Raw genomic sequence first — 45,063 nt, forward strand, 5'->3', positions numbered from 1 at the left:
ATTGAAGGTGGGGACAACGATGGAGAGCAGCATCCTGCATATCGTCCCACGACTCGCCTGTGAGATTCATGCTCTTGTCACAAAACCATAGGCACTCCACAGGCGCTGTCCACATGCCGTTGCCCGTTCGCACTGGTCGAGCCGGTTTCGAGGGGCTATCCAGCGCCCATTCAGCGGGCTGCGCGTAGGCTCGATCCATGACTTCCGCCCCCACCCTCACCATGTTCGGCGCCGAATGGTGCAGCGACTGCCGGCGCACCAAGAAGCAGCTCGACGGGCTCGGTGTGGCGTACGAATACATCGACCTCGAGGCCGACCCCGCGGCAGCTGACGTCGCGCGCGAGATCTCGGGGCGAACGAACATCCCCGTCGTCGTATATCCGGACGCGACCCATCACGTCGAGCCGTCCAACGCCGATGTCGAGGAGAAGCTCCGCGAGCTCGCCCTGATCTGAGGGCAACCGCTCGGTAGGGTGATCCCGTGAGCGAGGGCGTCGAACGCAACACGCGAGCGATCGAAGATTCGGTCGTCACCGACTTCGAGGACCGCATGAGCTACGGCGGCTACCTCGACCTGTCGACGCTTCTGGCCGCGCAGCGGCCGCTGAGCACCCCCGAGCACCACGACGAGCTGCTGTTCATCATCCAGCACCAGACGACCGAGCTCTGGCTCAAGCTCGTGCTGCACGAACTGGGTGCCGCGTGCCGCCTGCTGCGCGAGGATCAGCTGGCGCCGGCATTGAAGTGCATCGCCCGCGTCAAGCACATCCAGAAGACCCTCACCGAGCAGTGGTCGGTGCTGGCGACCCTCACCCCCGCCGAATACGCCCAGTTCCGCGGCGTGCTGGGCAACGCGAGCGGCTTCCAGTCGGCGCAGTACCGCGCGGTGGAGTTCACCCTCGGAAACAAGAATGCGGGGATGCTGCGGGTCTTCGCCGCGGATCCTGAAGCGCTCGAGCTGGTCCGCGCGGCGCTCGAGGCACCGAGCCTCTACGACGAGTTCCTCCGGTCGCTCGCGCGTGCCGGCCACCCGATCCCCCGCGCGATCCTCGACCGCGACGTGACGACCGCCTGGACATTCAGTCCCGAACTGGTCCCGGTGTTCGCCGCGATCTACGCCGACCCGCAGAATCAGTGGGCCGCGTACGAGGCGTGCGAGGAGCTCGTCGATCTCGAGGACAACTTCCAGCTCTGGCGCTTCCGCCATTTGAAGACCGTCGAGCGCATCATCGGCTTCAAGACAGGCACCGGCGGATCCAGTGGCGTGCCGTTCCTCCAGCGCGCGCTCCAGCTCACCTTCTTCCCCGAGCTGTTCGCCGTGCGCACCGAGATCGGCGCCACACCCGAGGGGTGACGGATGCCGCATCCCGACCCTTCCGCGGTTCAGGCCCTGCTCGGCTCGCGAGCCTCGCCGTGCCGTCGCGGACTCACCGGGGCTCGCGGCATCGCTCTCCCGCCGTTCTTCGACCACCACGTCCACCTGCACCTCATCGACGAGACGCAGCTGGCCGCGCACGGCATCGCCGGTGTGGTCGACCTCGGCGGCGATCCGCTCGCGCTCGCGCGGCGCCCGCGACGCGGCATGCCGTACGTGGCATACGCCGGCGCCATCCTCACCGCGGCCGGCGGATATCCCTCCGGCCGTTCGTGGGCGCCACCGCAAGTCGTGCGCGAGGTGACCGATCCCTCGACGAGCGCAGGCGTCGCCGGAGGAGCCACGACGGCGGTCGACGAGCAGGTGGAATACGGAGCATCCGTCATCAAGGTGGCCCTCAACGCAGCGAGCGGGCCGGTCTTCGACGATGCGCTGCTCGCCGCGATCGTCGCCGCTGCGCACGCCCGCGGACTGCCGGTCGTCGCGCACGTCGAGGACGGCGACGGCATGACAGGCACTGCCGAGAGGGCGGTCAACGTCGGCGTGGACGTCCTCGCGCACACGCCGTTCACCTCGATCCTCGCGGCCGAGGTCATCGAGCGCGCCGCTGCACAGCAGGCGTGGATCTCGACGCTCGACATCCATCGCGACGAACCCGAGACGCGAGAGATCGCGATCGCCAACCTCCGCACGTTCACTGCGGCGGGCGGGCGAGTGCTCTACGGCACTGATCTCGGCAACGGCGACCTGCCCGTGGGGGTGAATCCGGGCGAACTCACGGCGCTCCGCGAAGCCGGTCTGGATGCCGCGGCGATCGTCGCGAGCCTCACCGACCCGTGGCCCGGCGTCGCGGCCACCGCTGGCGGTGACGCATCGGGTACCAAGGCGTCGGGCACCTCGACGTTCATCCCCGGCGACCCGCCGTCCATCGACGACGAACTGACCGCGTGGCTTGCCGGCGCGACGGTCGTACCGACCGAGGAGCTGATCCACGATGATCTCCGATGAACTCGACGCCGAGGCATCCGCCCTCGATTCCGGCGATGACCTGCGCGAATTCCGCGAGCGCTTCATCGGCACCGAGTCGGCGCTGGTCTACTTCGACGGCAATTCACTCGGGCGCCCTCCGAAGGCGACACTCGCGCGACTCGATGGCTTCGTGCGCGACCAGTGGGGCGGCCGCTTGATCCGCGGCTGGGATGAGTCGTGGATGGGCCTGCCGTTCGCGATCGGCGACGACATCGGGCGCGTCGCGATCGGCGCCGCCGCGGGGCAGACCACGATCGGCGACTCGACCACGGTGCTGTTGTACAAGCTTGTGCGGGCCGCATTCGACGCGCAGCTCGCCGCCGATCCGACGCGGGTCGAGATCGTCGTCGACCGCGACAACTTCCCGACCGACCGCTACATCGTCGACGGCATCGCCGCCGAGCGCGGCGGGCGGGTGCGGTGGATCGATGTCGATCGCACGGCCGGGGTCGACGCCGACACGCTCCGGGCGGCGGTCGGCGCCGAGACGTCGGTCGTGCTGCTCAGCCACGTGGCGTACCGGTCGGGACACCTCGCAGATGCCGAAGCGCTCACCGCGATCGCGCAGGATGCCGGTGCGCTGGTCGTGTGGGACCTCAGCCACTCCGCCGGCTCGGTGCCGGTGCGAGCCGATGCGTGGGGGTTCGACCTCGCGGTCGGGTGCACGTACAAGTACCTGAACGGCGGCCCTGGCTCCCCCGCTTTCGCATACGTGGCCGAGCGCCACCAGGAATCGCTCGCGCAGCCCATCCAGGGGTGGATGGGCACCGCCGACGTGTTCGCGATGGGTCCGGGCTACCACCCCGGCACCGGCATGCGCCGGTTCCTGTCCGGCACGCCGCCGATCCTCGGGATGCTGGCGATGCAGGACACCCTCGCGATGATCGGCGAGGCGGGCATCGACGCGGTCCGCCGCAAGTCGATCGCACTGACGGAATTCGCGGTGCGCGTGAGCGACAGCATCCTCACTCCCCTGGGGGTCACCCTCGCATCCCCGCGCGATCCTGCGCAGCGCGGCGGGCACATCACGCTCGCTCACCCTGCGATGCGCGAGGTCACGGCGCGGCTGTGGCGGCACGACGTGATTCCCGACTACCGCGACCCCGGCGGCCTGCGGATCGGCCTCGCGCCGCTGTCGACGAGCTTCGCCGAGACCCTCACCGGATTGGATGCCGTGGCCGCCGCCCTCCGGGCCATCGACGCCTGATCCCCACCCCCGCAATGCACCCTCGACCCCCGCAATGCACCCTCGGTGAGGGTGCATTGCGGAAAGTGAGGGTGCATTGCGAACCGTGAGGGTGCATTGCGGTGAGACGTAAACTGACCCCACACGTCGAAGGAGACCGCCTTGGCCGCTGAGAGCACCACGTTGAAGGGCACGGCCGTGAAGGCGCCGGCGAAAGGCGGCCGCGCACCCGTTCTGGATGATGCGCAGCGGGCGCAGATCGACCAGGCGATCGCCGACCTGCAGCGCGGAGCGCGCGCGTGGGGCCATCTCACGCTCGGCCAGCGGGTGAAGCTCCTCGGCCGCATCCGGGCGACCGTCGTGGCCTCCGCCGCGGAGTGGGCCGACGTCGCCTCGCTGTCGAAGGGCCTGGAGCCGGGGCATCCGCTCCGTGGCGAGGAATGGCTCTCGGGGCCCTATGCGACGCTCGTCGCCCTCGATGCCTACGCGGAATCGCTCGGCAAGCTCGAGACGGGCGGCTCGCCGCTGGATGGCGTGCGAGTGGATGCTGCTCCCGGCGACCGCGTGCGCGCCCACACCTTCCCCACGCACGCGATCGACGGGCTGCTGCTGTCGGGCTACACGACCGAGGTGTGGTTCGAGCCCGGCGTCACGGCCGCGGAGGCTCGCGCCCACGCGGGGCTCGGTCAGCTCCAGCCGTCCGGCACGGGCGACGTCGGCCTCGTGCTCGGCGCGGGGAACATCACCTCGATCCCCGTGCTGGACGTGCTGTACGAGCTGCTCGCCTTCAACCGCGTGGCGATCCTGAAAGTGAACCCCACGCAGGATCCGCTGGTGCCCGTCTACGAGCGGGCGCTCGCCCCCCTCATCGAGCCCGGGTTCCTGCGCATCGTGCGGGGCGCCGGTGACGTCGGCGGCTACCTCGTCAGCCACCCCGACATCGCCCACGTGCACATCACCGGTTCGGCCGCCACATTCGACGCGATCACGTGGGGCACCGGTGCGCAGGGCGCGCGGCGCCGTCGTGAGAATCGCCCGCAGCTGAAGAAGCCGATCACCGCCGAGCTCGGCGGCGTGTCGCCGATCATCGTCGTGCCCGGCGAATGGACCGCCGCCGACCTGCGCTTCCACGCCGAGCACGTCGCGACCATGCGCCTGCAGAACAGCGGTCACAACTGCATCGCCGGGCAGGTCGTCATCTTGAGCTCGGACTGGGCGCAGCGCGACGCGTTCCTCGCCGAGCTCCGCGCGGCGTACGACAGGGCGCCGGCCCGGCCGGTCTGGTACCCGAACAGCGCCGCGAAGATGGATGCCGCGGCCACCTCGTACCCCGATGCCCGATGGAGCGTCGACCACACGCGCGCGATCGTCGAGATCGGCGCCGGGGACGAAGCATCCGATCTGGAGACCACCGAGTACTTCTCGCCCGTGCTCGGGGTCGTCGCCCTGCCGGGCAACGGACAGGAGTTCCTCGACGCCGCCGTTGCGCACTCGAACGAGAAGCTCACCGGCACGCTCGGCGCGAACGTGCTGATCGACCCCGTCACCCAGGCGGCCCTGGGCGACGGGTTCGAGCGGGCGATCGCCGACCTGCGCTACGGAGACATCGCGATCAACACGTGGACGGCGTTCGCGTTCCTCACCCCGACCGCGACGTGGGGCGCATACCCCGGCGGCACGATCGACGACGTGCAGAGCGGCATCGGCATCGTGCACAACGCGATGCTGCTCGATCGGGTCGAGCGCTCGGTCGCGCGGGGACCGTTCCGCCCGTTCCCGCGGTCGGTGCCGGGGCTCGTGCGATCGCTCGCCACCAACCGGTCCCTGAGCCCGTCGAAGGGGAGCGTCCTGCCCAAGCCGCCGTGGTTCGTCACGTCGCGCACCGGAGCCGCGGTGAGCGAGGGCTTCACCCGGTTCCGCATGGGCGGCAACCTGGCGCGCCTGAGCGCAACCCTCGTCAAGGCCTACGGGGCGTGAGCGCCTCGGCATTCGGCCGCGACGGACTCACCGCCGACTACATCGTGGTCGGCGCGGGGTCGGCCGGCGCCGCCTTGGCAGCACGGCTCACCGAAGACCCGTCGGTCAGCGTGCTGCTGCTGGAGGCCGGAGGCCCCGACAAGGCGCTCGAGCTGCACGTCCCCGCCGCGTTCTCGAAGCTGTTCCGCGGCGAGTACGACTGGGGCTACGACACCGTCCCGCAGCCCGAGCTCGAAGGGCGGACGATCTACTGGCCGCGAGGCAAGACTCTCGGCGGCTCGTCGTCGCTGAACGCGATGATGTGGGTGCGCGGCTTCGCCGCCGACTACGACGAGTGGGCGGATGCCGCGGGTGAACGCTGGTCGTGGGAGTCGCTGGTTCCCTACTTCCGCCGGGTGGAGCGCACCGACCACCCCACGCACGAGACCCAGGGCACGGCCGGCGCACAATCCGTGGAGACCCAGCGCGATCCCCGCCCGCACACCGCGGCCTTCCTCGAGGCGGCGCGCGAAGCCGGATTCCCGGTTACCCCGGCCAATCTGCCGGAGGGGCAGGGCTTCAGCCAGACCATGGTCTCGCAGCACCGCGGTGGGCGGGCATCGACCGCCGACGGCTACCTGCGCCCCGCGAAGGGGCGGCCGAACCTCCGGGTCGTCACGCGCGCGCTGGTGCGGAAGGTGACGTTCGACGCCTCGCCGGGCTCAGCGCCCGCGCCGGTCGCCCAGGAGAGGGCAATCGGCCGAGCGGAGGAATCCGGCGCCGATAACCTCCTCGGCTCGGCCGACTCTCCTCGCGCGCGGGCGACCGGGGTCTACGTCGACATCGGCGGCGTCACCCGGCACGCGCTCGCGCGGCGCGAAGTCATCCTCGCGGGCGGTGCGATCAACACGCCTCAGCTGCTCATGCTGAGCGGCATCGGACCCTCCGCGCATCTGGCCGAGCACGGCATCCCGACCCTCATCGATGCACCCGGCGTCGGCGCGAACCTGCAGGACCACCTCGTAGCGGGGCTCGCTCCCGAGGCGCGCGGCGGCACTCTGTACGGTGCCGAGAAGGTCGCTCAGCTCGCGAGCTACCTGACCCGGCGACGCGGGATGCTCACCTCCAACGTCGGCGAAGGGTGCGGGTTCGTCCGCACCGAGGTGGCCGACCGGGCGGGCATGGCCGCGGGCCTTCCCGACATCGAGATCATCTTCGCGCCGGCCCCCTACGTCGGCGAGGGTTTGGTGCCCCCCCCGGCGAAGGGCTCACGGTGGGCGCGATTCTGCTCCGGCCGCGCAGTCGGGGCACCATCCGGCTCGCGTCGGCGGATCCGCACGACAAGGCCGACATCGATCCCGCCTATCTGTCCCACCCCGACGGGATCGACACTGCGACGATGCTCGCGGGCATCGCGGTGTGCGAGCGACTGATCGACACCGAGGCGCTGCGCGCGATCACCACTGGCGGGTGGATCCAGCCCGAAGGCGGAGCGGCCATGACGGCTGCCGAACGCGCCGAGGTGTCGCTGCGGCGCTATTCGCACACGCTGTACCACCCTGTCGGGACGGCGCGCATGGGGTCGGACGAGACATCGGTCGTCGATCCCGAGCTTCGCGTGCGCGGCGTCGAGGGGCTGCGGGTCGCGGATGCCTCGATCATGCCGACGGTGATCCGCGGGCACACGAACGCACCGGCGATCGTGATCGGCGAGGTGGCGGCGGATCTGATCCGTGGCGTGCGCGCCCGCCGCTGATCCCCGCCCCGCTCCTGCGGAGATCGAGTAGGCGCGCCAGCGCCGTATCGAGATCAAGACCCGCGTACTACGTCGGTTCGACGGATCTCGATACGCTCGCAAGCTCGCTACTCGATCACCGCAGGAGGGGCTCGCAAGCTCGCTACTCGATCACCGCAACAGGGGCCGCGGCGAGGCGGCGAACCGGTCGGTCGCCGCGCGGAGCGCCGCGGCGATACCCGGCTCCGACGCCGAATGCCCAGCATCCGGAATCACCACGAGCTCGGCCTCCGGCCACGCGCGATGCAGATCCCACGCTGTCATGATCGGCGTGCAGACGTCGTAGCGGCCCTGCACGATCACGGCCGGGATGTGGCGGATGGCGTCGACCCCGGCGATGAGCTGACCCTCGGTGAACCAGCCCTCGTGCAGGAAGTAGTGGTTCTCGATGCGCGCGAACGCGATCGCCCTCGACGCCTCCGTCATCGACTCCACGAGCTGGGTGTCGGGGAGCATGGTGATGGTCGCCGCCTCCCAGCGCGTCCACGCGACGGCCGCCGGCAGGTGCACCGCCGGGTCGGGATCACTCAGGCGCCGATGGTAGGCCTCGATCATGTGCGAGCGCTCGAGCACCGGGATGGGCGCGATGTAGTCCTCCCACAGATCGGGGAAGAGGGATGCTGCGCCACCCTCGTAGAACCACTCCAGCTCGTGGCGGCGCAGGGTGAAGATGCCGCGCAGCACGATCTCCGAGACCGCCGCGGGGTGTGACTGCGCGTAGGCGAGCGCAAGCGCGCTCCCCCACGAGCCGCCGAACACCTGCCATTTCTCGATGCCGAGGTTGCGTCGCAGCAGCTCGACATCGGCGACGAGGTGCCACGTCGTGTTGTAGCGGAGGTCAGCGGCCGGCTCGCTGACGTGCGGCGTGCTGCGTCCGCAGCCGCGCTGGTCGAGCAGGATGATGCGATAGTGCTCGGGGTCGAAGAATCGGCGGTGCCAGTCGGAGGTGCCGGAACCGGGGCCGCCGTGGAGGAAAACGACCGGCTTGCCGTCGGGGTTGCCGCTCTGCTCCCAGTACATCCGGTTGCCGTCGCCGACCAGCAGCATCCCCGTCTCGTACGGCTCGATCGGCGCGTACAGGGCGTCGAGCCCCGAGTCCGGTCCCGGATTCACAGTTGCCGCCCCGATACCGCGAACGTGTCGCACGCCTGGACGCCGCCCTGGTACCCGGCCGCGAACCAGCGCTGCCGCTGCTCGCTCGAGCCGTGCGTCCAGCTCTCGGGGTTGACCTGCCCGCCCGACTCCTGCTGGATGTGGTCGTCGCCGACGGCGGATGCCGCGTTCAGCGCGTCCGCGATCTGCTGCTGCGTCGGAGCCTGCATGAACGCGACGCCGTTCTCGTCGACCTGCTGGGCGGCCGCGGCCACCCACGCCCCCGCGAAGCAGTCGGCCTGGAGCTCGGTCCGCACGCCGTTACTGTCGGGCCCTGTGCCGTTATTCGGATGCTGGTCCATCACGCCGATGAGGTTCTGCACGTGGTGTCCGTACTCGTGGGCGAGCACGTACAGCTGGGCGAGCGGCCCGGCCGTGGCGTCGAACTGCTGGCGGAGCAGGGCGAAGAATGTGGGATCGACGTAGACCGTCTGCTCGGGCGGGCAGTAGAACGGGCCCGTGGCGTTGGACGCCGTGCCGCACTGCGTCGAGGTCGAGCCGTCGACGATGATCAGCTGGGGCTGGGTGTAGCCGGTCACGTTCTTGGCCCAGAACTGGTCGATGTTCAAGGATGCCGCGGCCAGCCGGCAGTCATCGCTGCGGTTCGCGTCGGCACCGGTCTGGCACTGCGCGATGCCGCTCTCGGCCGAGGTGCCGCCACCGGTCGCCTGACCCAGCAGCCCCGAGACATCGGTGCCGGTGAAGTAGCTCAGCAGCAGGATCGCGATCGCGCCGAGCCCCACGACACCGCCGCCGGCGGCCGCGACGCCACGACCGCGGCGCTTGGCGGTGTTACTCCCGACGCTGGCGTTGTCGTTGAACGTCATGGGGTCACCGTATCGTTTTGGGGAGGCCGCAGGCGCTACCGTTTTCGGGAGGCCGCAGGCGCTACCGTTCGCGGGAGGCCGCGGGCGCTAGCGGCGCTCGGGCCGCGGAGGCGGGCGCACCCCGACGATGCCGCTCTGGACGCGCGAACCGCGCGCAATAGGCTCGGTCCATGGCATACGCACCCACGACCGTGACCATCACCGGCGCCGGCGGTCAGATCGGCTACGCACTGCTGTTCCGGATCGCCGCAGGCGGGATGCTGGGGCAGGGCCGCCCCGTACGCCTGAAGCTGCTCGAGATCCCGCAGGGCATGCGCGCCGCCGAGGGCGCTGCGCTCGAGCTGCAGGACGGGGCGTTCCCGCTCCTGGCCGGCGTCGAGGTGAGCGACGATCCTCGCACGGCGTTCGACGGCTGCAACATCGCGCTGCTGGTGGGAGCACGGCCGCGCGGCCCGGGCATGGAGCGCGCCGACCTCCTGGCCGCCAACGCGGGGATCTTCGGGCCGCAGGGCGCCGCGATCAATGCCGTCGCCGCAGACGATGTGCGGGTCGTCGTGGTGGGCAACCCCGCGAACACGAACGCGCTGATCGCCGCGGCATCCGCTCCCGACGTCCCCGCCGACCGCTTCGAAGCCCTCACGCGGCTCGACCACAATCGCGCGCTCGGCCAGCTCGCCGCGGTGCTCGAGGTACCCGTCTCGGCGATCCGCGACGTGACGATCTGGGGCAATCACTCGGCGACGCAGTTCCCCGACGTGGCGCACGCGACGGTATCCGATCCTTCGACCGGCTCGAGAATCGGGGTCGTCGACGCCCTCGCCGAGCGCCTCGGCGGCAGGGAGGCGGCCGAGCGGTGGCTCGACGAGACATTCATCCCGCGCGTCGCGGGACGCGGAGCCGAGATCATCGAGGTGCGCGGATCGTCGTCCGTGGCATCCGCCGCCCATGCGGCCATCTCGCACGTGCGCGACTCGGTCCTCGGCACCACCGAGGGATGGACGTCGGCGGCGCTGGTCTCGCGCGGCGAGTACGGCGTGCCGGAAGGGCTCGTCTCGTCGTACCCGGTCACCTCCACCGGCGACGGCTACCGGATCGTCGAAGGACTCGAGCTCGATGCGCGATCCCGTGCGCGCGTCGACGCCTCGGTCGCTGAGCTCGTCGCCGAGCGCGACGCGGTGCGAGCCCTCGGCGTCGCCTGATGCTCGACCCCCTCATCGTCATCCTGGTCTGCGTCATCGTCATCGCGCTGACCACCGCGGTATCGCCGCGCCTGGGTGTCGCAGGCCCCCTTCTGCTCGTGGCGATCGGGGCGGTCGTGAGCATGATGCCCTTCGTCAGCATCCCGCTGATCAATCCGGAGTTCATCCTCGTCGGAGTGCTTCCCCCACTGCTCTACTCGTCGGCGGTCTCGCTTCCCGCGATCGAGTTCCGCCGCGACTTCCGGCCCATTGCCGGCCTCTCGGTCCTCCTCGTCTTGCTGAGCTCGATCGCGCTCGGCGCGTTCTTCTACTTCCTCATCCCCGGCTTGGGTCTTGCGCTCTCTCTCGGACTCGGCGCGATCCTGAGTCCGACGGATGCTGTGGCCACCACGATCGCCAAACGCCTGGGCATCTCACCCCGCGTGATCACGATGGTCGAGGGCGAGAGCCTCCTCAACGACGCCACCGCCCTGGTGCTGCTGCGGACGGCTGTCGCCGCGTTCGTGGTGGGGACGCTGTCGTGGGGAGATGCGATCGGGGCCTTCGTGTGGGGGGTGCTGATCGCTATCGTGATCGGCGCGATCGTCGGCTATCTCAACTTGCGCGTGCGCGAGCGGGTCTCGAATTCGGCCGCCAACACCGCGCTGAGCTTCGTGGTGCCCTTCATCGCGTACCTGCCCACCGAGCACCTCGGCGGCTCGGGGCTGGTTGCCGCGGTCGTGGCCGGCATCGTGACGGGGCAGGGTGCCGCCCGACGTTTCACTCCCGAGCAGCGCCTGTCGGACGAGCTGAACTGGCGGACGATCGAGCTGATGCTCGAGGGCGCGGTCTTCCTGATCATGGGCCTCGAGCTCAAAGACATCGTGGTGGCCAACGTCAAAGACCACGAGGGGATCTGGCATGCGATCTGGCTCGCCGCCGTCGCTCTCGGGATCGTGCTCGCCGTCCGCGCCCTCTATGTGTCGGTGCTCCTGTGGCTGCAGAGCAGGCGTGCCCGCAGCGCGCAGCGCGAGCGTCTGACCGCGTTCCAGGAACGACTCGACTCCGGCACGCTCCAGCCCGGCACGGCAGAGGCCCTCGCCCGCGGCCGCTTTCGCCCCGCCGACCCCGAGCGTCAGGAGAAGTGGCTGGCGGTCGGTCGCACGCGAGTGTCGCGCGCGCTCGCCGATCTCGATTACTACCAGGCCTCACCGCTGGGGTGGCGGCACGGCACGATCATCGTGTGGGCGGGCATGCGCGGAGTGGTCACGCTCGCGGCCGCCCAGACGCTGCCGAGCGACGCGCCGTCGCGCCCGCTGCTGGTCTTCATCGCCTTCCTCGTCGCGGCCGGCAGCCTCCTGCTGCAGGGCCTCACCCTGCCGGCGGTGGCGCGGATGCTGGGACTCGTCGGCTCCGGACGCGGCGGCCTGTCGACGCAGGAGCAGCAGTCGCTCGACGAGGAGCTGCGGCAGGCGGCCGCCACCGCCCTCACGAAGAACCGCATCACCCGCAGAGACGGCAGCGAGTTCCCCGAGGGGTTCGTGCAGAAGATGGGCGACCGCTTCACGACACCGCCGGACGACGACACGAACGCCACCGGGCGCGACATGATCGAGCTGCGGCTCGCGATGATCGGGGCGATGCGCAACCGGCTCAACCAGCTGTCGTCCGACGGCACCTTCAGCACCGCCGTACTGCGTCACTCCCTGGCGGAACTGGACGCCGACGAGATCAGCATCCAGTTGCGCCTCGACGACCAGGACTGACGATCACCGTCCCTGCGAGTCGGCCGGGCAGGGCACAATGAGAGGGAGCAAGGAGTGCCGATGAGCGAGGCCACGGAAATGGCGGATGCCACCCTCCGGCGAGCGCGCGCGATCGACTCGGCCGACACCAGCCCGATCCATCTTCCGCACGACGCCGCAGACTGCCCGAAGTGCTTCACCGAGCTCCAGCGCGACCGCGACTGGTGGCTCGCCCGGCCCGCCGGATCGCGGCTCGTCGGCCTGGTCGTCTCGCGCGACGACATGCCGTCGATCAAGACCCAGCGTGATGAGCTGACGCGGTTCGGGGTGCCGATCGAGGGGTTCCGGCATCCCGCACCCGAGACCCTCGAGTCGTGGGAGGAGCGTCTCACGCGCCTCATCAGCACGCTGCGCAACGGCGACGTGCTCGTCGTGACGAGCGTGCACGCGCTGGGGCGCGACATCGACGAAGAGACCCGCACGGTGGCGGAGCTGCACCGCAACGGAGTGGTCGTCAAGGTGCTCGGCCACGGCGGGCAGCACCTGATCGACGCCGGACGCTGAGGCACCCCCGGGGGTGGCGTAGCCTTCGGAAGAGGGCGGATGCTGCATCCGTCCGCAGAGCGGAGCTCCGATGTCCACGACCGCACCGCCACTCCTGCGCCTCGGCGTATTGGCCGGTTCCCGCAAGCCCGACGAGAAGCGACTGCCGATCCACCCCGCGCACCTCGAGCGGATCGACGACGATCTGCGCGCGAACATCCTGCTCGAGACGGGTTACGGCCTGCGGTTCGGGATACCCGACGCACAGCTGGCGCCGCTGGTCGGAGCCATCGCATCGCGAGAGCAGATCATCGCCGAAGCCGACATCGTGACGCTCCCCAAGCCCCTCGCCTCCGATCTCGAAGATCTTCGCGACGGTCAGGTGCTGTGGGGCTGGCCGCACTGCGTGCAGGATCGGGCGATCACCCAGCACGCGATCGACAAGGGCCTCACCCTCATCGCGTGGGAGGCGATGAACCACTGGAAGAGCGACGGCGGATTCGGGCTGCACGTCTTCCACAAGAACAACGAGATCGCCGGCTACTGCTCGGTGCTGCATGCCCTGCAGCTGTGCGGCTCGACCGGCGATTACGGCCGGCGCCTGAACGCCGTCGTGATCGGCTTCGGCGCGACCGCGCGCGGGGCGGTCACCCTGCTCAACGCCCACGGCATCCACGACGTGCGGGTGCTGACCAACCGGGATGTCGCGGCCGTGGGCTCACCGATCCCGTCGATCGACATCATCCAGTTCGAGCACAATCCCGATGCGCCGTTCGACAGCACGGTCAACACCGAAGACGGGCCGGTGCCGCTCGCGCCGTTCCTGGCCAGCCACGACATCGTGGTCAACTGCACGCTGCAAGACCCGAATGCGCCTCTCACCTATCTGCGCACGGAAGACCTCGCGGCGTTCCGGCCCGGCAGCCTCATCGTCGATGTCTCGATCGACGAGGGCATGGGGTTCGAGTGGGCGCGCCCGACGAGCTTCGCCGAACCGCTGATCACGGTCGGTGAGACGACGAACTACTACGCGGTCGATCACAGCCCGTCGATGCTGTGGAACTCGGCCACGTGGGAGATCAGTGATGCGCTGATGCCGTTCCTGCGGACGGTGATGGAGGGCGCGGCGGCATGGGCGGAGTCCGACACGATCCGCCGTGCGATCGAGATCGAAGGCGGACGCGTGCGCAACGAGGCGATCCTGGAGTTCCAGAAGCGATCGCCCGACTATCCGTACCCGGCGCTCGGCTGATCCGGTTCGGTCAGTACGAGCGGTTCGGGTCGTAGTCGTCCAGGGCGAAGCACGGCGAGAACGAGCTGATGTCCAGCAGCGTATTGCGCTCGAGGTTCATGACGGCCAGGTGCAGCCCATCGTCGCGCAGCATGTCGAGGTGGTAGACGCCGTCTTTCTCGCCCTGCTCGACCCACGTGACCTTCCACCCGTCCTTCGCCGACCAGGCGTCGTTCACGGCGCCGATCACCGCACCGCTGTCGGTCGACGGGTCGATCTTCAGCTGTGCGCCGCCCGGCCAGTAATACGTGCCGGCGGTGTCGCACGTGAAGAGCGTGCGGGACGTCTCGGTGCGCGGCAGCGTCTCGGTCACGGCGTCGGCGGGGATGAGGGCGATCACCTCGTCCTCCGCGGCGCGAACGTCGGCCTTGGCGTCTTCGAGAGTGAGGGTCACGGGTGCCTCCTGGGGAATCATGGCGCAGGCGGTGAGCGGCGCGGCGAGCGCGAGGACGAGCGCCAACGCCCATCGGCGGGTCATCGGTGCATGTCCTTGTACATATCGTTCAGTGCATTCTGGTTGGTCGCCTCGCCCTGGGCGATGTGCGTGTGATTCTCGGCCTCATTCTGGAACGTCACACCGAGGATCTCGAACGTGTCGGGCGCGTAGACGTGCTCGGCGAACACGTCGTTCTCGATCGGCATGTTCTTCACGGGCGTGAGGTAGTTCAGCGCGTCGACGCCGTACTGGTAGTGCTGGTAGTTGGTGCCCGGGTCGGCCTGCCAGCCGGGTGCGAGCCACGAGCCGGCCAGCGAGAGGACGTTGTCGTAGTGGGCGCCTGCCACCTCCGACGCCGAGACGTAGCTGATGCCGGCGCTGTGGCCCGCGGCGGAGAACGACACGTTTCCGCCGAGCGCCGGATCGGACTGCACGGAGGTGGTGAATTCGGCGAGCCCCTTTCCGGCATCCAGCACGTAGCCCTCGTTCGCGGTTCCGTGTGGCCCGAAGAACGTCCAGTCGGCCCACGGCCCGTCCTTGTAGACGAACGACACAGTGTCGCCGCTCTTGTCGCGGTCGGTGAGGTAGGTGGCCACCGTCTGGGCGCTGCCGCCGTAGAAGCTGTCCATGTTCGTGCCGGTGCCCGGCACATACGTGAGCACGTTGGTGGTCTGCGGGCCGAACGTGCCGATCATCTCGACCAGGCGCTCACCGGCGGGGTCGTACAGCGCGAGGTTGCGGTCTCCTCGGACGACGGCCTCGAGATACGACCGCTCCGCGGCCGAGAGCCCCGACTCGGTGAGGCGATCCTCGGCGGTCAGCCGGTTCGCGTCCACGCGATCCTCGACCGGGATCCCGTCGAGGTTGCCGTACCGGAGCGGATCGCGCGTCACGAGGTCGTGTCGCTGCTGCTCCGTGAGCCCCGTCCACCACTGCCGCACATCATCGGGAGAATCGGATGCCGGTGCTCCGACCGGTCCCGTGCCTCCGGCGATGCCGGGGATCGCGGTCGCACCGCCCGCGGCGGCGCTCGTGGTCTCCTGCGCGTCGGCGTTGCGGCGCAGCACCGCGGCCGCCTCGCGCAGCCGATCGGCTGCGGCGTTCAGACGCGGGGCGTGCGACGCGTTCCAGGAGGTGCGGAAGGATGCCGCATCCTGCCCCGTCCACGGGGTGCGGGTCAGCTGCGCGGTCAGCTCGGTGCGGGCACTGCCCAGGCGATCGGCGGAGCGGTCCAGCTCAGCCGCCGCCGCGCGCAGCTGCGCGACATCCGCTCCGTAGAGTCCCACGTTCCCCACCTCTCCTCGTCAAGAGGACTGCTCGCCTGTCGCAAAGCGCCCCTCCTCGCCGAGGAATCGGGCACTTCGTGACAGGTGAGCAGTCCTGGTCAGCGCGATCCGATCAGAGCGAGGAGGAGGTGCTCTCCTGCGCCGAAGCGTTCGACGACGCCTTCTGCGAGGCATCCTCGAGGGCGGCGATGACGTTCTTCAGCGCGGCGGTGTGCTGACCCGACCAGTCGCTGCGGAACTGCTCGGCGTCGGGTCCGGTCCACTGCGTGGACGCGAGCGCCGAGGTGAGCTGCGACAGGATGCCCTGGATGTCGCCTGCCTTGCCCTTCAGCTGCGACGAGAGCTGGCGGACCTGCTGGACATCGAGACCCCATACGGCCATTGTTTTCTCCTTTGTTGGACGACTCTCTCGAGCCGGCGTTTCCTAGACGTGACCCGGATGTCCGGGAAGTCCCCCTGAGAGTTCTCCCTCTCGTGTACCTCGACGCTAACGCGCCCACGATCGGGCCGTCGATGGGGACAAATCCCCACCGACTCCCACGCTGGTGTTCTCGGCATCATACGGGTGCGTCCGACCCACCGGCGGGGGTGGCCACCTGAAGCCTGGCTGCGCGGCCCTGGTTGATCACGAAACCCCGACCGGGCGGGAAGTCTGCCCGGCGCACGCGCCCCAGCGGCGTGCCGAAGAGCGTGTCGCCGTCGATGTCGCTCGGCGCCAGCACGAGCCCTCGTCGAGCCGCCTTGAACGGCTGCGCGAGCATCCACGCCTGTCCCCACGTCGAGGACTCCGCCTCGCCGACGACGAAACCGTCGGCGCGCACCGCGACGCGGATGAGGCGATCGAGGGATGCCTCGGCCTCCGTGCCGGTGAACTCGGTGACGTGCTCGATGAGGATCACCGGGCGCGTCAGCATCCCGCCTTCGATCGCGGTGGCCACGCTCTCGGCGAGGGCCGACACCGTCGCGGCGTCGTCGGCGGCGAAGCGCGGCTCGGAGGCGAGTCCGAGCGTCGTCCGGCGCGGCGCGAGGTGCACGATCGGCTGGCGAGGAGAAGCCCGTCGGAGGGCCCGGCCGATCGTCGCGAGGGCCGTCGTCCTGCCGCTGCCGGGCGGGCCGGCGAGCAGGAACGCGCCCTTCGGGTCGATGCCCACCGGCCCGAGGTCGAGGTCGGCGAGGCCGATGACCGGCTCGCCTCCTGCCGTGCGGAGGGGGAGGTCGGCGAGGGGTACCGACTCGGGGAGGCGCCCCACCGCCGGGGCTTGGGGAATGCCGTTGCGGCGCATCGACTCGCCGAGCCGTTCGAGCTCGCGCGATTGCACAGCCATGTTCGCGCTGCCGCCGAGCACGGCGAACTGCAGCTCGTCGCCGTCGATCATCCCTCGACCGGGCGGGGATGCGGCATCGAGCACGTCGCGAGGTGCGCCGAGCAGCAGGTAGTCGTCGTCGGTCGCGAGCCGCAGCACGAACCGCTTCTGCACGGTGGACGCGATCGAGGTGGGCAGCGAATTGGGTCGATCGCCCGACATCACGAAGTGCACCCCGACCTGCCGGCCGTCCACCGCCAGCTGCGAGAAGATCGTGAACCACCCTGCGCTGCCGGCGGCGAACTCGTACGTCTCGCGGAACGCGCCGAGCCCGTCGATGAGCACCAGGATGCGCGGCTCGTCCGGACGGTTCGCCTGCCGCCGGTATTCGGCTATCGTTCCGGCGCGCACCTCGCCGTAGCGGGTCGAGCGCTCGTCGACGATGTCGCGCAGCATCCTGAGCAGTCGCGTCACGCGCTCCTGGTCGTCGCCGGCGATGATCGCGCCGACGTGCGGGAGGCTCTCGAGCATGCGCAGGCCGCCCGCGCCGAAGTCGAGGCCGTAGACCTGCACGGGGCCGCCGCGCGGGGTGATCGCCGCCGAGACCGCGATAGATCGCAGAGCGGTGCTCTTGCCCGAGCCGCCGGTGCCGAACAGGGCGATGTTGCCGTCACGGTCGGGTTCGTAGAACGCGGTCGGCTGCGACTGGGTCTTCGGGTCATCGAGCACGCCGAGCAGCAGCCGCTCGTCGGTGCGGGGGCTCGGCAGGCGGGCGAGGTCGTACGTGACGGCGAGTTCGTCGAGCCACGGACGCCGGGGCGCGGGGATCGAGAGTTCGGATGCTGCCGACCGCACCGTGCGCACGATGCGCGCGATGTCGGTGGGGCCGGGGTCGGAAACCTCGACGACCTCTTCGTCTGGCAGATCCCAGGCGGCGCGGGCGCCGAAATCGAGCTCGTGGATGTCGATCTGCGGACGCGGCTTCTCGCCGCTCGACCAGCCGCTGACGTAGCCGGTCTGGAACGGGATGATGCGGCCGGGGCCGGTCTTGGCGGCTCCGCGACCCGGAATCGACGGGTCGAAGTGCGCGGCCATCTGGTCGCCGAGGATGTCGCTGGAATCTTCGGCGTCGGCCATCCGCAGGGCGACGCGCAGGTTGGTGTTGGCGCGCAGGTTGTCTTTGATCACGCCGGCCGGGCGCTGCGTGGCGAGGATGAGATGCAGCCCGAGCGAGCGGCCGCGCTGGGCGACATCGACCACGCCGTCGACGAACTCGGGCACCTCCTGCACGAGCGCGGCGAACTCGTCGACGACGATGATCAGGCTCGGCGGGGTCTCGGGGTCGCCGGTGCGCTCGAGCGAGACGAGGTCTTTGGCCTTCTTGCGGTTCAGCAGATGCTCGCGGTAGCGCAGTTCGGCACGGAGCGACGTGAGTGCCCGGCGCACGAGGTGCGGCGAGAGGTCGGTGACCAGGCCCACGGTATGGGGCAGGTCGACGCAGTCGGCGAACGCCGATCCGCCCTTGTAGTCGACGAACAGGAAGGTGACGCGGTCGGGGCTGTGCGCCGAGGCCATGCCGAGCACCCACGACTGCAGGAACTCGGACTTGCCGGCACCGGTCGTGCCGCCCACGAGAGCGTGCGGGCCCTGGGCGCGCAGGTCGAGGTGGAACGACCCCGCGCCGGCGTAGCCGACGAGGGCCCGGAGGTTGCCCTCTCGCGCCCGGCGCCGCGGTGCGCGGCCGTCCCGAGGGGTGATCGAGTCGTTCTCGTGCCAGCGGTCGACGATCACGCCCGAGTCGGCCCCGAGGTCGGTGCCCGAGAGGTCGACGTACGAGACGCTGCGGGGCAGGTCCGACTCGTCTTCGACGGGGGTTCCGGCATCCACTGTCGGTGACAGCACACGCGCCCACGCCGTGGCCGACCCCTCATCGAGCAGCTCGACGCGCACCGGCGTGGTCGACAGGCCGCGGCGGACGATGCCCGCGGCGGTGCCCTCGGCGACGCCGTCCACGAGCAGGAACGTGCGGCAGGCCGCGGGGATCGCGCCCTGCGACGGGGCGACCCAGACGAGGTGCACGCTCACATCGGGCCCGCGCTCGGCGAGCCGGGTGAGGCGCGCGCGGTCGACGGTCGCGTCGTCTTCGACCAGCACGATGACGACGGGCGTACGGGCCGGCGACGGGTTCGCCTCGGCGTTGGTCTCGATCGGGCCGCGCGCTCCGCCGTCCGTGGCGTTGCCCTCGCGCTCGGCGGCGCGCGATTCGACCAGGCCCTCGAGCCGAGAGAGCAGCGCGCCGCCGGTGCCCGGGTTGGCCGCGAGATGCGAGCCGTCCAGTGGCGTGTGCGGCGAGCTCGTGTGGGGGAGCCACTCCAGCCACGACCACGCGGCGCGCGAGGCGGGTGAAGTGAATGCGGCGACGACGAGCTCGGCCGGCGAGTGGGTCGTCACGAGCTGCATCAGCATGGCGCGGGCCGCAGCATCCGCCTGCCCGCGTGCCCCCGCGATTCCGACGCTGCCCGCCTCGCGCAGGTCGGCGATCACGGGCACATCGTCGATGCCGGCGAAGCGATCGCGCAGGTCGAAGAGTCGATCGGAGAATTCCGGCAGCGTCTCGTCGGTGCCGTTCAGCTCGATCTCGGCACGCGAGGGCAGGCGCCCGGTGCCCAGCCGCGCAGTGAGGAAGAACGGATGCTCGGGCCGGTGCGTCCACGTCAGGTCGCCCCACGACGACAGCGAGGCGAGTGCGTCGGCCAGGGCCGGTACCTCCGCGGAACGAGCGGCGCGCTCGGCCTCCTGCTCGACGACCATCCGCGCGTCGAAGTTCTCCATGTTGGCGTTGAACTGCGCGACGGCCTTCTTGTGCTCGGCCTTCGCGGTGAGGCGGTTGTCGATGTAGGCGCCGATCATGATGAGCGGACTCAAGGCGATGAAGACCACCGAGAGCGCGTTCTGCGTGAACGCGTACAGCACCGCACCCATGATGAGCGGTGCGACGAGGGCCACGATCGGCAGCCGGTTCAGCGCCGGCTGCTTGGGAGCCTTGGGCGCCGTGAACTTCTGGTGCGGGTAACGCGGCACGACGCGAGGCGAGCGCACCACCTCGACGGTGGAAATCGCGACGTGGGCCGTGCCCGGCCTGCTCAACGGGATGATCGACACCTCGGTGCCGCCGAGCAGCACGACATCGGCGGGGCCGAGCGCGGAGCGTGCGATCTGCTCGCCGCCCATCGTCAGGCCGTTCGCGGAGTTGAGGTCGATGATCTCGACCCCGGCGTCGACGTTGATGCGGGCGTGCCGCTTCGAGACGAGCGGATCGTCGAGCACGATGTCGACGCCCGGGTCGCGGCCGATGACGTTCGATCCCGATCGGAGCGGGCGCTGGGTGCCGCGCTGCGGACCGCTGAGGATCCGCAGCACCGCCGCAGGCGCGTCGTCGCCCACCGCGTCCGGAGCAGGGGTGAGCTGCAGCGTCGTCCCTGAGCGGATGCCCGACTCGCCGACGGCCCGCTCCGCGTCGAGGACCCGGGGGCCACCGCTCTCGTGCGCGACGATCGTGAGCCGTTCGGGCTCGGTGAGTTCGCCTACGAGCGCACCGGACGGATCCGACACGGCGAGCGTGCGGGCGATGTCGCCGACGGTCGAGGTGCCGTCGGCGGTGACCTCGAGGTCGATGGGGCCGGCCGGCCGCTGCAGGGTGAATTTGAGCTTCACGCGTTGTCCTCCGCGGCGTCCGCATCGCCTTCTGCACCGTCGAGTGCGGGCTGTTCGTCGAGCATCGGCAGGTCGTCGCGCGTCACGAGCCGTGCCGCGACGGCGTGCTCCACGAGCCGCACCCGCCGGTTCGTGGCATACGAGCGCGCCCCACCGCGCATGCCGGGCACGCCGATGCGGTCGAGCTTGTCGCAGACGTTGTCGAGCTTGCGGTTGAAGCGCGTGAGCGTCCAGCCGAGGCGGGCGGCCGCCTGGGCCGAGGTCGGCAGATCGCTCATGCCCGCGCCTTCGCGGCGCAGCACGGGTTCGGCCAGGGCGAGGATCATGAGGCGCTGGCTGACGGTCAGCGGCACGTCGCCGATCGTGCTCAACCCGTCGGCGTCATCGAAGCGCTCGGTCTCGTGGAACGTGGGCTGCTCGGCATGCACCGTCAGCTCGTACGTGGTCGGACCGGCGCTGAAGATCACCGTCGTGGTCTCGAAGACGATCGGCAGGCGCGCGCCCGGTGCGAGCCACGCCTGCACGCGACTGCCCGAGTCGGTGACGGTGGCCGCCAGCCGGCTGCCCACGTTGGAGAGCAGCCAGAGCCCGTCGACGCTCTCGAAAGTGAGGAAGTGGCGGTGCAGGAACAGGTTGTCGTCGATCGAGAGATCGCCCTCGCGGCCCACGGTGAACGACGAGCCTGGTGCGACCGAGAACTCCTCGCCGGCGAATTCGAGGACGATGCCTCCGGATGAAGAGCGGATGCTGTCGCTCACGGCGCGCACCCCCGCGCCGGCTCGGACGGCCGGCCGTTGGCTCGCACGACGGTGACCTCGATGCACGTGATTCCCGACGGGTCGGCGGTGGTCGTCACGGTCGGCTGGTCGACCTTGTCGACGGTGGGCGCCGACCCGTCGCGCGGAACGAGCCCCCACAGGTAGTAGTCGCCGTCCTGCGGAGCGGGGTTCGTCCAGGTGAACAGGACGCCGCCGGTGCCCACCGCCCCGGTGATCCCGCTGGCGGGGGCGACGAGGGTGTCGATCGGGTTCTGCGGCTCGGAGGTCGCCGACGGCGCGGTTTCGGCCGGAGCGGGCTCGTTCAACAGCGCGGGCAGCGAGAAGGCGATGACCGCCGCGACGGTCACGAGGAATACGCCGGCGGCGAGCGACCACCAGAGGCCACGGCGCGAGCGTGGTGGAGCCGCCGCTCCGTCCGCGGAGCCCTCGGCCGTCGCGGCGCCGACCGAGACCGGCGGCCGCGCGATCGTCTCGCCGATGTCTGCCTGCGGCGAGAGGAAGTCGACCACGACCGGCTGGGCCGGCTCTGCGGTCGGGACGGTGCCCCGCCGGACGGTGTCGAGGGGTGCCGCCCCGATCGTCGCGGCGGATGCGGCAGGGGTCGCGGTCGCGACGTCCACTCGCGGGACCACCGTGATCGGATCGGTGGGCTGGCGCGTACGACCGGCGGCGGGCGAGGTCTCGGGGCTGATGCTCACGACACCGCGCACACGCGTCAGGCCGTCGTCGTCGTCTTCCTCGACGTCGTCGGGAAGGGCATCGTCGAGGATGTCGATCGGTGTCACGGAGTGCGACAGTTCGATCTGCACCTTCTGCAGCGCGCGCGCGAACGCCAGCGCGCTGTCGTACCGATCTGCGGGGGCCTTGGCCATCGACCGCTCGAGCGCTCGCTGCAGCGAGAGCGGAGCATCCGCTCTCGTCAGCGGCGGAAGGGGCGAGGTCTCGATCCGCTGGATGACGTCGGCTCCGGTGTTGCGCTGGTCTGCCACCTCGAACGGTGAGCGGCCGGCGAGCAGGGTGTAGACCGTGGCGCCGAGCGCCCACACATCCGAGTGCGGCCCGCTCTGCGGCACGTCGGCGAACGACTCGGGCGGTGACCACGGGATGCTGAGTCCTGCCGCTTCCGCCGCCGCAGCCGTCGTCGACGCGATACCGAAGTCGGTCAGGGCGGGACGGTTGTATTCCGTCACCAGAATATTGGCGGGCTTGATGTCGCGGTGGAGCACCCCGGCGCGGTGCGCCGTCTCGACGGCGGCGGCGACCTGGATGCCGACGCGCAGGGTCTCGGCGACCGCGAAGGGCTCGCGGCGGTACCGCACCTGCAGGTTCGGCTTCGGGCAGTACTCCATCACGAGGTACGGGCGGCCGTCGCGGGCGACTCCCGCCTGGTAGATCGTGACGATCGCGGGGTGCGTCGACAGCATCGCCATGACGTTGGCCTCGGCCGTGAATTCGGCGACCGAGCCGGTCGACATCCGTTCGGTGAGCAGCACCTTCACGGCGACGCGACGCTTGGGCAGGTGCTGCTCGTACAGGTACACATCGGCGAAACCGCCCGAGCCCAGCACATCCACATACGTGAAGCCCTGGAGATCGGGTGGCGCCATCGGCGCGCGCTTGGGGCTCACGAAGCGTCCTCGCCGGATACATCTTCGACGAAGACCGTGATGTCGTCGCCCAGATCGATCACGTCGCCGGGTACGACCACGGTCGGCTCGCCGGGGTGCAGCCGCACGGGCTCGGTGCCGGCGCGCAGGAGCGTGCTGCCGTTGGTCGTGTGCAGGTCGGTGGCGAGGATGCTGTCGCCTTCGGCGCGCAGCTCGAGGTGGCTGCGCGATATGTCGTGCTGCGGGCTGTCGACGGCCACGAGGTGCGGCAGATCGGTGCCGGTCACGCGCGTAGAGCGCGGGCGGCGGCCGATCACGACGGTGCGGTCGAGCATGAGCGTCTGGCCGGTCGACAGCCGGATGCGCCCGAGCGCCGGCGGGCGCGGGGGCGCGAGCGGCAGAGGCGCGGAGTCGGGGTCGGGGTTGGCGGCGCGCATCGCGCGCGCCTGCGCGACCGAGATCGTCTCGCCGTCGTGGTCACCGGCGAGATCCACGTCCGGCGCCGGGTCAGCGGGGGCAGGCGCCGCCTCGTCGGCGTCATCCGGACGCACGGCCGCATCCTCGACCGAGCGCACCACGGTCTCGCCCCACAGGTGGTCGTACCCGGTCGTCGAGGAGACGGCATCGGCCTCCACCGCCGGCGCGTACGTCGCTTCCGGCGGAAGCCACGTGTCGAGCGAGCCCGCGCCGGGAACGGCGTCGATCAGGCCTGCGGTCTCGTTCACCGGCGGAGCGGCGGGCGGTTCGGGGGCGCGCGGTTCCGGGGCGGGCACTTCGACCGGCTCCGGTGGGAGCGCCGGCGGCACGGCGAGCGAAGCGGGCGCGCGCGCGGGCGGAGGCGCAGCATCCACTGATCCCTCTCGCACGACCCACTCCACCGCGGAGGCGAGCACTACTCCGTCGCGCAGGGGCAGCTCGGCCGGTTCCGGCGAGCCGCCGGTCGGGGCGAGTTCGACCCGGACGACGCCGTCGAAGACCCGCTCGGTCCAGGTCGTGACGCCTTCTCCGCTCACCGATTCCACGCTCACCGATTCCGCGCCGACGCCCGACTCAATGCTCGCCGCGAGCGACCCGCGCACCGCGAGCCGCACCGATCCGCCCTCGACGAGGGCGACGGCGAACGGCGGGATGGCCGCGAGCGACGTGCCGAACGCGCCGGTGAGCGCCTCGAGGACGGCGGCGAGGCCGCGTCCCTCGCTGACCTGCGTCCAGATCCGCGTGACCAGCGCCGCGGGCAGGTCTCCGCCGAGCAGTGCCACGCCGTCATCGGTGACGATCAGGCGCATCGGGCCAGGGGAATACCGCACCATCAGCGACCTCCGATCGTGTGCCCGGCGCGCGGCCGGGTGTCGCTGTCGATGTCGATGTCGTCGGATGCCGCGCCCGGCGCCGTGTCGTCGTCGAACGACCACGGGGTCCGGGCGCTGACGACCACCGCATCGACGACGAGCGCGGTGATGTTGTCGCGCCCGCCGTGCAGCATGGCCTCGTGCACCAGCCGGGTGGCCGCCGCCTGCGGGTCGCGCTCCTCGCGCAGCACCGCGTGGATCCGGTTCCGGTCGAGCTCGCCGGACAGGCCGTCGGAGCACACCAGGATGCGGTCGCCCTGCTCGGCGGGCAGCAGCCAGTAGTCGGGCTCGCCGTCGCTGCCTGCCCCGATAGCGCGCGTGATGACGTTGCGCCGCGAGTCGATCGCGGCCGAGACCGGGTCGAGCTCGCCGCGGTCGATGAGCTCTTGGACGACCGAGTGATCGACGCTGATCTGCTCGAACTCGCCCTCGCTCAGGCGGTAGGTGCGCGAGTCTCCCAGGTTGATCGTCAGCCAGTACCCGTCGCCGTCGACGTCTGCGATGACGACGCCGGTGAGCGTGGTCCCCGCGCCGGCGCCCGCACCCATCGGCAGTTCGGCCACACGCCGGCGCGCGCGCACGAGTGCGGCCTGCACGTCGTCGATGCTCAGACTCGTTCGCCCCGCGAGCAGAGCGAACTCTTCGATCACCGTCGCGCTCGCGACCTCGCCCGCCTGGTGCCCGCCCATGCCGTCCGCGACGAGGAATAGGGGCGAGACTGCCAGATGCGAGTCCTGGTTCACCCGCCTGCGCAGCCCCGTGTCGGTGGCCGCGCCGAAGGCGACCGTGATCGGGGGAAATGCATCGGTCATGCGCCACCCCCGATCGTCAGGCTCCGGTCGCCGAATTCGAGATGGTCGCCTGCCCGCAGCGCCGTGCGCGCGCCGGGCTCGACCGTCGTGCGCTCGCCGTCGCGCAGAAGCACCGTGCCGTTAGTCGAGTGCCGATCGATCACCCATGCCCCCGTGGCGTCGCCGTCGAGTTCGAAATGCGTCTTCGACAGCGACAGCGTCTCGTCGCGCACGGCGACCGCGGTCGCTCCGTCCTCGGCGGCCGGGTTCCGACCGAAGAGCGTCCGGCCGTACACCGCGAACCGCGTCCCGTCGTCCCATGCGGCCGCGAGCAGCGCAGGCTCGGACGAACGGCCCGCACGGGTCGCGTCGATGTCGTCACTCGCCGGCGCCGCCGCAGGGGCAGGCGCAGGGGCTGGTGTGGCCGAAGACGGCGCGGGCGCACGGACCTCGGATGCTGCGGCCGACGGTGCCGACACACCCGGGACCTGCGAGATGAGGCCCCCCGCGATGGGGAGCGCAGGAGTAGGAGCGGGGGCCGCTGCCGACGCGGGAGGTGCGAAGCCGGCCGTGCGGGCGGGAGCGGATGGCGCGACAGCCGTCACCGGCGTCGCCGGAGCACCGGCGGGCGGGGGGAGGAACGGGTTGGCGGCCGGAGGAGGCGGTGCGGGCGCCACGGAGGCTGCGGCATCCGTCGCCTTCCGGTCGCCGACGACCGTGCGCGTCGCCTTGTCGTGCCAGCCCTGCCGACGCGCCGATGAGTCGAACAGGGGCGTGAAGTAGCCGACGATGATCGATGCGGCCAGCGCCCACACCACGTTGCGCAGCAGTGCGCGTCCGAATCCGATGCGCGTGCCGGTCGCGGCATCCGCCAGCATCAGTCCGCGTGCGCGCTGTCCGATCGAGCCTCGGCCGCCCTGCATCGCCGTGTAGACGAGCAGCCACGCGACGCTGACGAGGCTCCCCACGCCGTAGCAGACGAGGAGGGCGATCGGCAGCCCGCCGCGAGCCCCGCCCGACCCCGAGGCGAGCACCACGACCCAGCCGATGAGCGAGAAGAGCACGGGGATCGCGAGCGCGATGCCGAGGTCGATCGCATAGGCGCCGACCCGGCGGCCGATCTGCGCCGGCACGACCGTGGGCACAGCGCGCGCACGAGAGGGCCGGTCAGTCATGGTGCTCCTCGCCGTCCTTGTCAGCCGCATCGCTTCGCTGCTCATCCTGGCGTACCGCCGAGCCGGTCGCTGCGTCGGTCTGCGCCTGGCGCCTCGGCCGCACCGCGCCGAGCACCTGCCCGGCTCTCGTGCCGGCCAGCAGCGACCGCAGGCTGAGCCGTGCGCCGAGCCGCCGGCGGAACGTCGCGCGCTCGCCCATGCCGTCGACGATCTCGTCGACCTGCCGCCAGAATTCGTCGACGTCGGATGCTGTCGGCTCCGCCGGCCCGAACACCTCGGTATCGGCGCGACGGGCGAGCGTGCTCACGCGCGGCTCGGCGAACGCCGTCGCGATGATCGCAGCATCCTCGACGTGCGTGGCTCCCAGGCGCACGGGTGTGCCGTAATCGACCGCACGGTCGCGCAGCTCATCCCACCCGCCGCTGATCTGGTCGGCCGCGCGCTCCGCGGCGCGCCTGCGGCGCCGGCGGGCGGCCTTGATCGAGCCGATGACGATGAAGGGCGCCGCCACCAGCGCGAGCAGGAGCAGCACTCCGCCGCCGATCGCGATCCACATCAGCAGCAGCCCGAGATCGAGCGGCGACGGGTCGTCGGATGCCCGCTCGTCGGGGACGGTGGGCGGAAGATCGGCCGGCTGCTGCTCCGGCGGGGGCGGCTGCAAGACCTGCGGCTTGGGATCAGCTCGGGGCTTGGTGGTCTGGTCGGTCGGCACCTGATCTTTGGGGGGCGTCGGGTCGAACGGCACCCAGCCCGCGCCATCGAAGGCGATCTCGACCCACGCGTGGAGGTCGTCGCCCGTGGCATCGAACACCGGATTCTGCGCCTGATCCTCGGCCGGGTAGAACCCCATGACCACGCGCGCCGGCATGCCCAGCTCGCCGGCGAGCAGCGCCATCGCGGTCGCGTACTGCTCGTCGTCGCCGACCATCTGGGCCGAACCCAGCAGCGTGGTGATGCGAGCGGCGCCGTGCCCGGCGCGCGAGAGCACCTCGCCCTCCAGCCCGTGGCTGAAGTACCCGCCCTCGGACAGCATCTGCTCGAGCGCGCGCGCCTGCTCGATCGGGGTGTTCGCGTCGGCGACGGCCTTGGCGGCGATGTCGGCGAAGTCTTGCGGCACGCCCTCCTGCTTGGGCATCCGCACCGGCGCGAACCGCGCGTCGGCGAGGCTCGTGTCGCTGGGCACCACCGGCAGCACCGCGCTCATCGTGTAGCCGTCGCCGCTCTCCAGCGTCGAGGTCACCACGCCGGTCTCGGTCGACTCGTTGTAGTGCGCGCCGCGACGGAGGTCATCGGCGCGGGCACCGTCGAACGTCACATTCGTGACGGCGCCGACCTCCGGCATCCACACCGCGTCGTATGCCCCGATGTCCACGCGCACCGTGGCGGGGGTGCCCGTGGCGTCCGCCGACATGCTGGCGCGCACCGGGGTGAACGCGCTCGACGAACCGGCGCCCTGATCCGAGACGTTGTAGACCGTGCCGTCGTAGGCGTCCATCGTCGCGATGCGCACGCGTGCGCCGACGGGCAGGCCCGACACCGTGAACAGCGTCGTGGATGCATCGTCGCGGACGTACGCCCGGAACCCCTGCATCGGGCTCGCGTACTGCTTGATGTCGAACGGTGGGATGACGACGTCGCGCAGGACGTAGCGGGGAGCTGCGGGGGCGGCGACTGCGGCCGCGGCGAATCCCGCGGTCGCGGCCACGACGAGGATGGCGCCGCCGGCGACGACCCGCCGGGCGGTCATTCCCCTGCTGGCCGCAGGCTCGCCCCCTCCCGTCGATGAGCCCAGCGAGATCGCACACGCCGACGACGACCACGCCTGTCGCACGGCGAGCCACACGAGTGCGGCGATCGCGAAGACGATGCCCTGCACGATGGGCACGGCCGGTTGCGGAGTGCCGAGGGCGATCTGCAGGCCTAGGTACGCTGCGGCGGGGATGAGTGCCCACGCCGCGCTGCGCAGACGCAGCGCGAGGCTCGCGGTCACCACGGCGGCCACGAGCGTGAGCAGGAACGGCACGATCAGATGGCCATCGGATGCTGCGACCGGCGCCACCGTCGTGAGCAGGCGCTTCCACGACGTGACGACACCGAGGCCGAGCTGCTGCACCGTGTCCAGCGTGGGGATGACCCCGGCGATCGCGGTGTGCGGGAGGGCCAGCGCACCGCCGAACACGAAGTACGTTGCGACGGTGAGGGCCGCCACGATCAGGATGCCCCAGCGGAACCGCGCGCCGAGCCAGGCGATGACCACGCCCAGCGCGAGCGCGCCGAGCGCGGCGAGCAGGTAGCCGGGTCCGCCGAAGGTGGGCCAGAAGCCGGCGATGCCGACCGACAGGAGGACGGCCGTCGCCCCGAGATCGAGAGCGGTGCGCCGGGGAGTGAGTACGGATACCTCGGCGGGCCGGACGGTAGCGCGGGTTCGGACGGAGGCGGGGGCACCGGCAGGGGCGCTCATGCGAGCACCTTCCGCAACGCTCCGGCGAGCTGGTCGAGGGCGCCGATCGTCAGGACGTCGGCCTCGCCGATGCGCCGGAGCGACGGAGTGGCGCCGGTCTGAGCGACGACGGCGAGCGCCCTGGCGCCGTAGGGCAGGCGGGAGCACGCGATGCGCAGCTGCGCAGCATCCACCGTGCTGCCGCAGACGAGCACGACGACGCTCGCGAGAGCGAGGGTGGCCGACACCACGCCCGCGAGCGCGACGACACCCCCCTCGCGCGGCCGCGACGGCTCGAGCGCCGCGAGCGAGTCGAGGAACTGCTTGCCGGTGCCTGCCGGCAGCGACCGGCCCTGCACGCGCACCTCGACGCGCTGCGAATCGCGGAGAGCCCGCAGCCCGAGTGAGCCGGCGGCCGAGATCGCGAGTTCAAACTCGGCGTCGTCGCGGTAGTCGGCGGGGCTCCGTGAGAGGCCGATGACGAAGTGCGAGCGGCGTGTCTCTTCGTATTGGCGCACCATCACGGTGCCGGTGCGGGCGGTGGACTTCCAGTGCACGTGGCGCAGATCGTCGCCCGGGTGGTATTCGCGCAGCGCGTGGAACGACACGTCGTCCGGCGACAGGTCGGTCGCCGGCAGCCCCTCGAGATCGCGGAGGAAGCCGAGAGACTGCCCCGCGAAGAGCACCGTGCGCGGATGCACGAACAGGTCGACGGGCTCGTCACGCCGATGCACCCGCTCGAACAGCCCGAGCGGATCGCCGCGGACGACGCTGACCGGCCCGACCTGCAGCACCCCGCGGCGCTGGGTGGGGATCGCGAACAGCTCTTCGGCCGAGTCGCCGGCGGCGAGCCGGCGCACCGAGAACGTGCCGCGCCCCGAGCCGACCGGCAGCACCACGCGCGACGGCAGGATCGCGCGGGTTCCTGGGTTGGACAGGGTCAGCGCGCCCACGGCCCGCTCCCCCACCACCACGCGCGTGCGGGTGAGGTCGAGCGAGATGTCGTAGGCCGTGCGGCCGATCAGGAACAGCAGGCACAGCAGGAGCGCGATCGTGATCACGAGGGCGGCGACGGTGAGCTCCCACCAGCCCAGCATCTGCCCGGCGATCCACAAGACGACGGCGGCGAAGATCAGCACCCAGGTGACCGGCCGCGCCACGCTGAGCACCGCGCGCGTGCGGTGCAGGGCGCGCTCGGCGAGAGGGCCGGCGACATCGCGCCAGCCCTCGCGACCCCCGTGGGTCGCCGAGAGCACCTCGTCGGTCATCAGGCGGCGGACCTCGCCTGCGGTGCGGCGACCGTCTCGAGCACGCGGTTCAGCACGGTCGACGACGTTGTGCCCGAGAACTCCGCCTCGGGGTCGAGCACGAGCCGGTGGGTCCACACCGAGGTCGCGAGGTCTTTCACGTCATCGGGGATCACGAAGTGGCGTCCCTGAGCGGCCGCCCACACCTTCGCGATGCGCACCATGGCGAGCGATCCGCGCACCGATACGCCCACGCGGGTCGCGGGGTCGGTGCGGGTGGCTTCGGCGAGCTGGGCGACGTAGCGGAGCACCGCCGACTCGACGTGCACCGTGGCGGCGAGGTCGGCCATGTCGGCGACCGCGCCGGTCGTGATGAGGGCGGGAAGACTCGCCGACGGGTTGCGGTCGGAGGCGCCGGCGAGGATCCGCTCGGCGACAGCGAGGTCGGGGTAGCCGATCGAGGTCTTCACGAGGAACCGGTCCAGTTGCGCCTCGGGGAGCTTGTAGGTTCCCGCCTGCTCGATCGGGTTCTGCGTCGCGATCACGAGGAACGGGCGTCCGGCATCGTGCGTCACGCCGTCGACGGTGACCCGCGACTCCTCCATGACCTCCAGCAGCGCGGACTGCGTCTTCGGCGAGGCGCGGTTGATCTCGTCGGCCAGCACGATCGACGCGAAGATCGGGCCGCGGTGGAACTCGAACCGGTGAGCGGTCTGATCGTAGATCGTGACGCCCGTCACGTCGGAGGGCAGCAGGTCGGGCGTGAACTGGATGCGGTTGCTGGTGCCCTGGACGGTCGCGGCGATCGCCTTGGCGAGGCTGGTCTTGCCCGTACCCGGTGCGTCCTCGAGCAGCACGTGCCCCTCGGCCAGCATCGCGGAGAGCACGAGGCTCACGATCTCGCGCTTGCCCATCACGGCTCTGTCGACGTTGTCGACGAGGCGCGCAAAGGTGCCCTGGAACCAGGCTGCCTGCTCGGGTGTCATGGTCATGCGGGAAACGTCCTGTTCTGAAGGGGAGCTCTCGGGATGTCGGATCAATACCACGTCATGTGCTGCGCGTCGCCGCCGGACCAGCCGTCGATCGTGATCCATGCCTCGTACCCGGGGTAGCCCATGTAGCAGCGAAGATCTACGTCACCGTTCGCGGGCACGTGGTACCTCTGCACCGAGAACCGAGCGTCGCCCGTGTGTGAGCACGCGAGGTCGTAGTCGCCCTCGGGGAAGTTCTCGACGTGCAGGCGGAAGAATGCGCACGACGAGTTGCCGCAGTTGCCGTCGGGAGATCGGCTGGGTCCCTTCTGCGTGAGCGCGACGGGCTGCGGTGGAGCGCTGGTCGTCGCGTTCGCCGAGTTCGACGAGGTCTGACCGGCGGCATCCGTCGCCCACACGGTGATCGTCCGTGTGGCGCTGTACCCGAAGTCGTACGACTCCGAGCCGCTGCCGGCGACCTCGTGGCGCCCGCTGATCCCTTCGATTGCGATCTCGACCTTCACGATGTCGCGACCGTTGCGCGTCGGGGCCGACCAGTTGAACTGGATCGCTGTCGCACCGCTGCGAGTTGCGCTCGCACCGGGCTGGTTGATCGCACCGTACGGCTCGACCGCTCCCGACGGCGCCGAGTCCGGGCCGTCGTATCGCACGCCGTCGAGCTGCGTGTAGGCGCGCACTGTGACGGTGTACACGTTGTTCGGCGCGATCCCGTTCGTGATCGTCGTCCCGTTCCAGTCGCTCCGCCAGCCGCCGCCGACGTTGTACTCGTACTGCACCTCGCCCGCGTTCGCGCCGTTGCCCGCTGCCGGGGTGTAGCTGACCTCGATGCGGCCGTTGGGGGCCGGTGTCGATGCCTGCACGTTGCCCGGCTGACCGGGCGCGACGAAGGCTCGCCTCGGAGCGGAGGGTGCACTGTCGGCGCCCCACCCGGCCTTGTTGAACGCTGCGACGGTGAACGTGTAATCGGTGGTGTTGGCATCCACCACGACCGCCTGCGAGGTCTGACCGGCGGCGACGCCGATCGTCCTGACGACCGACCCACCGCGGATCACATTGAGCCGGTAGCTCGAGATCGCGTCGCCATTGGAGTTCGGCGCCACCCAGTCGACCTGCATCTGCGCCTGCGAGCCGACCGGTGCGAGTCGGGTCGTCGTCGGGGCACCCGCGGCCGCGGGCGGACCGGCGGGCACCGTGGTGGCCGAGTAGCCGCTCCAGCTCGAGGGCTCGGGCGCACGGTTGTGGGCGCGCACGCGCACCTGGTAGGCAGCGCCGTTCTCGAGCCCCTCCCATACCAGCGAGTTGCCGGTCACACCGGTCTTCTGGGTGATGCCTGACGGCGGTGCGGGCGAGATCTCGAGCGTGTACGACTCGACGGGCGAACCGGGGGTCGACGGGGTGGTCCACGCAACCTGGAGGCTCTTGTCGCCGAACACGAGCGTAGGCGGGTTGGGCGTATCGGGCCGGGCGTCGGGGCGCGCGGTGGCCGACGCCGGCGACGGGTCTGACGTACCCACCCGGTTGGTGGCGGTGACCACGAAGTTGTACTCGACGTTGTTCGTCAGCCCGTCCAGCGTGCAGGTCGTCGCCACGCACGCCTTGGTGTAGTTGCCTGCGACGGATTTCACGGTGTACCCGGTGATCTCGGCGCCGTTGTTGGCCGGCGGGCTCCACGACATCACCACCGTGCGGTCCTGGACGCTCGAGACGGTCGGGGTTCCCGGGGCTTCCGGCTTGCCCTGCACGGTGAGTCTGATGCGTCCCTCCACCTCGCGCTGCGGGTCGGCGGTGGCGTCCTGCACGCGGTAGCGGACGACCATCGTGCCGAAGAACGCGGCGTCCGGGGTCACGTTGACGTTGCCTCCGGAGATCTCCGGAGGCGCGCCCTGCCCGGTCTCCACGACCGCGGCGACGACCTTGAGCGGGGTATCGGGGAACGGGTTGAAGTCGTTCGCGAGCACCGGCACGCTCACGGTCTTGCCCTGCGGCGCCTCGGAGACGGTGTCGTCGTTGGCCGTCGCGAGCGGACGGGTGGATGCTGTCACCCGCACCGTGACGGAGCCTTCGACCGGTGGGGTCTGACCGTCGGTGATCGACAGCTGGATCGTCGCCGCCGTCCCCTTCGGGGTCGACGAGTCCGCGCTCACGCGGAGCTGCTGCCCGTCGACGGACGCCGAGATGCCGGACGGCGCGCCGCCCACGATCGAGTAGCGCATGCCGGGAAGGTCGTCGGGATCGGGGTCGCTCGTCAGGGCGAGCAGGTCGAGGGTCGTCGCTTCTTCGCCGGGCGAGACATCCATCTGTCCGTTGACGAACGTCGGCGGCTGGTTCGAGGGGGGCAGCACGGTGATGGGGAGCGTGAGCGTGGCCTTGTGCCCGGCCGGGTCGTCGGGCCCGGTGCCGTCGGTGACCTCGAACGTGATCGCGTCGCGACCGAAGTATCCCTGCGCCGACGTGTACACGAGCGTGGTCTGGTCTTTCACGAGCGACGACCCGTTGGAGTGCACCGCCGAGACCTTCGCGGCCTCGGTGACGATCACCGTGCCCCCGGCGGCGGCCTTGACGTGGTCGGCGAGCGCGATGTCGACGGTCTCACCGCTCTTGACGGTGATGCCTTCCGTCGAGGTCAGTGTCGGGGGCAGTGACGAGAGTGCGGGCACGCGGATGAACGCGGATGCCGTCAGGCCGTCCTGATCGGTGATCGTGTAGGTGATCAGCTGGCCCTGGTCGGTCACCGGGATCCGCACGATGCCGTCCGGCAGCACCCGCGCCTGCGGGTCGGCGACGGCGACGGTGAGCGCGCCGATCGTGCCGTCAGGATCTTCGTCGTTCGCGAGCACGCTGACATCGACCGATGCGTCGACGATGTCGGCGGCGCGCACGGTGTCGTCGCGGGCGATCGGCCGCAGGAGCGGCACGTCGTCCTTCACGGTGACCTGCAGCACGGCGGTCGCCTTCGCCCCACGACTGTCGCGGATCGTGTACTGGAGCGACGTCTCGACCGGCGTGGAGGGAGAGGTCACCACGACGCGGTTGCCTTCGACAGTGGCGGAGAGGCCCGGCACGTCCGGCAGCACCAGCCCATTGCTCACGAGCGAGATCTCATCGCCGTCGGGGTCGGAGTCGTTCTGCAGCACCGGCACGGCGATCGAGCGATCGGGGCGCATGACGACAGCATCCTTCACCGCATACGGCGCCTGGTTCGCGGCCTCGGGCGGAGCGATGCCCACCCGCACCGTGGCGGTCGCCTCTTTGCCGAGCCGGTCGCGCACGCGGTAGGTGAAGAGGTCGACGCCGCTGGAGCCGGCGAACGCGTCGTACTCGATGTAGTTCGAGCCGATGTCGGAGATCGCGCCCTTCGTCGGGGCGGAGGCGAGGCCGACCAGCTCGACTGAGTCGCCGTCGGCATCGATGCCGTCCAGCGGCACGGGGATGCGCACCTTCGCCCCGCTCAGAGCACGCGCGACGAGGTCGCGCGGGCGCGGGGCGGAGTTGGTGTCGGCGTTCACGGGCAGCACCTGGATCGTGACGTAGCCCGCGTCCTTCTGGCCGGTGCTGTCGACCGCTTCGTACGTCGCGTACACGGTGCCGGCGGTGTCGGAGGCACGGAAGCGCAGCGTGTCCTGCGAGATGAACAGCTCGCCCTTGTCGGCGGTGACCAGCGGCGGCACGAGGTCGGGGGCGACGTGGAGCGTGTCGCCGTTGGGGTGGTAGTCGTTCTCCAGCACCGGGATCGTGACGACGTCACCGGCTCTGACGACGGCCTGATCGTCGTTCGCGACGGGCGGCCGCAGCTGCGCTGGCGCCGGCACCGGAATCACGACGACCTCGCCATCCGCGGTCTGGGATCCATTCGAGATCCGGTACGAGATCCGCACCTGTGCGGCCAGCGCCGCCTGGTCGCTGATGCGGAGCGTCTCGTGGTTGAGCACCGACACCGCGACCCCCGCTTTCGCATCGACGGTCACGGACTGCACGACGAGGATGCCGCCTGCCGGATCGGTGTCGTTGGCGAGCACGTTCACGAGCACCTCGCCGCCGCTGGGCAGCAGCGCCACGTCACGGACGGCGATCGGCGGAAGATCGGTCTCGCTGCCGTCGAGGACGTCGACCCTGACGAGCCCCGGAACGGCGTTCGCGCCCGCGGCGACGAGGTACTGCACGTAGTAGGTCCCCGGGCTGTTCGACAGGAACGAGAAGGTCTTGTTCGCGAAGTCGGGCACGATCGTCGCGTTCGCGACCTCGTCGACGCGGGTGAGGCGCAGCGGCTCGGCGCTCGAACTGGTGTCGTTGACGAGCGGCGAGACGGTGGCCGTCTGACCCGCCCGCACGACGACGTGGTCGGCGTTGGTCACCGGCACGGTCGAGCCGACGGGGCGCACGTCGAAGCGCACGATCCCCTCGGTGACCTTGTCGCCGTCCGAGACGATGATCGCGACGTCCTTGCGGCCCTGCGTGCCACCGATCGCGCGATAGGTGATCCGACCGTCGGAGGTGAAGTCGGCCTCGTCACCCGCGGCGGGGGTCACCGCCTTGAGGAACACGTCGTCGCCGTCGGGGTCGATCCAGTCGGGCAGCACGTTGTACGAGACGGTTCCGCCCGCCTCGACCGTCACCGTCGTCACGCGCTTCTGCGTCGGCGGGGCGTTGGTCTCCCACCCGTGGACGGACAGGCGGACGGTCGCGGTGGCCGTGCCGCCCCGACCGTCGTCGACCTTGTAGCCGAACGCGTCCGAGCCCGTCGCATCGGCGGGCACCGAGATCTGCAGCGCCGCGCCGTTGTTTATCGGCTGCACCGCGCCCAGTCGCGGATCGCCGCCGGCGACGGATGCTGTCAGCACGTCGCCGTCGGCATCGTTGTCGTTGTCGAGCACGGGCAGCACCGTGGTGCGGCCCGGCCGGACGCCGAACGAGTCATCGGTCGCGACCGGGACCGTGTTGACGTCGGTGCGCTCGGGGAGCGTCGTCTCGACCGTCTCCTCCGTCGTCTGCTGGTCTTCCTGGGTGTCGCCCTGCGGCGGCGTGATGTCGTTCCAGTTGTCGACGCGCTGCAGGCTCTGGCTGGCCATCCATGCCGCTCCGCCGACGATGTCGTTGAGGACGACCACCTCGCGGTTCTGCCGGAAACGCAGGACGGATGCCGGATCCGCACCCGGAACGTCAGCGGCGAGGTCGTCGTCCGTGCCGGCGCAGTCGCGGAGGAACTTGGCCGAGCCCGACCACGCCGCATAGGTGCAGCCGCCGAGCGTGACGGGCGCGGCGGCGGTTCCCTCGGCTCCTGCCTGCTGCTCCGCCGGGTCCGAACCGTCCAGCGGAACCTGCACGAGGGCCGATGCGGTGGCCACCGCGACCGAGCCGCCCTCCGCGGAGGGTTGCTGCAGCGCGGCGCCGGTCGCGCCATCCACCGTGGTCTTCGTGCCGTCCGACGTGACGACCGTGTCGTTCACGAGCGCGACGCCGACCGAGCCGACAGCGGTGACCGCGACCTTCGCGCCCGCCGGCACGGGGTCGATCCCGCGGCGCGACGGATCGCCGGGTTCACCGGTCGAGTCCAGCCCGATCGAGACGAGTTCGCTCGACTGCACCGACAGCGCGTGCACGACGCCGTCGACGCCGACGGTGGCCACCGCATCCGGACCCAGTTCCAGCGTCGGATCGGTGCCCTCGACCGCGAACGAGCCGATGGCCGCGGACGGCACGACCCAGAGCGAACCGGACGTGGGATCGAGGATCGCGACCGTCGAGCCGCCCAGCACGACCTTCGCGCCGCCGGGGACGCGCGCGGAGTCTGTGAGCACGACCATCGCGGGGTCGACCGTGGTGACGGTGCTCGCGGAATCGTCGACCACCAGCACTGTCGAGCCCGCCTGCAGGACGTCGTACTCATCCGACGGGGTGCGCAGGCCACCGTCCAGCACCTGCGAGACGTGGTTGAAGTGCCCGACGAGCAGGCTCGACTTCTTCGTCACCCACACGCCGCCGTCATTCAGATCGACCTCGGTGGTCGGGAACCCCTGATAGACGAACGCCATGAGCGTGACGGCGAGCGCGGAAACGGTCACCACTCCCGCCGAGGCGAGCGCCTTGGGGCGCGCACGGAGCCACGCGAAGGACTTCATGACGGAGGAGCTTTCGTGGTCGTCGTCGGAGAGGATCCGCGGGCGAGACGGATGAGAGCCTTCTCAGACTAACCTGCGCACCGGAATGGTATGGATGGGCACATATCCCCACGGTCCACCGGCGGTGATCGAGTAGCGAGCTTGCGAGCCCCGCGCGGTGATCGAGTAGCGAGCTTGCGAGCGTATCGAGATCGCCCGAACCGACGCAGTACGCGGGCCGCGATCACCGCATCGAAGGAGTCCCCACGTACTTCTTCAGGTGCTTCGCCGTGAGGGTGTCCGCCTTCGCCACCAGATCGGCCGGGGTCCCCTCGAACACGATCGCCCCGCCGTCGTGCCCGGCGCCCGGACCGAGGTCGATGATCCAGTCCGCGTGGGCCATGACGGCCTGATGATGCTCGATCACGATGACGCTGTTGCCCGCCTCGACCAGGCGGTCGAGCATCCCGAGCATGTTGTCGACGTCGGCGAGGTGCAGGCCGGTCGTGGGCTCGTCGAGCACATAGATCGCGCCCTTCTTCGCCATCGAGATCGCGAGCTTGAGGCGCTGGCGCTCACCGCCGGACAGGGTGTTGAGCGCTTGCCCGAGCGTGATGTAGCCGATGCCGACGTCGATCATGCGCGCCAGCGTCGTCTGGGCAGCGCCCTTGATGTGGGATGCGGCGAAGAATTCGGATGCCTCAGCCGCCGACATCGCGAGCACCTCGGCGATGTTCTTGCCGTCGAGCAGGTATTCCAGCACTTCGTCGCTGAAGCCGCTGCCGTCGCACAGCTCGCACAGCGTCTCGACGGTCTGGGTGAAGCCGAGGGTCGTGATGATGACGCCGAGCCCCTTGCAGGCGGGGCATGCGCCCTCGGAGTTGGCGCTGAACAGCGCGGGCTTCACTCCGTTCGCCTTGGCGAAGGCGGTGCGGACGGTGTCGAGGATGCCGGTGTACGTCGCGGGGCTGCTGCGACGGTTGCCCTTTATCGGCGCCTGGTCGACGATCACGACGCTCTTCTCATGCCCATCGTCGAACGCCGGCAGGTTGCCGTGGATGAGCGAGGACTTGCCCGACCCGGCGACGCCGGTGACGACCACCAGGACGCCGAGCGGGATGTCGACGTCCACGTTCCTGAGGTTGTGCTGCGCGGCTCCGCGGATCTCGAGTGCGGCCTTCGACGTGCGCGTGGAATCTTTGAGCTTCGCCCGGTGGTCGAGGTGACGGCCCGTGAGTGTTCCCGAGGCGCGCAGGCCCGCGACATCCCCTTCGTACTGGATCTCGCCGCCTGCGCGGCCGGCCCCAGGCCCCAGGTCGACGACGTGGTCGGCGATCTCGATGACCTCCGGCTTGTGCTCGACGACGAGCACCGTGTTTCCCTTGTCGCGCAGCAGCAGCAGGAGCGCGTTCATGCGCTGGATGTCGTGCGGGTGCAGGCCCGCGGTGGGCTCGTCGAACACGTAGCTGATGTCGGTGAGCGCCGAGCCGAGGTGCCGGATCATCTTCGTGCGCTGCGACTCGCCGCCCGAGAGCGTGCCGCTCGAGCGATCCAGCGAGAGGTAGCCGAGCCCGATGTCGACGAACGAGTCGATCACGTCCCGGAGCGTCACCATGAGCGGGGCGACCTCGGCGTCGTCCACCGTGCGCAGCCACGCCGCGAGATCGGTGATCTGCATGGCCGCAGCATCCGCGATGCTGATTCCTTTGATCTTGGACGACCGCGCGCCGTCGTTGAGTCTCGTGCCCCCGCATGCCGGGCAGGCCGTGAACCTGACCGCCCGCTCGACGAATGCGCGGATGTGCGGCTGAAGCGCGTCGCGGTCTTTCTGGAGCATCGACTTGGTGAGCTTGGGGATGAGCCCCTCGTAGGTCATGTTGATGTTCTGGATCTTGACCTTCGTCGGCTCCTTGTAGAGGAAGTCGGCGAGCTCGTGCTCGGAGTAGTCCTTGATCTTCTTGTCGGGATCGACGAAGCCCGACTCGGTGAAGCCGCGCACCATCCAGCCGTCGACGCTGTAGCCGGGGACGGTGATCGCGCCTTCGGCGAGCGACTTCTCGCGGTCGAAGATCTCGTCGAGGTCGATGTCGCTCGCTTCGCCGAGCCCCTCGCAGCGCGGGCACATCCCCCCGGTGATCTCGAACGAGCGGCGCTGCTTCTTACCGCTCTGCAGCGTCACCGCGCCGGCGCCGCTGACCGACGGCACGTTGAACGAGAAGGCCTGCGGCGAGCCGACGTGGGGCCTGCCCAGCCGGCTGAACAGCATGCGCAGCATGGCGTGGGCATCGGTCGCGGTGCCCACGGTCGAGCGCGCGTTCGCGCCCATCCGTTCCTGATCGACGACGATCGCCGGGCTCACGTTCTCGAGCGCGTCGACCTCGGGGCGGCTGAGCTGCCCCATGAACTGCTGCACGAACGTGGGGTAGGTCTCGTTGATCAGGCGCTGCGACTCGTTGGCGATCGTGCCGAACACGAGCGATGATTTGCCCGATCCGCTCACCCCGGTGAAGACCGTGAGGCGGCGCTTGGGGATCTCGACGTCGACGTTCTTGAGGTTGTTCTCGCGCGCACCCACGACGCGGATGACCTCGTGAGAGTCGGCGACGTGAGCGGATGCTGCGCTTTCAGGCATGCCGACAGTCTGGCGCACCCCTCCGACCCCCGCCGCTCGAGCACAGCGATCCGTTGCGCGCTACTCGATCCCCGCGCGGGCGCGCCAGCATCCGGCGACGTGATCGTCGACCATGCCACCGGACTGCATCAGGGCGTACATCGTCGTCGGGCCGACGAACCGGAAGCCGCGCGCGCGCAGCGCCTTGCTCATCGCTTCGGATTCGGGCGTGGTCGCAGGCACGTCGGCAAAGGTCGCCGGCGGCCGGTGCGCCGCAGGTGCGAACGACCAGAGGAACGCGTCGAGCTCGCCGGGCTCGAGATCGAGCATGAGACGGGCGTTGGAGATCGTGGCCTCGATCTTGGCGCGATTGCGGATGATGCCGGCATCCTGCATCAAGCGCTCGATGTCGTCGGGCCCGAACTCGGCGATCACGGCCGGGTCGAAGCCGGCGAACACCTCACGGAACCGCGGGCGCTTGCGCAGGATCGTGATCCACGAGAGCCCGGCCTGAAACCCCTCGAGGCTCATCTTCTCGAACAGCGGCCGATCGCCGTGGAGGGGCGTGCCCCACTCCTCGTCGTGGTAGCGGCAGTACTCGGGGTCGCTGGCGGCCCAGCCGCAGCGCGCGATGCCGTCGTCGCCGATCCTGATGTCGCTCACCCCGCCACCCTAAGGCGACCCGCGAAGCCTAAGGCGACCCGCGAAGCACCCGCTCAGACCGCGAGCGGGCCCGGGCTACCGCTTGTTCGCGACCTTCTCCGAGATCGGGGCCTCGCCCGAGGCCTCGAGAGCGGCGAAGTACGCGCGCGCCTCGTCCTGACGGGCCCGCTCGGCGCCGGAGGCGATGGAAGCGCGCACGTGCTCGGGGGCGTAGCCGAAAGCGTCGACGAGATCCTGCGCGTGCGGCCGGAGGCGCAGGCACAGCCGGTCGATGTAGCTCGAGACCGCCGCCGCCCGCTGGGTCGACAGGCGGCCGTTGATGAGGTACCACGACAGATGCTTCTCGATCAGGCTGAGCCCGAACAGGTCGCGCAGCCAGGTCAGCACGCGCGCCGTACCCGGGTCGGCGACCGAGTTCACAGCATCCGTGAACGCCTCCCACTGCAGCAACTCGCCGTGCGCGCGAGCGGCCTCGATGAGCTCTGACTGGTTGGCGTTGAAGACGGCGGCCGCCTCGGTCTTGGAGAGTGCGGATGCCGGACGCAGGCGCCCCGCGACATCCGCCACCATCTGCTGCACGCGGCCGGCGAGCAGCTCGTGCTGCTGGTCGGCGCGAAGCCCACGCTCGACGGCGCGGGCGGTCGAGCCGAGGTCGCCGACGGTCTGGCCCAGCCTGCGCATGCCGGCGCCGTGGAAGAGCTTGCCCGCAGTCTGACCGACCGCGTACTTGGCGAGCGTCGCCGCATCCGCGCCCTTGAACTGCTTGCCGTAGTCGGCGAGGAGCCGCTTGCCGACGAGCTGCAGGAGCACGTTGTTGTCGCCCTCGAACGTGGCGTACACGTCGAGGTCGGAGCGCAGCCCGACGAGGCGGTTCTCGGCGAGGAAGCCCGCGCCGCCGCACGCTTCGCGCGCCTCTTGGAGCGTGTCGAGGGCGTGCCAGGTCGAAAGGGGCTTGAGCGCGGCCGCGAGGGTCTCGAGGTCTTCGCGGTCGGCATCGGTGTCGGCCGCCCCGCTGAAGACGGCGTCGAACTTCTGGAGGAACTCGTCATGCGCGAAGATCGACGCGTACGTCGTCGCCAGGCGGGGCAGAAGGCGGCGCTGGTGCTTGCCGTAGTCCAGCAGCACGACCTCGTCGGTGCCTGCGCCGGAGTCGAACTGGCGGCGCTGGTTCGCGTAGGTGAGCGCGATGTACAGGCCCAGGGCCGAACCCCACGCCGCCGAGCCGTCGAGCGAAACGCGACCCTGCACCAGGGTGCCGAGCATCGTGAAGAACCGGCGGCCGGGGCTGGAGATGTGGCTCGAGTAGGTGCCGTCTGCCGCGACGTCGCCGTACTTGTTGAGCAGGTTGGTCCGCGGCACGCGGACGTGGTCGAAGTGCAGCCGGCCGTTGTCGATGCCGTTCAGGCCGCCCTTGAGCCCGTCGTCCTCGCCGCCGATGCCGTCGAGGAACTCGCCGTGCTCGTCGCGCAGCGGCACGTAGAAGCAGTGCACGCCGTGGTTCACGCCCCCCGTGATCAGCTGGGCGAACACCGTCGCCGCGATCCCGTGCAGAGCGGCGTTGCCCAGGTAGTCCTTCCACGCGCCGCGGAACGGCGTGTGGATGACGAACTCCTCGGTCTCAAGGTCGTAGGTCGCGGTGGTGCCGACGGCCGCGACATCCGATCCGTGTCCGGTCTCGGTCATCGCGAACGCGCCGGGGATGTCGAGGTTCATGATGCCGGGCAGCCACTTGTCGTGGTGCTCCTTCGTGCCCAGCTGCAGCACGGCAGAGCCGAACAGGCCCCACTGCACGCCCGCTTTGATCTGCAGGCTCGGGTCGGCGGCGACCAGTTCGACGAACCCGGCGATGTTGGCGCCGTTGTTACCTGCGCCGCCGTACTCCGTGGGAAACGCGCGGTGCACGCCACCGTTCTCGACGAGCAGGTGCAGCTGCGTGCGGACGCGCTCGCGGTGCTCGGCCATGCTCTGCCCGTCGACGCGCCAGAACGCGGGGTCTTTGATCATCTCGCGCGCCTCGCGACGCGTGTCGCCCCACGTGCCGAGCAGCAAGTCGGTGACCTGCGAGACATGGATGCGCGGTTCGGATGCCTCGGCGGCGGTGTGCGGCGTGGGCGCCGCGCCGCCCGCGGGGGTGCGCTTGCTGGTGGCGGGCTTCTTGGAGCGAACGACGGCGTCGGCCATGGGGATCCTCACATCGCACAGAGAAAGGGCAAGTTCCCTCAATGGTAGGAGTCCCACAACATCACGAGAAAGTGTATGGATGCTTCACACAAAGACGCCGCGACCCGTGGCCGCCACGGATTGTGCCCCCTCGACAGTGCGCCCCGCAACCGGACGCGCGTGGCTTCTATCGCAGGAGGTGGGCCGACTGCCCCGCGCGTCAGTGCCCGGCGATGACCGCGAGGACCGCTTCGCCGTAGGCCTCGCGCTTCTTCTGTCCGATGCCGCTGATCCCGTCCAGGTCGCGCACCGACGCGGGGCGGCCCTCGGCGAGCGCGCGCAGCGTCGCGTCGCCGAACACGATGTAGGCGGGCACCCCCTGGGTGCGCGCAGTCTCGGCACGCCACGCGCGGAGCGCTTCGAAGAGGCCGCGGTCGGCAGCATCCAGATTCGCGGATGCTGCCGCCTTGCGCACCCTCGAAGATCCGCCACCCGTGCGGCCCAGCACGTCACGCCGGAGGGGCACAGGGGTCGCGCCCGAGAGCACCCCGGCGCCGGCCTCACCGACCGCGAGGGTGCCGTACTCGCCGCGGGCGACCACCACACCGCGGGCCAGGAGCTGACGGATGACGCTCCGCCAGTCGGGTTCGCTGAGGTCGGCGCCGATGCCGAACGTCGCGAGCGTGTCGTGGCGCTGCTGCACGATGCGGTCGGTGCGGTTGCCGCGCAGGATGTCGACGAGCTGGCCGGCGCCGAACGACTGATTGCGCTCGCGCTGGAGCCGCACGATCGTCGACAGCAGCTTCTGCGCGGGGATCAGCCCGTCCCAGACCTCGGGCGGCTCGAGGCACGTGTCGCAGTTGCCGCAGGGGCTCGATGACTGGCCGAAGTATCCGAGCAGGTCGACGCGACGGCATCCCGTCGTCTCGCACAGGGCGAGCATCGCGTCGAGGTGCTGCCCCTGGCGGATGCGGTGCGCGCGGTCGCCCTCGCCCTGGTCGATCATGCGGCGCTGCTGCACGACGTCGCCGAGGCCGTAGGCCATCCACGCGACCGAGGGCTCGCCGTCGCGGCCGGCGCGGCCGGTCTCCTGGTAGTACCCCTCGACCGACTTGGGCAGGTCGATGTGGGCGACGAAGCGGACGTCGGGCTTGTCGATGCCCATGCCGAACGCGATCGTGGCGACCATGACGACGCCGTCTTCGCGCAGGAACCGCGACTGATGCGCGGCCCGCATCGAGGCGTCGAGGCCCGCGTGGTACGGCAGCGCGTCGATGCCTTTGCCTCGGAGGAATTCGGCGGTCTGCTCGACGCTCTTGCGGCTCAGGGCGTAGACGATGCCGGCCGGAGCGGTGTCTGTGACCGACCGCATCGACTGGATGAACGCGAGCAACTGCTGCCGCGCCTCGGCCTTCGGCGCGATGCGGTACTGGATGTTGGGGCGATCGAAGCTCGCGACGAAATGGCGGGCCTGCGGCATCCGCAGCCGCTCGCCGATCTCCTTGTGGGTCGCCTCCGTGGCCGTCGCGGTGAGGGCGACCCGCGGGACGCCGGGGAAGTCGTCGCCGAGACCGCCCAGCGCGAGGTAGTCGGGGCGGAAGTCGTGGCCCCACTGCGACACGCAATGCGCCTCGTCGATCGCGATCACGCTGAGCGTGCCCCGCTTGAGGAGGGCGAGCGTCGCCGCGCTCGAAAGCCGCTCGGGGGCGACGTAGATGAGGTCGAGCTCGCCCGAGAGGTAGGCGCGCTCGACGTCGGCCCGCTCGTCGGGGCGCTGCGTCGAGTTGAGGTACGCCGCGCGCACGCCGTTGGCGCGCAGAGCGTCGACCTGGTCGTGCATGAGGGCGATCAGGGGGCTCACGACCAGGCCCGTTCCTTCGCGCACGAGCGCGGGCACCTGGTAGATCAGGCTCTTGCCGCCGCCGGTGGGCATGAGCACGATCGCGTCGCCGCCCGCGACGATCGTGTCGATGGCGGCGGCCTGGTCGCCCCGGAACGCGTCGTACCCGAAGACCGTGCGCAGAGCCTCGAGCGGCGTTGCGTACTGGGATGCCGCGGCCCGAGGCTGCACGACCACCCTTGCTGCGGGGGCCTGGCCTGCGCGCTCGGGTGGCGGAGGCATCCATCCATCGTCCGGAGGCGGCGCCCACTCGTCGTCGGGCGGCGGCTCGTCGTCCCACGGGAGGTGACCCCCCGGCGCGAGGTCGTCGGAGGGTCGCGGGGTCACCCGGCGAGTCTAACGACGAGCGGCGACAGGCCGGCCGGCCTCTCCCCACCCCGCCCCGCAATGCACCCTCGACCCCCGCAATGCACCCTCGACCCCCGCAATGCACCCTC

Annotated in this window: 29 protein-coding genes and 1 pseudogene (1 of these 30 cut by a window edge); 10 read left to right on the top strand and 20 right to left on the bottom strand. The window is 70.5% G+C overall.

The window, feature by feature from the left end; genetic code table 11:
• Positions 1-33: the beginning of a glycosyltransferase gene (locus ACFE6Z_RS13550; protein WP_375386221.1), read on the bottom strand. Its footprint begins 1,128 nt before the window's first position; only the first 33 of its 1,161 coding nucleotides appear in the window; it begins with the start codon at positions 31-33; its stop codon lies beyond the left edge, outside the window.
• Between the two features lie 164 nt (positions 34-197).
• On the opposite strand from ACFE6Z_RS13550, the gene ACFE6Z_RS13555 reads away from it, so the two are divergent.
• The 6 genes and pseudogenes from ACFE6Z_RS13555 to ACFE6Z_RS13580 all read left to right on the top strand — a co-directional run bounded on the left by ACFE6Z_RS13555 (position 198) and on the right by ACFE6Z_RS13580 (position 7,302).
• Positions 198-455 (top strand): glutaredoxin family protein, encoded by a 258-nt coding sequence (locus ACFE6Z_RS13555; RefSeq protein ID WP_375386222.1) that lies wholly within the window; start codon positions 198-200, stop codon positions 453-455.
• Between the two features lie 26 nt (positions 456-481).
• Positions 482-1,354: a tryptophan 2,3-dioxygenase gene (gene kynA, locus ACFE6Z_RS13560; RefSeq protein ID WP_375386223.1), complete on the top strand. Its 873-nt coding sequence runs from the start codon at positions 482-484 to the stop codon at positions 1,352-1,354.
• A 3-nt stretch (positions 1,355-1,357) separates the two neighbouring features.
• Complete coding sequence (locus ACFE6Z_RS13565) at positions 1,358-2,383, top strand: hypothetical protein (protein ID WP_375386224.1); 1,026 nt, start codon at positions 1,358-1,360, stop codon at positions 2,381-2,383.
• Positions 2,370-3,611, top strand: coding sequence for a kynureninase (locus ACFE6Z_RS13570; protein ID WP_375386225.1), 1,242 nt, complete (start codon positions 2,370-2,372; stop codon positions 3,609-3,611). The genes ACFE6Z_RS13565 and ACFE6Z_RS13570 overlap by 14 nt, the downstream gene beginning before the upstream one ends.
• Positions 3,612-3,752: 141 nt before the next feature.
• Positions 3,753-5,567 (top strand): aldehyde dehydrogenase family protein, encoded by a 1,815-nt coding sequence (locus tag ACFE6Z_RS13575; protein ID WP_375386226.1) that lies wholly within the window; start codon positions 3,753-3,755, stop codon positions 5,565-5,567.
• Positions 5,564-7,302, top strand: a pseudogene (locus ACFE6Z_RS13580) (GMC family oxidoreductase). Before ACFE6Z_RS13575 ends, ACFE6Z_RS13580 begins: the two are co-directional and overlap by 4 nt.
• Positions 7,303-7,452: 150 nt before the next feature.
• Here the strand turns inward: ACFE6Z_RS13580 and pip are convergent.
• A complete protein-coding gene (gene pip, locus ACFE6Z_RS13585) occupies positions 7,453-8,454 on the bottom strand; it encodes a prolyl aminopeptidase (RefSeq protein ID WP_375386227.1) in 1,002 nt (333 codons plus the stop codon).
• Positions 8,451-9,320, bottom strand: a complete 870-nt coding sequence (locus ACFE6Z_RS13590) for a neutral zinc metallopeptidase (RefSeq protein ID WP_375386228.1) — start codon at positions 9,318-9,320, stop codon at positions 8,451-8,453. The genes pip and ACFE6Z_RS13590 overlap by 4 nt, the downstream gene beginning before the upstream one ends.
• Before the next feature lie 170 nt (positions 9,321-9,490).
• Between ACFE6Z_RS13590 and ACFE6Z_RS13595 the strand changes: the two genes are divergently transcribed.
• From ACFE6Z_RS13595 to ACFE6Z_RS13610, 4 genes are all read left to right on the top strand, one after another.
• Positions 9,491-10,519, top strand: a complete 1,029-nt coding sequence (locus tag ACFE6Z_RS13595) for a malate dehydrogenase (RefSeq protein WP_375386229.1) — start codon at positions 9,491-9,493, stop codon at positions 10,517-10,519.
• Positions 10,519-12,264, top strand: coding sequence for a cation:proton antiporter (locus ACFE6Z_RS13600; protein ID WP_375386230.1), 1,746 nt, complete (start codon positions 10,519-10,521; stop codon positions 12,262-12,264). The genes ACFE6Z_RS13595 and ACFE6Z_RS13600 overlap by 1 nt, the downstream gene beginning before the upstream one ends.
• Positions 12,265-12,324: 60 nt before the next feature.
• Positions 12,325-12,807, top strand: a complete 483-nt coding sequence (locus ACFE6Z_RS13605; protein WP_375386231.1) for a recombinase family protein — start codon at positions 12,325-12,327, stop codon at positions 12,805-12,807.
• 70 nt (positions 12,808-12,877) lie between these two features.
• Entirely contained in the window at positions 12,878-14,038 is a 1,161-nt protein-coding gene (locus ACFE6Z_RS13610) for a N(5)-(carboxyethyl)ornithine synthase (protein ID WP_375386232.1), read from the top strand.
• 10 nt (positions 14,039-14,048) lie between these two features.
• On the opposite strand, the gene ACFE6Z_RS13615 is transcribed toward ACFE6Z_RS13610, so the two are convergent.
• The 17 genes from ACFE6Z_RS13615 to recQ form a co-directional block, all read right to left on the bottom strand.
• Positions 14,049-14,555, bottom strand: a complete 507-nt coding sequence (locus ACFE6Z_RS13615; RefSeq protein WP_375386233.1) for a hypothetical protein — start codon at positions 14,553-14,555, stop codon at positions 14,049-14,051.
• A complete protein-coding gene (locus ACFE6Z_RS13620) occupies positions 14,552-15,799 on the bottom strand; it encodes a WXG100 family type VII secretion target (RefSeq protein ID WP_375386234.1) in 1,248 nt (415 codons plus the stop codon). Before ACFE6Z_RS13620 ends, ACFE6Z_RS13615 begins: the two co-directional genes overlap by 4 nt.
• A 112-nt stretch (positions 15,800-15,911) precedes the next feature.
• Positions 15,912-16,181 (bottom strand): WXG100 family type VII secretion target, encoded by a 270-nt coding sequence (locus tag ACFE6Z_RS13625; RefSeq protein ID WP_375386235.1) that lies wholly within the window; start codon positions 16,179-16,181, stop codon positions 15,912-15,914.
• Positions 16,182-16,356: 175 nt separating this feature from the next.
• Entirely contained in the window at positions 16,357-20,817 is a 4,461-nt protein-coding gene (locus tag ACFE6Z_RS13630; protein ID WP_375386236.1) for an FtsK/SpoIIIE domain-containing protein, read from the bottom strand.
• Positions 20,814-21,575, bottom strand: coding sequence for a hypothetical protein (locus ACFE6Z_RS13635; protein WP_375386237.1), 762 nt, complete (start codon positions 21,573-21,575; stop codon positions 20,814-20,816). Before ACFE6Z_RS13635 ends, ACFE6Z_RS13630 begins: the two co-directional genes overlap by 4 nt.
• The gene (locus tag ACFE6Z_RS13640; RefSeq protein WP_375386238.1) at positions 21,572-23,224 is read right to left on the bottom strand and encodes a serine/threonine-protein kinase; all 1,653 of its coding nucleotides are present in this window, start codon (positions 23,222-23,224) and stop codon (positions 21,572-21,574) included. Before ACFE6Z_RS13640 ends, ACFE6Z_RS13635 begins: the two co-directional genes overlap by 4 nt.
• Positions 23,221-24,489, bottom strand: coding sequence for an FHA domain-containing protein (locus ACFE6Z_RS13645; RefSeq protein WP_375386239.1), 1,269 nt, complete (start codon positions 24,487-24,489; stop codon positions 23,221-23,223). The genes ACFE6Z_RS13640 and ACFE6Z_RS13645 overlap by 4 nt, the downstream gene beginning before the upstream one ends.
• A gap of 23 nt (positions 24,490-24,512) precedes the next feature.
• Positions 24,513-25,364 carry a PP2C family protein-serine/threonine phosphatase gene (locus ACFE6Z_RS13650; RefSeq protein ID WP_375386240.1) on the bottom strand — a complete coding sequence of 284 codons (852 nt, stop codon included), beginning with the start codon at positions 25,362-25,364 and terminating at the stop codon, positions 24,513-24,515.
• Complete coding sequence (locus ACFE6Z_RS13655; protein WP_375386241.1) at positions 25,361-26,518, bottom strand: RDD family protein; 1,158 nt, start codon at positions 26,516-26,518, stop codon at positions 25,361-25,363. The genes ACFE6Z_RS13650 and ACFE6Z_RS13655 overlap by 4 nt, the downstream gene beginning before the upstream one ends.
• The gene (locus ACFE6Z_RS13660) at positions 26,511-28,979 is read right to left on the bottom strand and encodes a transglutaminase family protein (RefSeq protein ID WP_375386242.1); all 2,469 of its coding nucleotides are present in this window, start codon (positions 28,977-28,979) and stop codon (positions 26,511-26,513) included. Before ACFE6Z_RS13660 ends, ACFE6Z_RS13655 begins: the two co-directional genes overlap by 8 nt.
• On the bottom strand, positions 28,976-30,226 hold the full coding sequence (locus ACFE6Z_RS13665) for a DUF58 domain-containing protein (protein ID WP_375386243.1): 1,251 nt from the start codon (positions 30,224-30,226) through the stop codon (positions 28,976-28,978). The genes ACFE6Z_RS13660 and ACFE6Z_RS13665 overlap by 4 nt, the downstream gene beginning before the upstream one ends.
• Positions 30,226-31,197, bottom strand: a complete 972-nt coding sequence (locus tag ACFE6Z_RS13670; RefSeq protein WP_375386244.1) for an AAA family ATPase — start codon at positions 31,195-31,197, stop codon at positions 30,226-30,228. The genes ACFE6Z_RS13665 and ACFE6Z_RS13670 overlap by 1 nt, the downstream gene beginning before the upstream one ends.
• 44 nt (positions 31,198-31,241) lie before the next feature.
• Positions 31,242-37,313, bottom strand: coding sequence for an Ig-like domain-containing protein (locus ACFE6Z_RS13675; RefSeq protein ID WP_375386245.1), 6,072 nt, complete (start codon positions 37,311-37,313; stop codon positions 31,242-31,244).
• A gap of 223 nt (positions 37,314-37,536) precedes the next feature.
• On the bottom strand, positions 37,537-39,924 hold the full coding sequence (locus tag ACFE6Z_RS13680; RefSeq protein ID WP_375386246.1) for an ATP-binding cassette domain-containing protein: 2,388 nt from the start codon (positions 39,922-39,924) through the stop codon (positions 37,537-37,539).
• Between the two features lie 60 nt (positions 39,925-39,984).
• Positions 39,985-40,566 carry a DNA-3-methyladenine glycosylase I gene (locus ACFE6Z_RS13685; RefSeq protein ID WP_375386247.1) on the bottom strand — a complete coding sequence of 194 codons (582 nt, stop codon included), beginning with the start codon at positions 40,564-40,566 and terminating at the stop codon, positions 39,985-39,987.
• Positions 40,567-40,641: 75 nt separating this feature from the next.
• A complete protein-coding gene (locus tag ACFE6Z_RS13690; protein ID WP_375386248.1) occupies positions 40,642-42,747 on the bottom strand; it encodes an acyl-CoA dehydrogenase in 2,106 nt (701 codons plus the stop codon).
• Between the two features lie 199 nt (positions 42,748-42,946).
• Positions 42,947-44,848, bottom strand: coding sequence for a DNA helicase RecQ (gene recQ / locus ACFE6Z_RS13695; protein WP_375386259.1), 1,902 nt, complete (start codon positions 44,846-44,848; stop codon positions 42,947-42,949).
• Positions 44,849-45,063 lie beyond the last annotated feature (215 nt).

This window comes from uncultured Microbacterium sp. (assembly GCF_964244775.1).
Classification (GTDB): domain Bacteria; phylum Actinomycetota; class Actinomycetes; order Actinomycetales; family Microbacteriaceae; genus Microbacterium.

What these genes read in the sequence shown, in the direction of transcription:
- ACFE6Z_RS13675 (WP_375386245.1), bottom strand. Translation starts at nt 37,313, where the DNA reads ATGAAGTCCTTCGCGTGGCTCCGTGCGCGCCCCAAGGCGCTCGCCTCG.
- ACFE6Z_RS13555 (WP_375386222.1), top strand. Translation starts at nt 198, where the DNA reads ATGACTTCCGCCCCCACCCTCACCATGTTCGGCGCCGAATGGTGCAGC.
- ACFE6Z_RS13605 (WP_375386231.1), top strand. Translation starts at nt 12,325, where the DNA reads ATGAGCGAGGCCACGGAAATGGCGGATGCCACCCTCCGGCGAGCGCGC.
- ACFE6Z_RS13680 (WP_375386246.1), bottom strand. Translation starts at nt 39,924, where the DNA reads ATGCCTGAAAGCGCAGCATCCGCTCACGTCGCCGACTCTCACGAGGTC.
- ACFE6Z_RS13690 (WP_375386248.1), bottom strand. Translation starts at nt 42,747, where the DNA reads ATGGCCGACGCCGTCGTTCGCTCCAAGAAGCCCGCCACCAGCAAGCGC.
- ACFE6Z_RS13570 (WP_375386225.1), top strand. Translation starts at nt 2,370, where the DNA reads ATGATCTCCGATGAACTCGACGCCGAGGCATCCGCCCTCGATTCCGGC.
- ACFE6Z_RS13650 (WP_375386240.1), bottom strand. Translation starts at nt 25,364, where the DNA reads ATGACCGATGCATTTCCCCCGATCACGGTCGCCTTCGGCGCGGCCACC.
- ACFE6Z_RS13665 (WP_375386243.1), bottom strand. Translation starts at nt 30,226, where the DNA reads ATGACCGACGAGGTGCTCTCGGCGACCCACGGGGGTCGCGAGGGCTGG.
- ACFE6Z_RS13595 (WP_375386229.1), top strand. Translation starts at nt 9,491, where the DNA reads ATGGCATACGCACCCACGACCGTGACCATCACCGGCGCCGGCGGTCAG.
- ACFE6Z_RS13610 (WP_375386232.1), top strand. Translation starts at nt 12,878, where the DNA reads ATGTCCACGACCGCACCGCCACTCCTGCGCCTCGGCGTATTGGCCGGT.
- ACFE6Z_RS13670 (WP_375386244.1), bottom strand. Translation starts at nt 31,197, where the DNA reads ATGACCATGACACCCGAGCAGGCAGCCTGGTTCCAGGGCACCTTTGCG.
- ACFE6Z_RS13655 (WP_375386241.1), bottom strand. Translation starts at nt 26,518, where the DNA reads ATGACTGACCGGCCCTCTCGTGCGCGCGCTGTGCCCACGGTCGTGCCG.
- ACFE6Z_RS13660 (WP_375386242.1), bottom strand. Translation starts at nt 28,979, where the DNA reads ATGAGCGCCCCTGCCGGTGCCCCCGCCTCCGTCCGAACCCGCGCTACC.
- ACFE6Z_RS13625 (WP_375386235.1), bottom strand. Translation starts at nt 16,181, where the DNA reads ATGGCCGTATGGGGTCTCGATGTCCAGCAGGTCCGCCAGCTCTCGTCG.
- ACFE6Z_RS13645 (WP_375386239.1), bottom strand. Translation starts at nt 24,489, where the DNA reads ATGCGCCTGATCGTCACCGATGACGGCGTGGCACTGCTCGGCGGAGAC.
- ACFE6Z_RS13615 (WP_375386233.1), bottom strand. Translation starts at nt 14,555, where the DNA reads ATGACCCGCCGATGGGCGTTGGCGCTCGTCCTCGCGCTCGCCGCGCCG.
- ACFE6Z_RS13600 (WP_375386230.1), top strand. Translation starts at nt 10,519, where the DNA reads ATGCTCGACCCCCTCATCGTCATCCTGGTCTGCGTCATCGTCATCGCG.
- ACFE6Z_RS13565 (WP_375386224.1), top strand. Translation starts at nt 1,358, where the DNA reads ATGCCGCATCCCGACCCTTCCGCGGTTCAGGCCCTGCTCGGCTCGCGA.
- ACFE6Z_RS13590 (WP_375386228.1), bottom strand. Translation starts at nt 9,320, where the DNA reads ATGACGTTCAACGACAACGCCAGCGTCGGGAGTAACACCGCCAAGCGC.
- recQ (WP_375386259.1), bottom strand. Translation starts at nt 44,848, where the DNA reads ATGCCTCCGCCACCCGAGCGCGCAGGCCAGGCCCCCGCAGCAAGGGTG.